This is a genomic window from Agathobacter sp. LCP21S3_B2 (assembly GCF_052118705.1).
GTDB lineage: Bacteria > Bacillota > Clostridia > Lachnospirales > Lachnospiraceae > Roseburia.
The window spans coordinates 1-57,671 of the sequence record NZ_JBQKGQ010000010.1; the positions used below are offsets into that span (position 1 = coordinate 1).

A 57,671-nucleotide genomic window follows, 5' to 3' on the forward strand; every position below is an offset into this window, starting at 1 on the left:
GGGATTTGTTTCGATTGATTCTGCACCGCTTCAAAGACGGTATATGACGTCTATGGAAATCTGGATGTTGAAAAGAATGGAACCCATTTACCGCTATTACCCATGGAAATCCCTCTTAAAGGCGGGAACAGACGGAATTGCCGTAACGAAATACGGAAGAAAACTGATGCGTGAAATGATGTTAGTGTACGATGGTGACCAGAAAAGGTATGCGAAGGTGGCGGGGCATGGATTTAGGATACTTGCGGAAGCGATAGAGAGGAATCTGGCTTATGAAATCAAATGTCCGGCTTTATTAATCTGTGGCGAACAGGACAAGGCAGGCTCCTGTGTCAGATACAACAAGGCATGGCATAAGAGCACCGGCATTCCTTTGGAATGGATTAAAGATGCCGGACATAACTCTAATACTGACCAGCCGGAGCTTGTGAACAGCCTCATTACAAAGCTGGTTGAGGGGATGCGGTGACAAAAAAGTATTATGACAGGTGGGTGTTGGGAATGCTAGACAATGAAGTTGTAAAATATTATGAAAATTATAGAGAAGAAGACAGAATAACAACAAACAATGCAAGAAAAATAGAATTTTTAACTACAATAAGAAAGTTTGATGAAGTATTTAAAGAGAAATATGAAATCCTTGACTGTGCAGCAGGAACGGGAGCATATGCATTCTATTTAGCAGATAAAGGACATAAATTAACTGCTACAGATATTACGCCAAGACATATTTCTTATATAGATGAACACTTAAAAGAAAAACCATATTCAATGGAAACGAAGGTGTTAGATGCAACGGATATGTATTGTTTTCAGGATGCATCCTTTGATGTCGTTTTGAATATGGGACCTTTTTATCATTTGATTGATGAGAAGGCTAGAAAAAAGTGCCTTGAAGAGTCCTTAAGAGTATTGAAAAAAGGCGGTTATTTCGTTGTTGCATATATACCAAGATTATACCTTAATCAAATGATAGCAATGCTTGATGTCAAGTACGTTGATGAAAAATTGCTTAGCCAGATAAAAACAACCGGGGTATTGAAACATAATGATCCCAACTGCTTTTGGACGGATACATATTATTCGTCCTATGATGAGATGCAGGCACTTTTCAGAGATAATAATCTGGATGTAGTGATGCATTTTGCACAGGATGGTATGTCCCCATTATTTCATAATACTGTTGATATGTGGAATGATGAACAATTTGATACCTGGCTTGCATATCATTTATCTGTATGTGCTGAAAAAACGATTATAGATATGAGTAACCATGTGGTGATTATTGGAAAAAAGAATTGAACTTCCCGTGAAATGAGGAATAGTAAAGGTGGTGAATTACTATGATAATTTTAACAGGAAAGAGGAGGTGCAAGCGTATGTGGAGTGACATAGCAGGGGGAGTTTTACTTGTCCTTGTAATTTATTTTATTGTTCAGGGAATACGGTGCAGTATGGCGGTAAAGGAGAGCAAAAGCCGTCTTGCAACCTACAATGCCTGGACGATAGCATTAAGTTATGGCGATATGACTTATGTTGATTCGGGCAAGGGCGAGGTAATTTTATCCATTCACGGAATTTTCGGCGGTTATGACCAGGCCTATGATACCTGTAAGGATTTTTGTTCCGATTATCGAATTATCGCTCCCTCGCGGTTTGGATATTTGGGAAGCGATGTTTCCGGTGACGGAACGCCTGCCAAACAGGCAGAGGCGTATGTGGAACTTCTGGACAAGCTTGGCATTGACAAGGTGTATCTGTTGGCGACGTCTGCCGGAGGCAGCATTGCAATCCGTTTCGCACTCGATTATCCGGAGCGCACGAGAGGCTTGATTTTATACTGCTCCGCCATGCCACTTGTGGAGAACCGAAAAATTTGCCGAAATATGTCAAGAAATTTTGAGGACTACACGGTTGAAGATTTGCAGGTACCTACGTTGATTTTCCATGCGAAGGACGATAAGCTGGCGAGTTACAATGATACGGAGAGGGCGCTGTCAAGATTCCCAGACTGCACATTCGTTTCCTTTGAAAATGGCGGACATTTGATGGCAGGGCATGGAGAAGAAATCAAAGAAGCAGTTTCCGATTTTGTGGAAAACAGTTTGCATTGACAAAATAAAAGCGTTTGAAAAGACATGACCGGCACCTTGGTGAATGCTTGCGAATCTGAAATGCAGGTAATAGCTGATGAAAAAGCATAAAATGATGTACGTTTTCCCGCAGAAAATCGGAATTTTCGCCTTTGCAACTATCGGTTGACAAAGTGCTATGAGAAAATGGTGGCAATGCAACCGCTATTTTTGTTAGTTTTAATAAAAAAGAAAGGCGGTGTTTTGATATGAATATGGCAGACAGGATACAGCATCTACGAAAGAGCAAAGGGATTTCGCAAGAAGAACTTGCTGATAAGGTTGGTGTATCGAGACAAGCGGTTTCTAAGTGGGAGTCAGAACAAAGTACACCAGACATTGAAAAGGTCATCTTATTAAGTGATTTCTTCGATGTGACAACAGATTATTTACTGAAGGGAATAGAACCAGTATCAGAAAATATTACTAAAAAGAGTGATGCTCGTATCTTTTCTTTGGTGGGTAGTGTTTTTAATTTTATTGGCTTGGTAGTAGCCATTATGATTTGGAAAGAAAAACAAACGTCATTTTCTGTTGCAGTGGGACTAAGTTTAATGGCAGTAGGAGTTATGATATTTGTAATAGGACAGTTTATAGGGGAGAATAAAGAAAAAGCTTCATTTTGGTTTTGGACTGTTAATGTATGGATTGTCATACTAATACCAATTTCTTGTGTGTTTAATGCCATGCAGGGGATTCTTGGAGGGCATTGGTGGACATTTAGACCAACACCAGAATTGGGAAACTCTATAGGCTTTTATGTGTTATGTTGGGGATTCTATTTTGCGGTTTGTATAATCGTAGATTTACTCTTGATTAAACATGCAAAGCGATAAATTTCAGTTTTTCGTGCGGACTAATCAATTTACATATCGAGGAGGTTTTTTGTATGGAATTACAATTATAGCATTTGTGCAAACATTACGGTACAAAATGCGCTGTTAATCACGTCAGCACTACCCTTACGCCGGGTGTGTACGATCTGCTTGGCGCAAACGGCGCGGGCAAGACGACTTTAATGCGTATGATTTGCGGGGTACTGAAATCCACTTCCGGCAGACTCTGTCTGGACAGAAAGTCGATTGAGGAATTGGGGGAAGCATATTACGCCCGCTTGGGGTATATGCCGCAAGACTTCGGCTTTTATCCAGATTTCACCGCCCGTGAGTTTATGCGATACATGGCGGCGGTCAAGGGGCTTGATAAGCGGGAAGCAAAGAACCGAACTGAGGAATTGCTGGAACTCGTCAATCTGCGTGATGTGGCGGACAGGAAAATCAAGTTCTTTTCCGGCGGCATGAAGCAGCGTTTAGGAATCGCGCAGGCGGAACTAAATGCCCCGGATATTCTCATTCTGGATGAACCGACCGCGGACTTGACCCTAAAGAGCGTGTGCGCTTCCGCAATCTGATATCCGATTTTGCAAAGGATAAAATCGTCATTCTGTCAACGCATATAGAGACAATAGTGGCACTACATCGGACAGATTTGTAAGAATCCTTGATTTGCGCGAAAGAAATTTCTGATGGAGTAAACGTGTCTGTGGTATTGGACTGCGGCTTCGGAAACACATCAAAGGAAAAGTAATATTTTTATCATTCAACAGAATAAAAGAAACGTGAAAGACCGTTCATTTTCAAGAAAAAGGGCTACAAATTGAAAAAGGGAAAATGCCGATTGATAATTTTGGATATTTGTGCCCTTAGTTTTCAGCGTAATCCATTTAATAAAAATGCCGTTTACGGCAAAAATATTAAATGGAGATACGAATAATAAGCACAAATACGCACAAAATAATGTTTATACCGTAAATATGGCGCGAATTTAAGGGGAAATACGCTTAATATATTGACTTCCCCTTATTATTGGTTATAATTTAAGGGAAAGAAAAAACATTGAGGGAAAGACAATGAAGATAGATAAAAAACAATGGAAATGGACAAGAGAGCCTAAAGCTTTCTCTATTGAAGATGACAGAATTGAAATAATAACGAATCCGCATACTGATTTATGGCAGCGCACATATTATCATTTTAGAAATGATAACGCCCCTGTGTTGCAGATAACCACGGATGAGAAGTTTTTTTCATTTACTGTAAAGACAGAATTTGAAAGTAAAGTTCGTTTTGACCAGTGTGGCGTAGTTATGTATTTGGATAGTGATAATTGGCTCAAAGGTTCAATTGAATATGAAAATGATGATTTTCAGCATCTCGGAAGTGTGGTAACAAATAATGGTTTCTCTGACTGGGCTACAACTGAAATAGATGCAAGCATAAAATCTATGTGGTATAGATTTAGCAGGCGAGAGAATGATTATTGTATCGAATGCTCCGAGGATGGTGTTAAATATAAGCAGATGAGAATCTGCCATATGTATAAAGCCACTGATGAAATTCAGTTTGGCATTTATGCTTGCAGCCCAGAGGAGTCATCTTTTAAGGCAGCATTTACTAACATGGAAATAACAGAATGTAAGTGGTTGGCTCATGATGGTCAGGCACCGGACGAGGAAATTTAGTAAGACAGCATGGCTGTGTGAGAGGTAGGTGTTTAAGTAATTGAGAACATTTAACTATTCAAAAATAAAAGAAGAAAAATGGGATTCAGAAATTCTTGGTCTCGTAGCAGCAATATACAAGTTCGCAGGTAAGCAGGAATTATATCTCAAGCAAAGACCCGACGAGTTAGAAAAACTTGTGGAGATTGCTAAGATTCAGAGTACCGAGGCTTCAAATGCGATTGAGGGAATTGTAACCACCAATACAAGAATTAAGCAGTTGGTTGAGGAAAAGACCACACCTAAAAATAGAGACGAAGAGGAAATCGCAGGTTATCGTGATGTACTTAATATCATCCATGAGAGTTTTGATGCGATTCCTATTACACAGAATTATATCTTGCAGTTGCATAAAATCCTGTGTAGCCATATGAATAACCCACTCGCAGGGAGAACTAAGAATGTACAGAATTATATCAGCACCACATATCCTGATGGGCATACAGAAGTGCTGTTCACTCCTTTGGCTCCATTTGAGACACCAGAGGCACTTGATAGAATTTGCGAAGAATACAATAGGGTGATTGGAAATTATGAGGTGGAGCCATTGTTGGCAATTCCGATTTTTATCCATGACTTTTTGTGTATCCATCCTTTCAATGACGGTAATGGCAGAATGAGCAGATTGCTTACAACCCTGCTACTTTATCGCAGTGGTTTTTATGTAGGAAAGTACATCTCGCTCGAAGCTAAAATTGCAAAGAACAAGGATTTGTATTACGAGGCTTTAGGTCATTCACAGGATGGTTGGCACGAAGGAGAAGAGGATGCAGTTCCTTTTATAAAATATCTCCTTGGAACTATTCTGGCAGCTTACAAAGATTTCGAAGACCGATTTGAAATTGTAGAAGAGAAACTTCCGGCAATCGAAATGGTTCGTAAAGCCACACAGAATAAGATCGGGAAGTTCAATAAGCAGGACATCCGTGAATTATGTCCGTCTCTTAGTGTAAGTTCAATTGAAGGTTCACTACGTAAGCTTGTAGCAGAAGGAGAACTTCGCAGGGAAGGAACTGGAAAATCTACATTTTATGTCAGATTGAAATAAGAAGAAACAGGCTATTTTCGTATCAAGGATATGTTCCCGTGTACGAAAAATAGCCGTTTTATTGTAGTTTTTAGATTTTGAAAAGTGTTTCAAGATGAGCAAAATATTGAAGTCAAAAAGTGGCTGGGAAAAACGCATATATATAGGAACCCGTAACGTTTTTTCGTGCCATGTTGAGACGGTTGTTCTTCTTTCCAAGGGAATGGCCGACAACAGAAAAGTGAAGGTTGATTTCTCCCTAGAGGATATGGACTTGTCTGAATTTAAAGGAAAAGCAACTTATGAGCAGATAAAAGTATATGTGTTGGAACAGACAGGGCTTAAGGTTTCCAATCTTTATATCGCACAGATTAAGAAGAAATGTGGATTGGATGTTGGTGAGAATTTTAATCTGCCTAAATCTGAGAATGCAAAACAGCCAAAGTGTACACCGGAGAAGGAAGAGGCGATTATGCAGGCGTTTAAACATTTTGGTATTATATAGTTGTGGATAAGAAACAGTGTGTGTTAATAATATAGTTTATTAGCGTAAAAGGGACATTCTAGACCTGTAAATTTTACCGGTTATGGGATGTTCTTTTAAAATGATAATGTGGACATCAGGAAATATGATTACAAAGAATATATGTCGATATTTTCTGTTGTTTTCCAGGATTTTAAATTGTTTTCTTTTGGACTTGGACAAAATGTTTCAGCAAGTTTTCATTACAATGAAGAACTTGCAAAGAAGTGTTTAGAGAAGGCAGGATTTTATGGACGATTGCAGAGTATGAAGAAAGGATTAGAGACTTCTATCTACAAAGATTTGGACGAAGAGGGTGTAGAGATTTCCGGTGGGGAAGCACAGAAGATTGCTTTAGCGAGAGCACTTTACAAAAATGTTCCATTTATTATTCTTGATGAACCGACAGCTGCTCTGGATCCGATTGCAGAATATAAAGTGTATTCAAAATTTAATGAGATAGTACAGGATAAGACAGCGATTTACATCAGTCACAGACTTTCATCCTGTAGATTCTGTGATGTCATAGCAGTATTTGATGGCGGACAGATTGTGCAGAGGGGAGTTCATGATAGATTATTGCAGGATACGCATGGTAAATACTATGAGTTATGGAATGCACAGGCGCAGTATTACACATAGGTTTATTTGATTCACTTAAGAGAATGTACCGAAACTATTAAAGAAGTTCAAGATAAATTAATTTGCAAAAAGTCAATTAACACTTTGCGACAGATTATGGACAGAATTTTTCACAAAACTGATTGTGCAACACTAACAATTTTTTGGGGAATGTATAGTCTCGCAAAAGTAACAACATGGCAATCGAGTAGTATCGGTTGCTTTTTTGTTGCTCACTTTTAGAAATTATCGATTGCCCCAGAAGAATGATTTCTAAAAGAAACCAGATGTCAAAAGGAGGCCTCCTATTTGATTAAGAAGATTTATTCCGACTCAGAGCTTGAGGAAGATTCAACTATCCGGAATTTCCGGATAGTTCAAACCGAAGGTTCACGTCAGGTGACCCGTGATACAAAGCATTATAATCTTCAAATGATTATTGCTGTTGGATTCAAGGTAAATAATGAGCAAGCGGTGCAGTTTCGCAAGTGGGCCAATGGCATCGTGAAGGACTACACCATCAAAGGTTGGGTCATGGATGATGAGCGTCTGAAAAATGGTGGCTCTGTGCTTACAGTAGAATACTTCGACCGTTTGCTTGAGCAGTAATCTGAAAAAGAAAACGCTGGTTGAAAGAATAAGGTATCAGGGATAGAAACAAGGATTTTGAACGCTGCTGTAGGATGTATACATATATCAGGAGGCTTCATTCATGGAGAGTGGAGTCTCTTTTATTTTGCATTGTATAATGGAACACCAGTTTATTTTTTCTGCCACATACGATAGCCAAGAGGAACGGAAAGATAAGATACTTTATCCCTATTCCAGATAGGTACAATCCACAATACAAAATGATATTCTTTTTTTCTGGATGTTTCTGTGATATACTTATATGCAGTCGTATCAGACCGGAAAGGAAATATTATGTTACAAAAATTATATGTTTTTTTCAGGAAAGAAACCGTTTTGTCAATTGCAGTGATCCTGGCGCTTCTTTCTATGTTCTGGGTCAGACCGGATAAGGCTTATTTTACTTATATCGATTTCAGGACTCTCGGGCTCCTCTTCTGTTTGATGGCAATTGTAGCTGGTTTGAAGGCTGTTGGTGTTTTTGATATACTTGCCAAAAAATTGCTGATGGGAACATCGGGAACTGTTGGTGTGATCAGGCTGTTGGTACTCTTATGTTTCTTCCTGTCAATGGTGATCACCAATGATGTGGCATTGATTACTTTTGTTCCTCTTGCACTGATCATTGTGCATAAACTGCCAAAGGAACTGGGCAATTACTGGCTTCTTAAATTAGTAGCCATGCAGACAATCGCTGCTAATCTCGGAAGCATGCTCACACCAATCGGAAATCCGCAGAACCTTTATCTATATGCCAGAGCAGGGATGTCCGTGGCAGAATTAATAACTCTGATGCTTCCCTATTCCGCCACAGCACTTATCCTTCTTCTAATATGGATACAGGTAGCCGCTGCCAAAGCACCTCACGTATGCGGTTCCGAAAAAGATAAAACTCTTTTGGGATTCTCTGACCGAAAAGAACTCAACATGGAATACCTGGCCGCTTACCTGATCTTATTTACAATCTGCCTGCTCACTGTTGCACGTATCATTCCATACCAGATTCCTCTTGTATTGGTTCTTATATATATGCTGCTAAGAAACAGGGAAAATATAAGCAGGGTGGATTACTCCCTGCTTGCCACCTTTATCGCATTATTTATTTTTATCGGCAACCTTGGAAGGATTCCGCAATTCAGCAGTTTTCTGGAAAGAATCATGGCAGGAAGGGAAACACTTACTGCTGTTCTTGCCAGTCAGATTATGAGCAATGTTCCCGCTGCGCTTCTTTTATCCGGCTTTACAGATAATTACCGGGCTTTAATTGTCGGAACCAATATTGGAGGTCTCGGCACTCTGATTGCATCCATGGCAAGCCTGATAAGTTTCAAATATATTGTAAAAGAAAACAGGAATCTGAGAGGGAAGTATTTGGGAATATTCACAGCCTCCAATATTATATTCATGATATTCATGTTAATATTGTATTTTTTTCTTAGATAAAGGTTTTCCCGGAAGACTTGCAGTTATATGGTACGAAGCTGCAAGTCTATTAATTATAAAGTTGTAAATTCACTTGATATTCCGGATAAACTTGTTACAAGAGATTCTATAACACAAGCTGAATTTGATACGATGATGCAGACCGGGCTTGCACAGGCAGCTAAGCAATATGGATATGGAGTAGTGGCTTAATCAATAAGGATTCTCAAATATGCAGAGAGCTTACAAATCAAAATAGCAAAATTGTTGATATAAGGATCGTGTAGAGATACATGATCCTTTTGTTGTGCAAATATAACAAAAAACAAACACAGATTTTGTAACGGGTTATACGCTTAACCTTTGTAAAATCCATATTTCTGTTGTACCATATAATCAGAATATAAAAAAGAGGAGATTGATATGGCACAGAACAGGGTTCGGATTGCGGATGTAGCAGATTCATTAGGCCTAAGTACAGCGACTGTCTCAAAGGTGATTCACGGCAAAACAGAAAAGATCTCGGATGAGACGGTAAAACGTGTCCAGCAGGAGCTTGAACGCTCAGGATATATCCCGAATATGGCAGGTATCCTGCTTGCCAGAAATAATTCAAGAATCATCGGTGTGGTGGTAAATGACAATGAAAAGTATGAAGGACGGGTTTTAGAGGATGGATTTGTGATGTCATCGCTTAATGCTCTTTCCCATGAGGTAAATGAAAAAGGCTATTTTCTGATGATAAAAACGACATCCGACATCAGTGAAATTCCGGTGTTTGCATCTATGTGGAATATGGATGGGCTGATTCTGATGGGTTTTTGTGAAGCCGATTATGAGAAGCTGAGAAACCAGATGAGGATATCGTTTGTAGTGTATGACGGTTATTTTGAAAAATGCTCCAAGGTTGTCAATCTGGTCATCAATCATTATGATGGCGGTTATCAGGCAGGGAAATATTTAAAGGAGCTGGGACATAAAAAGGCGTTGTGCATAGCGGATAATTTCATCTGCATGGATAAAGAGCGCATCGAGGGCTTTAGCAAAGCCTTTGGATTGCAGGAAACATTAAGATGGGAAATACCAAAAACAGAAAAGGAAAGAATGTGCTTTTATGAGGATAAATATAGAGAGCTGATAAAGAACAATGTTACAGCTGTTTTTGCAGTCTCGGATTTTTATGCACTTGAGTTTATGAGGTTTTTGCAGGGAAAAGGCATACAGATTCCAAAAGATATCCAGATAATAGGTTTTGATGACAACCTGGCAAGCAGGGAAAGTAATCCTGCGCTTACGACGATTCATCAGGAGGCGCCTCTTAGGGCAAAAACTGCAATCAAGTGTCTTGAGGCAATGCGCGATGGAGCAGAATGTGAGACAGAAATTGTGTTGCCGGTTGAGTTAATAAAAAGAGAAAGTACGAGGAAATTATAATGTCAAAGTTTATGAAATCATTGTGTAAAATTGCAATTCCGGTCACCTTGCAAAGTATGCTGCAGGCATCATTTTCAATTGTAGACCAGATTATGATAGGACAGCTTGGAGAGACTAATATATCGGCAGTTGGATTATGTGGAAATTTTTCTCTCATTTTTTCGGTGGTAATCGGTGCAGTGAGCACGGTTGCGGGTATATTGATCGCGCAGTTTATCGGTGCGGAGGATACAAAAGAGGCATGGTGTAGCTTTGATGTGAGTCTCATTTGTGGAATTATGATATCAGCATTATTTCTGGTTGCAGCAGGATTTTTTCCGTCATGGATTCTTGGTCTGTACACAAAGGATGTAAGTATTGTAAATACCGGCGCGGTATATTTCAGGATTGTAGCGTTTTCCTATATTCCAATGGCAGTAAGCAATATTTTATCCTCATGGCTGCGCTGTAAGGAGCATGCCACGATACCGTTTTTAGCAAGCTTTGGGGCAGTTGCAGTAAACACAGGCCTTAATTATCTGCTGATATTCGGAAAATTGGGATTGCCATGTATGGGAATAAAGGGAGCTGCGGTTGCAACACTTATTTCGCAGTTGTTTAACCTTGTATTTATTGTTATCGGATTTATCTTATGCATCAGAAAGGATGGAGATAAACCGGCATGGTCATTGCATTTCAGTAAAATTACTATAAAGGATTATCTGGTCATGATTATGCCGATTCTCATCAGTGAGTTTTTGTGGAGCCTCGGACAGAATGTGGAGTCTGCTGTCTATGGTCATCTGGGCACATCAAATCTGGCGGCGTACACACTTACATGCCCGATACAGGGGCTTATCGTAGGAGCACTTAGCGGATTGTCAGCGGCTGCAGGTGTGATGGTCGGCAAGAGGCTTGGCAGGAAAGAATACGATGAGGCTTACACAGAATCGAAGAAGATAATGTATGCAGGCTTAGCCGGAGCGGTAGCCGTATCGACATTGCTCATTCGTCTGGCAGGAGTATATACCGGACTGTATCGTGTAGATGGCAGCGTAAAAGAGCTTGGAAAGATACTGCTTATCGTATTTGCCCTGTATGCACCAATCAAGGTGGAAAATATGATACTTGGCGGTGGAATTATAAGAAGCGGCGGTAATACCAAAATCATTATGGTGATTGATATTGTTGGCACATGGTGCATCGGAATCCCACTGTGTCTGCTTGCAGCGTATGTGTTTAAGTGGGGCATTGTAGGTGTGTACACGCTGCTTACCACTGAAGAAATATTCAGGCTGGTTGTATCACTTGTTATTTTTAAGAGGCGCAAGTGGATGATTAGTTTATCATAGAGATTTTTTATTACCTTAAATAACTTATCAAGATTTTTATTCTGCTTTTTTGCAAGCTTCAGATCTTTTCTGTGTGGGAGATCGGAAACTCTTTTGGGATCGTGGGAGTGATATTCGAAACAAAAATTCGATATTGCCGTAAAAAAAATACGGATAGACTTGAACTTCTTTACAGATAATCATATAATAAAGAAAAAGAAATGGAAGGTGATTATCATGTTAAAGAAATTTAGTGTCGAAAATTTCAAAGGATTTAAGGATAAAATCACATTTGATATAGGAACACCCAGTAATTACAGCTTTAATTCTGAAATAATAGAGAATGGCTGCATAACGAAGGGAATTATATATGGTATCAACAGTTGTGGAAAGTCGAATCTTGGTTTGGCTATCTTTGATATCATTACTCATCTGACTGAAAAGCAAAAACTCCTGGGAAGCTATGATTTTTATCTGAATATGAGTGGAAGAAAATCTTTTGCGGAGTTTGAGTACACATTCGTGTTCGACGGTCATGAAGTTGTATATAAGTACAGTAAAATGGATGTGAATTCCTTAAAGAGTGAAAGTTTGTCCATTGATGGAAAAGAAGTCATTTTCTTTGACTTCCTGACAAGAGATGGATTTACTTTGCTTGAAGGATCAGATACTTTGAATGCATCAATAAGAAATGAAAGCCCGATCTCGAGAGTGAAATATGTAAATAGTAATTCAATTCTTTCAGATAATGTTCAGAATCAGGTATTTAAGAAGTTTATTGATTTTGTCGAGAGGATGCTTTTATTCTATTCACTTGATAGCCGTGGATATGAAGGTTTTATGAACGGATCAGAGAGCATTGCAGAAGGAATTGTTAATAGTGGCAAAGTTAAGGATTTCCAAGAATTTTTAAAAGAAAATGATATCGATTATGAATTATATGGATGCGAGGTCGATGGAAGAAAGGCTATATATTGTCATTTCGACAATAAAGATGCTGACTTCTTCAAGATTGCTTCAACAGGAACCAAATCCCTTGCATTATTCTATTACTGGTATATCCGTATGGAAAAAGCATCATTTGTATTCATTGATGAGTTTGATGCATTTTACCATTATGAATTATCAGAGTCAGTTCAGAAGAGACTTAGAAGAATTAGCGATGTGCAGGTATTTACAACTACACACAACACAGACCTTATGAGCAATGATTTACTCAGACCAGATTGCTATTTCCTTCTTGAGAATAATAGCATAAATGCAATTTCAGAGCTGACAGAAAAGGAGCTTCGTCAGGCTCATAATCTTCAGAAAATGTATAAGGCAGGTGCGTTTAATGGCAGATAAGGACTATAAGGCATTTATAGTTGAAGGAGAAGCCAGAGAAAATATCTATATGCTTTGGAAGAAACTCAAGGCGGATGATTTCGACACAGATATTATTGAGGTCTTAAGGGAAAGTAATAAGAAAATCAGAGAACAATTGGAAGGATTATCAAGAGATGATTTTTCGGAGGTGTTTCTTTTCTTTGATTATGATGTACATCAGACAAATTTGGGAAAGGCAGATATTTGATGTCTCGATCAATACGCTTTTGGGAGAACCCAGAAAGCTGATTTGCCAGTGAATAGGGAGGTATATGGATGAAAGATGTGTTTCTTGTATATGACAAGAGCTGTTTTTATGAAATCGTGATACTCAATTATTTTATGAGCTTTTCAAACTGCGACATGGTTTTCTGTTCATTGGACGGAAAGCCTGTTCGCACTATGGAAGGTTTTTCCGTCAATGTTGATATGCCTTTAGAAGCACTTGAAAAAGATCAAATCAGAAGTTTTATCCTTCCGGGCGGAAACATTGCTGAAATTGACACTCCAGAGGTGAAGTCGTATCTGCAAGCCTTAATGAAACGAGAGATTTTGATTGCCGGGATTTGTGCAGGAGTCGACGTGCTGGATCACGCTGGAATTTTGTGCGATGTGAAATCAACCCATTCCTCAGATGAAGATTGGGTAACAGATAAAAATGTGATAACTGCACGAGCAAATGCATATGTCGATTTCGCAGTTGAAGTTGCGAAGAAGCTGGATCTGTTCGCCAGTGAAGATGATCTTCAGGAAACAATCAACTTCTGGAAACATTATCAAAGAGTGCAGTAGTACGGAGGTGGCAGTGGAATATCTAAGGCAAATTACAGAAGATAATTTTATGGAAGTATTGCATTGAATCTGGTGATTCAGTACATTAAAACGAAACCCTTTGGAGCATCGGACAAAGTAACATTAACCTGTAATATAGACAAAAAATGAGCTGACCTTTGCAATTATATGGATCGTGGTATACTGCGGTCTGCAATCGCTGTATTGTGGAAGGACAGAGGACTGTTTGCCATGTTGGATGCAATGTTTGCTGAAACTGCAGGCAGTGTACCTTTGTTGCTGTGTGTGGTGCTTTGTGGTTTTGCGTCAATGAATTTCATGACAGCACCTTCTATATCCATGGAGGGTATAAGTCTATGGCTTCTCCAATCACTTCCTATAGATACCTGGAAAATTGATGATTCCGGCTTGACTTAATTTAACATTTTAAATATAATAATTGCATACATAAGAAAACGTTCACTCTTCACCGGATGAGTGGTTAAAGCGTCTGGGAGCAAATCGTAGGTGCAGTAATTTACACTGTAAGATTTGTTTCCGGGCGCTTATTTATTTTGGAGGATAGATGCAATATGAATAAGAAAAAAGAATTATTGGTACAGATTATGTGGGAGCTTGCGGGAAGCATCTTTTATGCAATAGGTATATATAACTTCGCCCTGCAGGCAGAGTTTCCTATGACAGGTTTTTCGGGTATTTCGATTATTTTATACCGGCTGTTTAATATTTCCATTGGTTTATCAACGGTCCTGCTGAATATTCCGGTTGCGATACTATGCTGCAAATTATTGGGCAGGAAATTTTTTGTCAGCTCAATAAGATGCATGCTTTTGTCTTCTTTTATTGTTGACTATGTTGCGCCGTTATTTCCGGTGTATCAGGGAGACAGACTGCTTGCGGCATTGTGCACAGGTGTATTTTGTGGAATAGGCTATGCCATGATTTATACAAGAAATTCTTCAACAGGAGGAGCTGATTTTATCATCATGGCTGTAAAAGCATTGCGGCCTTATTTATCGATGGGCAACATCTCTTTTCTTACTGATGTCGGAATTATTCTGGTTGGAGGACTTTTGTTTCGGGATATTGACGGAATGATTTACGGCATGATAGTGAATATACTGTCTGCGGTTGTTATTGATAAAATGATATATGGCATGAATTCAGGCAAAGTAGCCTTTATCGTCACAAAAAATGGAAAGAGAATATGCGATGTAATTGATGAATGCAGTCAGCGCGGAAGCACTATTCTTAAGGCACAGGGAGGATATAAGCAGGACGATATTCAGGTGGTAATGTGTGCATGCAACAGTAAGGAAATGTACCAGGTGCGTAAATCCGTAAAAGATGCAGACCCGGCCTCTTTTATTGTGGTTGTTGAGTCTCATGAGGTGCACGGAGAGGGATTTAAAATGACAAATATTGGAGAAGCAGAACAGTAACAGATAGCAGGATGATAAAATCCAGATATATATAAACAGAAATATACAAACAGAGATATACAAAAAAGGAGCCGGATTAAATCCGACTCCTTTAAAGTGTTGGTAAATTAATTTGGGTACAAAAAATGCGCCTCCAGGGGCTCGAACCCTGCACACCCTGATTAAGAGTCAGGTGCTCTACCAAATGAGCTAGAGGCGCAAACATCTGTGTGAATATCTGTGTCACACGAACAAATGATATTATACACAGGGTTTTACAAAAATGCAAGTACTTTTTTAAAAAAATTTAAAAAATTATAAAAAAGACTTTAAAACACTAAGTACTCCGTTTTCCCAGTAAGGCGCACAGGTGTGTTTTGCGGCTGCGATAACTTCCTGGCGGGCATTTGACACGGCGTAGCTTATACCGGCATTTTGAAGCATCTCAATATCATTCAGATTGTCACCGAAACAGCATACTTCGTCCGGAAGCAGGTCGAATCTGTCTATGAGGTATGAGAGTGCAGTCCATTTGCTGACACCCTTTGCGTTGCAGTCTACCCATTCCTTGCCGGCGGATGCCAGGTGAGCTTTTTTATTCCATGCCGGAATGAAAACCGGTGTACACAGCTCTTCGCATTTGTCGGGATGAAAGACAGTGAATTTGATGATGTCATTTCTGTCAAGCCTTGTGATGTCATCAACCTCACGCATCTCAAAGCCGTATGAATCACGAAGCAGGTGAAAGACTGGGCTGCCACCATCCTCTGCAAAGCAGAAATCAGGAGTAGCAGCAAAGTAATCGCATGCAGGCAGCTCATCGCGGACCATCCGGCACATGCCCTTCCATATATCCTCGTCCATAGGATAGGTTTTTAGGATTTCCTTTGGAGTGCGCACGACTGTTCCTCCGTCTGTTATATACAAAAGCTTGTGCTTTATCGGAGCAAACAGCTTAAATTCGCTTGAAAACTGTCTGCCGGAACAGACTACAAATATTATTCCTTTGTCTATGAGCCTGTCGATGACAGACATGTACTCAGGATCTATGAGCAGTGAGCCGTCCTTTACAAGTGTTCCGTCTATATCTGTTGCTATTAGTTTTATCATTATTTATCTCCCCGGGCGTATATCTTTTGAATATTCAACCATATCATTATAAGAAATTATAATCTCATATGCAAGGGTCTTATAGTGTATTTATTACTGTTTGTGAAAGAAAAAACAGAACAAAAAAACAGAATATATTGAAAGTTTCCTACTCATATTGTATCATAGTAATATTGGCTTCATCTTCAATGCGTTGAAGCAATGAAAACTAAGGGGACGATATTTACTATGATAGTAGCACTTATTGAAAAAGTTTATTCTTTTTTGTGGGGAGATCTGATACACATTCCACTGCCCGGCGGTGGGAGCGTGGGAATCTCCCTGCTCATAATTCTTTTGATTCCGACAGGAATTTATTTCACTGTAAGGACAAGACTTTTACCAATTAGAATGTTTCCGGACATGATAAAGGCGCTGACAGGTAAAAAGGAAAATAAGGACAGCCTGTCCACGTTCCAGACACTCATTGTCTCTACGGCGACGAGAGTGGGCATGGGTAATCTGGTTGGTGTTGTGGCTGCCATATCAGTGGGAGGCGCAGGTGCGGTTTTCTGGATGTGGATAACAGCCATTATAGGTTCATCCACGGCTTTTGTGGAGGCTACACTGGCACAGCTTCACAAGGAGCCGGATCCATTGTACTCAGGCTATCGTGGAGGTCCGGCGTATTACATACACCATTACTTTGAGGATAAATCAGGCAAAAAGAAAAAACATGTTATTATAGCTGTTTTGTTTGCTATATCCGGACTAATCTGTTGGTGTGGCATAAGTCAGGTTATAAGCAATTCAGTTACATCGTCATTTGAAAATGCATTTGGCATACCACCTATTTACACTACCGTAATTTTAGTTGCAGTGGCCGCTGTCATTGTGCTTAGGAAAAATGCTACGGTAAAGGTGCTTGACATAGTTGTTCCTATCATGGCGGTGTGCTATTTTGCCATAACCATTTTTATCATAATTAAAAATATAGGCATGATGCCATCGGTTTTTTCAAGGATATTTGAGGAAGCCTTCGGTATCAGGCAGGTGGCTGCGGGAGGCTTTGGAGCGGTGCTCATGAACGGTGTAAAGAGAGGTCTTTTTTCAAATGAGGCAGGCTCAGGCTCAGCTCCATGCGCTGCAGCGGCGGCAGAGTGCGATACTCCTGTAAAGGCAGGACTGACGCAGGCGCTCGGTGTATTTATAGATACGATAGTGATTTGCAGCTGTACGGCAATGATCATGCTAACAGCACCGGAGAATATAGTGGCAGGGAAAGAGGGCATGGATTTATTACAGTCAGCTATGAGGTATCATCTTGGAGATTTTGGAGTTATTTTTATAGCAGTCACATTGTTTTTATTCAGCTTTTCCACATTCCTTGGTATACTTTTTTATGCAAGGAGTAATGTTGCGTACCTGTTTGGGGATAACTGGATTTCACAGACCATGTACAAGGTGCTGGCTCTTGTTATGCTGTTTGTAGGCGGTATCGCGGCATATACATTTGTCTGGGATCTTGGAGATGTAGGAATCGGCCTTATGACTATATTCAATACAGGTATTCTCTATCTGATGGGTGGACAGGCAATAAAGGAGCTGCGATGCTTCGAGAACAGCAAAGCAAAAAGCAATAGTCAATGCTCACATCAGGGTGATAACGTAACGCAATAACAATAGGAGATATATAAATATGAAAAGAGAATCCTTTAAATCACGTCTTGGATTTATACTGGTAAGTGCAGGATGCGCTATAGGCATAGGCAATGTATGGCGTTTTCCGTATGTGACAGGTCAAAACGGTGGCGGTATTTTTGTACTGTTTTACCTTATATTTCTGATATGCATGGGACTTCCGGTGCTTACAATGGAGCTTGCTGTAGGCCGAGCCAGCAGAAAAAGTGCTGTGATGAGCTACAAGGCTCTTGAGAAGGAGGGCAGTAAATGGCATATTCACGGATGGATAGCCATGCTTGGCTGCTACATGCTCATGATGTATTACACAACAGTCTCAGGCTGGATGGTTGCGTATTTCTTTAAATTCCTAAAGGGAGATTTTACATCAGGCATGAATGCTGATGACACGGCAGCTGCATTTGAAAATCTGCTTGCAGAACCCAGGCAGATGGCTTTCTGGATGATAGTTACGGTTGTGCTTGGCTTTTTGGTGTGCAGCCGTGGTCTGCAGAATGGGCTTGAGAAAATCAGTAAATTTATGATGAGTGCTCTGCTCTTGCTTATAATTGTTCTTGCGGTGCACAGTATCACGCTTTCAGGTGCGTTGGAAGGAGTGAAATTCTATCTTGTTCCAAATCTGGATGCGGTTTCTGAAATTGGAATAAAGAATGTCATAACAGCAGCCATGAATCAGGCATTTTTTACGCTGAGTCTGGGTGTGGCCGCAATGGAGATATTCGGCAGCTATATGGGAAAGGATCGCACTCTTGCAGGTGAGGGTGCAAAAATATGTGCTCTTGATACATTTGTGGCTATCATGTCAGGCCTTATCATTTTCCCGGCTTGCTTCAGCTATGGGGTGGAGGTAGGCGCAGGACCAAGCCTTATCTTTATCACTTTGCCAAATGTATTTGTAAATATGCAGGGAGGCCGCATATGGGGCTGTCTTTTCTTCTTGTTTATGACCTTTGCCAGCTTTTCAACCGTTATTGCGGTATTTGAGAATATTATGTCATTTGCCATTGATATGTTTGGCTGGTCCAGAAACAAGGCTGCACTCGTAAACGCAGTGATAATACTCATTGCGAGTATGCCGTGTGTGCTTGGATACAATGTGTGGAGCAATCTGCACTTTATAGGAGGCAGAGATGTGCTTGACAGTGAGGATTTTATAGTTAGTAATCTGCTTCTTCCGATTGGTTCCCTTGTCTATCTGCTTTTTTGCGTGACAAAGTGGGGCTGGGGCTTTGATAAGTATATAGATGAGGCAAATACAGGAGCAGGACTTAAAATTTCAAGGAAGCTTAAGCCGTATTTTCAGTTCATACTGCCGCTTTTAGTTTTGTTTATTTTTATACAGGGATTGATATAGTTACGTATTTTTTGAAAATCAGACAGGAGAGTGTAAAATATGTTAGATCAGAATACATTTATAGAGACAGTGCAGAGCGTGGCCGAGATTATCAGGACATCAGCGGAGCCGATAGGCAGAGATGAAATCATGTCTTATTTTAAGGATATGGAGCTTAATAAGGCGCAGGAGGATATGGTATTTGAATTTCTCATCACACCACATGAGCAGGAGAATGAGAGTGCAGGTGATTATGAGGATGAATCACAGGAAGAATTACATGGGGATGAATCGTCTGAAAATGCTGCATTAAACAATGTAATTTACTCAGAAGGAGATTCGATGGATGCCATAGCAGGTGGAAAGAATAATAAGGCTGAGCAGGATAATGAAGCTGAGCCTGACATAGATGAGGATAGCCTTATCCCGGATTCACCTATGTTTAGGATGTATCTTGAGGAGCTTGAAGAGATACCTGATTATACGAAAGCCGAGCAGGACGATATGTACAAAAAGCTGCTCGCAGGTGATGAGAGTGTGATACACACTATATCAAATTTCTGGCTCAAAAGTGTGCTTGCCATGGCAAAGAAGCTTGCCGTTACATCAGAGGGCTTTGAGGACGTAGTACAGGAGGGAAACATGGGACTTTTCATGTGCCTTACTGAGCTCTGCGGCTGCGGGGATGAGATAGATGTGGAAAAAGAGCTTTTGGATGCCATAGAGGAGTCTATGAAAGAGTGTATCAGGGAGCAGACCGGTGAGGATGAGAGCGAGAATACTGTGGTAGGAAAGGTTTCATTGGTAAACCGTGCAGTGGAGAAACTAAAATCCGATAAGGGTTTTGAGCCGAGCCTTAGTGAGCTTTCAGGCTACACCGGCGTGGATGAGGAAGAGCTTGAAAAGCTTCTTGAGCTTATCAAAAAGGCTGATGTGGAGAAAAATAAACAGGACAGTAAATAATCGGTGTCATTTGTAGATTTGTGTCATATATTAAACCATACCTGAATATATGAAAGGATGGAAAATATATGGCACGATTTACTAATCAGGCACAGCTTCGTTATGGCAACAATGTAGCCAATTCAAATATAGCAGTCGGAGAAATACTGGAGGTGCTTTCTGCTACGAAAACAGCAGTCAAAAACACCTACAATCAAAACGATACAATAACCTATGTGGTGAGCATCGTAAACTCCGGAAATACCGCGATAAACGGTCTGACACTTTCTGACAATCTAGGTGCTTATACCTTTAACACCAACACTCTTGTACCATTAACCTATGTGAATAACACCGCAAAATACTATACAAACGGCACACTCCAGGCAGCGCCTGCAGTAACCCAGGGACCGCCTCTTAGCATCACAGGCATAAATGTCCCGGCAGGTGGCAATGCTACTGTCATCTATGAGGCAGCGTTAAATGAGTATGCTCCTCTTGGCATAGAGGCTGCAGTCACAAACACTGCTACAGTTAGCGGTACCGGAATCACTCCGGTCACAGCAGCAGAGACGGTAAATGCCGAGGCTGCACCAAATCTTGCAATTACTAAGTCGGTAAGCCCTGTTCCTGTGACGGAAAACGGTACACTGACCTATACCTTCAGGATTCAAAACTACGGAAGCGTTGCGGCAACCAATACCACAGGCGTGGTTATAACAGACACATTTGCTCCGGTTTTGAACAATCTTACAGCCGCATTAAACGGCACAGCCTGGACTGCAGCTACAGATTACACTTACAATGAGACGACAGGCACATTTTCGAGCACGGCAGGTGCAATCACTGTTCCGGCTGCAACATACACACAGGATAGCACAACCGGAGCGTGGGTTGTCACACCGGGTGAGAGCACACTTGTCATCACAGGAACAGTGTAGCGGCAGAGGTGATTAATTTTAAGACTTGTTTAATTTAAGGGATAAAAGTTGAAATATTGATACTAAATATGTAAAATAAATATAGCTATTTATGAATAAGATGATGAAGACGATCATCAGCAGTTATAATTGATTAACCGGGGGATAAGACAAATGAATAATGCACAGTTAGTGATATACGAAGTAAAAAAGGCAGTAAAGGGCAAGGATGATTGTATCATCAAGGCATTTGCTGCCTTTTTGGCAGGTGGACATATACTGCTTGAGGATGTGCCGGGAGTGGGCAAGACTACGCTTGCAGTAGCTTTTTCAAGGGCTATGGCGCTTGTGAATCACAGAGTACAGTTCACTCCGGATGTGCTGCCTGCTGATATACTTGGCTTTTCGATGTATCAGAAGCAGACCGGAGAGTTTGTGTACCGCGAGGGTGCCGTGATGTGTAATCTGTTTCTGGCAGATGAGATTAACAGAACAAGTCCCAAAACACAGTCTGCGCTTTTGGAGGTTATGGAGGAAGGAAATGTCACTGTGGATGGAATAAGCAGGAAGGTCCCGGAGCCGTTTATAGTGATGGCCACTCAAAATCCAAAGGGCAGCGCCGGTACACAGCTGTTGCCGGAGTCACAGATTGACAGGTTTATGATATGTATGAGCATGGGATATCCTTCACATGATGCAGAGGTGGATATCGCAAAGGGCAAAAGTGTGAAGGCTGATGAGTATACGATAAAGCCTGTTATGAATGCACAGGGACTTGTTGAGATGCAGGGAGAGGTTGAGCAGGTGTTTATACATGACAGTATTTATTCGTACATTGTGGATCTGGTTGATGCGACAAGGACCAGTCCGTACATTGAGCTGGGAGTGAGTCCGAGAGGTACGATTGCGTGTGTTAGGATGGCAAAGGCATATGCGTATCTGAGCGGGCGAAGCTATGTCATACCATCTGATGTGGTTTCTGTATTTGCGGATGTGACAAAGCACAGAATCGTGCTAAATACCAAGGCGAGAGTATCACACGTATCAGAGCTTTCAGTGATAGATGAGATACTAAAGGCTGTTAAACAGCCGACAACTTATGTGAAAAAGGCAGGTAATCGTGATTAGTTTTTTGATAGGAATAATTACTGCAGCTATAGTTTTTTATATGTCGATGATATACGGTAATGCTGCGCTGGCACTGCTTGGCTGCTTTATGTGTGTGTTTATGGTGCTGACATTTATAGCATTGCTTGTAAAGGCGCGCCGTGCGGTGGCAGCTATAAACATTCCGATAGCTATCGCCACACAGGGCGAGAGTATCAGGGTGAGTCTTTCCTGCCGGCTGAAGGAGGCAGGCTTTGATAGTGTAAAATACCGTGTAACAGTGAAAAATAATTTATCCGGCGAAAAAAGTACAAAATGGCTGTCAGGAGGCAGTGATTTTTTGTACAGCGTGAACCTATGCGGCAATTATGAATTTGAGCTTGTAAGGATAAAGCTATATGATTTTTCGAGGCTTTTTTTTGTCACGAAAAGAGTTAAAAAATATGCAAATGTTGAGGTGATGCCGCAGATTGATGAGATTCCTGTGAGGATAACGGACAGAGTGAGAAATTTCTTTGGAGATTCTGATATATATGATGATATAAGACCGGGATATGATCCGTCTGAGATGTTTGATGTCAGAAAGTTTCAAAACGGTGACAGGCTGCAGAGTGTGCACTGGAAGCTTTCTGCAAGGACTGATGAGCTGATGGTAAAGGAAAACAGCCTGCCAAAGGCATGTGCGGTTGCCATAGTCGCAGACTTAAAGGGGATAAAGAAGGGCAGACAGGCGGATGCTTTTATGAAGCTTCTTGTCTCACTTTCCTTTTCACTTATGGATCAAAAATGCCCTCATTATGTGGCATGGTATGATACCGCCATAAACGATATTGTGAGAGCCAGAGTGGATGACGAGGAGGGCTTTTACATATTTTTGAACAGTTTTCTTAAAATAAAGCCGGATACAAAAAATGATGCACTTTTTTTGTATGAGGAAAAGTACCGGGCAGAAAAGCTTGTGTGTCTGCTTAGCGTGGACGGAAGACTTCAGATAAAAAGGGGAGAGGAGATAGTTGGCAGAGCGGATGAAAAAAACGAGATTGTCATCTAGAAAAAGCAGATGGCAGAGATCTGACACAAATGAGATAAAGCCTGATTATAATAATGCATTTACAGTGCTTGGTGTTCTGATTACTGAACTTGCCAATGCAGCTGCAGCAGTACTTCTTACGGTGTGTGCAGTGTCTGTTGTGAATACGACCGTTTCACATGTGAGATGCCCATATTATGTGTATGTGTGGCTGTTTATTTTTTCGGTGATAAGCGGCTTTATAAACAGGCTTACATCGCTTGATACAAGAAAATGGGTGCGCCATGCGATAAATACGGGGCTGCTGCTTGTATTTTTGCTTGGAGTGTTTATTGCAAACTGGCAGGCTGCAGAGCATATAAAAGACGGCTTTTTGTATGTAAAGGGCAGGTATCTTGAGATAATAAATGTGTACTATGGCACTTCATTTGTCTGTCCAAAGGGCGATAAAGCCTTTGCGGGGGCATTTGTTGGCTTTGTATCGTTTATAGTTATGCTTTTGCTGGTGACACTGGCGGTTCAAATTAAAAGAAGACGCATGCTCACATTATTTCCAACGCTTATGCTTGCGGTACAGCTGTGCATAGGCAAAAGCCCCAGTGTCAGCGAGGTCGTTATGCTCACACTGTGTACACTCTGGTGTCTTATCGCAGATGGCAACGCACGCACAGTGGCAGGATATGATGCAAATGGCAGTGCACAGGGCAATGAGGCTTTAAGGATAGCAGCGTCGTTTTTATACATGGTGGCAGTGTCGGCAGTACTTTTCATATGTGTATTTGCGTTTGAACCTCTTGCTGATACACTTGCCGGTAAAAAGCCGCAGATGCTTGCCTTTCAGAAGGATTTGGAGGGCAGCGTAAAGTCATTCTTCAGCTTGGGAATTGATTTACAGGATGGCACGGTTAGTAATCACTATCCAAGCTACAGTGAAAAAACAGTGATGATGGTAGAAGCAAAGGCAGGAGTACCTTCTAATATTTATCTGAGAAGCTTCTACGGTGATACCTATGAGAATGGCAGATGGATTAAAAAGTCTGATTTTTCCGGGATGGAAAAAGAGTATCATGATGCTTCAAGGATGACAGCCTGGCAGACTGCAATCGGATTAGCCACGCTGCTTGATGGTTATTATGATGATGAGACCAATCCTGCCACCGAAAAGTATACAATCACGATGAAGAAGCTTTCCACCAAATACACCTATTTGCCGTACTGTATCGACCCGTACAGTATAGATGCCAAGGGCGATATAGATTTTGACGAAGACTTTGTTATCACAAAGGATAAAGCGACAAAGACTATCGAGGTGTCGGCGTGTCCCGGTTTTTTCGATGGTAGTCTGGAAATGTCTATCCTTGAGCCGGAGCAGCCTCTTGAGGTCAACAATGATTTCTATGTGGCATACAATGATTATGTAATGGAAAACTATACTGAAAAGCAGGGCGGTGACGGAATTGTTGCAAAAGATGCGAAGCTGCTTCTTAGGACCGGACAGCTCACAAGCAATATGATGTACACAGGCGATATAAGAGAAAATGATGCCAACAGGATTGCGGCAGCACAGCTGGTGCAGCAGTTTCTGACATCGAAGGCTTTTAAGTTCAGCAAAAATCCTCCTTCAACAGGCGGGAAGGATGTAGTTGAAAATTTCCTCTCAAATAGCAGACAGGGCTTTTGTGTGCATTTTGCATCGGCTGGCACGATGATACTCAGACAGATGGGCGTTCCATGCCGTTATGTAAGCGGATACTGTGCAAAGGAGGACAGCTTCAAATCCGGTGAAAATGATGAGGATATATGTGAGGTGAAGGATTCGCAGTCGCATGCCTGGGTTGAAATATATCTGGATGATTTCGGATGGATTCCGGTGGAGGTGACACCGGGATATTTTGAGTATGTGACAGGTGAGAATCCGTTTGACTATATTGGTGTCAAAGAAAAGAAAACGAATGCCGGTGATGCTTTGGATGATACTGAGAATATGAATGATGCTGCGGTAAATGAAGATAATGCATATGAAGATGCAGCAGATCAAGATGCAGAAAATGAAGATACAGAAAATACAGATGTAAAAAATGATGGCACAGCAAACGATACTACAGCTAACAGTGCATCAAACCAATATGAGTCAGGTGATGGAAGTGAGAATGCTTATGGTTCACAGTCAGGTGCGGATAAACGTACAGATGCTCAGAACTCAAAAACGAGACTTCATATACCACCGGTGATTTTAAAAACCTCACTCTGTGTGATTTTTCTGACTGCACTTACAGCCATCATAGTTTATATCAAAAGGCGAAGAAAAATTTTGTGGGAAGCAAGACTTGCAAAAAGGGTGAAAAAAGGCCGTTACAGCAGGGCAGCAATAATGATAAACAACCGCATCTACAAAGGACTGGGACATCCTTCAAAAAACAGGACAGATGAGCTTTATCTGGCTAACCTTAAGGAAAAATATTGCGGACCGGATTATTGCGAAATCCACTGGGACGAGTACATGCGCATCATACAAAAGGCTGTGTATTCATCAGAGGGCATCACAGGTGAAGAATGCTTTATGGTGATGGAAACATGGAGGCGTCTGGAGAAAAAAGACATTAGACATAATTCACAAAAAAACATGTATAAAAACAGCATGATTAACAAAAAATAAACTCGTAAGGTAAATTGTGTTGAAATAATAAGGCTTCTGTGATATAAACTTAAGCAGACGTGTTACTTTTAGGGAGGCATTTGTCGTACATAACTTTTAACAGGGTTAGTGTATGATAAGTGCCTCCTTTTTGTCGCTGGAGCAAAAAAGAATGATAGGTGCAAATCGGTACATACCCTGCATTTATAGGAGGAAAAGCTCATGAAAGACAAAATTTTTGGTGTCCTGCAGAGAGTAGGACGAAGCTTCATGCTTCCAATCGCAATCCTTCCGGTAGCAGGCTTGCTTTTAGGACTAGGAAGCTCATTCACCAACACCACAACAATTGAGACCTATGGTTTACAGTGGCTGCTCGGAGATAAGACTATACTCCATGCACTTCTTGTAATCATGAATGCGGTCGGAAGTGCCATATTCGATAACCTTCCGCTCATTTTTGCGGTCGGAGTAGCAATCGGAATGGCAAAGAAGGAAAAAGAGGTGTCAGCACTTTCAGCAGTCATAGCATACTTTGTTATGAATGTATCAATCAATGCGATGCTCAAGATTTCCGGAAAAATCCTTGCAGACGGAAGCATTGCAAAGGATGTGCTTGATGGAACCATCACATCAGTATGCGGTATCCAGTCGCTGCAGATGGGCGTGTTTGGCGGAATTATCGTAGGACTTGGAGTGGCAGCACTGCACAACCGTTTCTACAAGATTGAACTGCCGAATGCATTGTCATTTTTCGGTGGAACAAGATTTGTGCCTATCATATCAACAGTGGTATATCTTTTTGTAGGAATCTTAATGTATTTTATCTGGCCGACAGTGCAGAACGGAATCTATGCACTCGGCGGAGTGGTGACAGGAACAGGATATTTCGGAACACTTCTCTTTGGTATCATAAAGAGAGCACTTATTCCATTCGGACTGCACCATGTATTTTACATGCCGTTCTGGCAGACAGCAGTCGGTGGAACGATGGAGGTTGCAGGACATATGGTTGAGGGTGGACAGAACATCTTCTTCGCACAGCTTGCTGACTCTGCAAACATCGCACATTTCAGTGCCGGTGCCACAAGATATTTCTCGGGAGAGTTCATTTTCATGATTTTCGGTCTTCCGGGAGCAGCACTTGCAATGTATAAATGTGCAAAGCCGGAAAAGAAAAAACAGGCAGGAAGCCTTTTACTTTCTGCAACACTTGCATGTATGTTTACAGGAATCACAGAGCCTCTTGAGTTCTCATTCCTTTTTGTAGCACCGGCTCTCTTTGCAGTACAGGTAGTGCTCGCAGGAAGCGCATACATGATAGCACATATTTTAAACATCGCTGTAGGACTTACTTTCTCAGGAGGATTACTTGATTTCTTCCTGTTTGGTATATTGCAGGGGAATGAAAAGACAAGCTGGATGCTTGTGATTCCGGTGGGAATAGTATATTTCTTACTGTATTACTTTATTTTCAGCTTCTTTATAAAGAAGTTTGATTTAAAAACTCCGGGCCGTGAGGATGACGACACTAAGACAAAGCTATACACCAAGGCAGATGTAAATGAAAGAAAAGCTGCTAAGGACGTAAAGAACTCTGACGAAAAAGCAGGGACTGTAGCAGATGAGCTCTCACAGACCATATCACGAGGTCTCGGCGGCAAAGCCAATATCTCAGATGTGGACTGCTGTGCAACAAGGCTTCGTATCACAGTAATTGATCCCGACAAGGTAAACGATGCGCTTCTTAAATCAACAGGAGCATCAGGAGTCGTGCACAAGGGACAGGGCGTACAGATTATCTATGGACCAAGAGTAACAGTGATTAAATCAAATCTGGAGGATTATCTTGCAAGCGTGACAGAGGAGCATTTCGAGGACGATGCAGTAGAAAATAATACAGCAGACGCATCAAAGACAAAAGATTCAAACCCCTCTTCTGATAAAGCACAGGATTCGGATGTTGAATCAGAGCCGACAAGCACAGTTATCATCTCAAGCCCTATGACAGGAATAGCAGCAGACCTCTCAACAGCGCCGGACGAGGCCTTCGCCGGCAAAATGATGGGTGACGGAGCAGTAGTCACACCTGAGGAGGGGATAGTTGTAGCACCTGAGGATGGAACTGTTTTATTCGTTTTTGATACAAAGCATGCTTTGGGATTTACAACCGACTCAGGAATTGGTATGATAATCCATGTAGGAATTGATACAGTAAAGCTCGAGGGTAAAGGCTTTGACGTACAGGTTGAGGCAGGATGCCATGTTAATAAGGGCGATGTGCTCATGAAGCTTGACCTTGACTACTTAAAGGCGAACGCACCATCAGTTACCACTCCTGTCATCTGCACAGAGCTAAAAGATAATCAGAAAATCCGCCTCATCACAGACGGACCGATTAAGGCAGGAGAGCCTCTCTACGCAGTTGACACCTACGAGAAGTAATTCATACTTCATGATAATTGAATTGTCCGGTTATGTTAATAATAAATCCTAGATTATTCACGGCTGTGCCATGAATAATCTAGGTTAAAGGTTGATCTCAATCAGTTTATCGAGAAAAATTACCCGGAGTCATTCGCACTGGCAGGTGAGATATGTAAGGAGCTTGGAAAGGACTTAAATCATGAGTTTTTGGACAATGAGACAGGCTACCTTGCCATACATATCGAGCAGATTAAGTGTGATGAGATGGTAAGTGAATAAAAAATGTGAAAATCTTCCTGCACATTAGGTTATGTGTGGGAAGGTTTTTTCTGTGAAAGAAGAACAGCAACGGAAGAAATGGATGGGGATTTGCGTAAAAAAATAGATATAACAAATGGGGATTTGCGTAAAAAATCAGTTTACACGAGTGGGGATTCGGAATATAATAGTAACAAAGAGGTGATTTTTATATGGAAAGACATGTATTTAAACGTAAAATTTATAATGAAATACTTGAATGGAAAATCAACCGAAGCGACAAATATGCACTTCTTGTGAAAGGTGCCAGGCGAACCGGCAAGTCGACGATTGTTGAAGAATTTGCTAAAAATGAATTTAAATCATATATCCTGATTGATTTTGCGCATACAAGCAAGGATATTATTGCTTTATTTGATGACACATATGAGCTTGATTTCTTCTTTTTACAGCTACAGCAGTTAACCGGTGTGAGATTATATGAAAATGAATCCGTTATAATATTTGATGAGGTCCAGCTTTTGCCAAAAGCAAGACAGGCAATCAAGTATCTTGTTGCTGATGGCCGATATAAATATATAGAAACAGGTTCATTGATTTCGATAAAAAAGAATACGATGGATATATTAATACCAAGTGAAGAGCATATGATATCTATGTATCCTATGGATTTTGAAGAGTTTTTGTGGGCAATAGATGACGAAATCACAGCAGAGACGATTAAACTACTTTTAAAAAATAAAAAAGCAGCAGGAAATGCGATGCATAGAAATTTGATGCGTAAATTTAGACTGTATATGCTAATCGGAGGAATGCCTCAGGCTATTGAAGCTTATCTGGAACATAATAATCTTCAGATTGTGGATGAAACGAAAAGGGAGATTGTTGAGTTATATGAAGAGGATTTTACAAAAATAGATGGAACCGGACTGGCAGGAGATATATATGATGCAATTCCGGCAAGTCTTAGTAAAAATGCATCAAGATATGTGTTGTCAAAAGCGAGAGAAGGGGTACGTGCAAAACAAGTGAGAGAGATATTACCTGATATACTCAGCTCATATACTGTAAATATTGCATATCATGCAAACAACCCCGGGGTTGGAATGTCTCTGGAAAAGGATATAGACAGATACAAGCTATTTACATCAGATGTTGGACTGTTTATTACGCTTGCATTTAAGGATAAAAAATATACGGATAATATAATCTATAATAAGCTGTTGTCAGACAAGCTGGAAGCAAACCTGGGATATGTTTATGAAAATGCGGTAGCACAGATGTTGACAGCAAAAGGAAACAATCTGTTTTATTACACAATGAAAAGTGAAACTTCAAATCATTTGTACGAGATAGATTTCCTGCTATCAAATGGAACTAAAATTAATCCTATTGAAGTGAAATCCGGAAATTACAGAGAGCATAAATCATTGGATACATTTTGTGAGAAATTTAGCAGCCGAATCAGAGAAAAATATGTTGTTCATACAAAAGACTATAAATGGGAGAATGGGATAGATTATCTGCCTGTGTATATGATACCATTTATTGAAGGAGAATAAAGGATTTGTTTTAGCTGAAAGTGTTGATAAAATCGTACGAAATACGTAAAATAATGGTACGAAGAAAGGAGGTATCAAAATCATTGTTTGGAATATTGCCAAAGGAGGCAGATATAGAAGCTGCAAAAGCAGAAAGGCTTGGTGAAAAATAGATGCGGTTGTTGAAAAGCTTGATGATGAGTATGTTAAAATTATGTACAAATCTTCCTTAATGTGGTACACTACATAGTTGTATCAACAAACATCCGATACATAAAATACATATGAAATCAATTTAAAGGAGATATATATACCATGAAACTCGGCATCGTCGGACTTCCGAACGTCGGAAAGTCTACATTATTCAACTCACTCACAAAGGCAGGAGCACTTTCAGCAAACTATCCTTTTGCTACAATCGACCCAAACGTAGGTATTGTTTCAGTGCCTGACGAGAGAATCGTAAAGCTCGGAGAGCTCTATCACACAAAGAAGGTTACACCTGCAACAATCGAATTTGTTGATATCGCAGGTCTTGTGAAGGGAGCCAGTAAGGGTGAGGGACTTGGAAACCAGTTCCTTGCAAATATCCGTGAGGTGGATGCAATCGTACACGTGGTGCGCTGCTTTGAGGATACAAACATTATCCATGTAGATGGCTCTGTAGATCCTGCAAGAGATATCGAGACAATCAATCTTGAGCTTATTTTCTCGGATGTTGAGATTCTCGACAGGCGAATTGCAAAGATTGCAAAGCAGGCAAGAATGGACAAGACACTTGCAAAGGAGCTTGAGCTTGTTGAGGCAGTAAAGGCTCATCTTGAGGACGGAAAGATGGCCAGAACCTTTGAAGTGCCTGATGATGAGGATGCACAGCTTTGGTTCAAGGGCTATAATCTACTTACAGCAAAGCCTACCATCTACGCAGCAAACGTATCAGAGGACGACCTCGCAGATGACGGCGCAAGCAATCCGCATGTTGCAAAGGTAAGAGAGATGGCAAAGGAAGAGGGCGCAGAGGTATTTGTTATCTGTGCACAGATTGAGCAGGAGCTTGCAGATCTCGATGAGGACGAAAAGAAGGAGTACCTTGAGGATTTAGGTGTTGAGTCAAGCGGTCTCGATAAGCTTGTAGCAGCCAGCTATTCACTTCTCGGACTTATTTCCTTCCTCACAGCAGGAGAAGATGAGTGCCGTGCATGGACTATAAAGAAAGGTACAAAGGCACCACAGGCAGCCGGCAAGATACATACTGACTTTGAGCGTGGCTTCATCAAGGCGGAGGTAGTCAATTATCAGGATCTTCTCGACAACGGAAGCCTTGCAGCCGCAAGAGAAAAGGGCATCGTAGGCATGGAAGGAAAAGAGTACGTTGTTAAGGACGGAGATGTAATTCTTTTCAGATTTAATGTATAATTTTATAAATAAAACGCTTTTATAAGCACAAAATCAAAAAGAAACGCATAAGATAGACCAAGGGAGGTCTGTTTTATGCGTTTTCTGGATTTATGCGAAAAAGAGGTTGTGAGCGTGGAGGAGGGCAGGTTCATAGGGCATGTGCGTGACCTTGAGTTTGACCCGCTCTGTGGCAAAATCTGTGCGATTATCGTGCCGGGACCGGGAAAATATATGGGAATATTTTGCAGGGATTATGAATATTGTATTCCATGGGTTAAGATTGTGAAGATTGGACCTGATATAATATTGGTAAATATATGTGAGTCTGATATGCGGCGCAAGCTGTTGTGATTTTATAAATAGGTAACTGCTCAGAACCATTGATAACAAAAATGTGATAAAAAAGTTAAAATCAGTACAAAACATATTGACAACGAAAATTAGTATAGATATACTGAAATATGTATAGGTCTTTTTAAATACAGATGATGATTTGAAGTATTATAATATAATGAGAAACAAAGATATTTTGCTTCTTCATATTATATGATATCTACGGAGGGTACAGCATGAAGTGTCCATTTTGCAGTAGTGACAACACAAGGGTAATAGACTCAAGACCAGCTGATGACAACAGCTCTATCAGGCGCAGAAGGCTGTGCGATGATTGTGGCAAGCGTTTCACTACATATGAGAAGGTGGAGACAATCCCACTCATCGTTATAAAAAAGGACAACAACAGAGAGCAGTATGACCGCTCCAAGATTGAAAAGGGCGTGCTTCTTGCATGTCACAAGAGACCGATTTCAGCAGATACAATCTCAAAGCTTGTAGATGAGGTTGAGATAGAAATCTTTGCCAGAGAGGAAAAGGAAATCTCTACATCACTCATCGGAGAGCTGATTATGGACAGATTAAAGGACCTTGATGCGGTAGCATATGTGAGGTTTGCGTCAGTTTACAGAGAGTTTAAGGATGTCAACACCTTTATGACAGAGCTTAAAAAGATGCTTGACACCAAATAGTGTTTAGTTAGCAGTATTTATTTTGAAAAGGATGTGAAAGCACGTATGAACATTTCCGGTATTCGCCCGAGCGAAGGCTTTTATTCATACAATTCCATAAGGTTAAACGAGCTTAGAAACAGCCAGATTATGAGGTCAAAGCAGGCGGTGGATGACACAGCTTCGCAGCAATCCATTGCTGATGATACAGCTGATTACGAGGCTGCAAGGGCAAGGCAGAGCTTTACTTCGCTTGATTATGCAAATACATATGATTCCAATGCGAGCTATGAGCTTAAGGGTGCTGACAGTGATATCAGCTCGCTTGATGTCACAAAGGCAGTATACAATTTAGACAAGGATAAGGTATTGCAGCAGTATCAGCATTTTGTCGGCAGCGCGGATGGTATGATTATGCAACATGCGGCCTTGAATGAACAGATTAACAGGGAGACAGAGAATTTTATACTATGAGTTTTTTATACCCGGGAGAGTACATTGACTCGACATATAGCATAGATTTTGATAAATTATATAAGGAGGGATACAGGGGCATTATTTTTGATATCGACAACACCCTTGTGACTCATGGTTCGCCTGCTGATGAGCGGGCGATTGCATTGTTTAAGCATCTTAAGGAGCTTGGCTTTTCGTGTCTGGTGCTCTCAAACAATAAGGAGCCGCGTGTGAAGAGCTTTGCTAAGCAGCTTGGGATAAAGTATATCTACAAGGCAGGAAAGCCCAAGCCGTCCGGCTATCGTACGGCGATGGAGAAGCTTGGCACAGATACGAAAAACACTCTTTTTGTGGGAGATCAGATATTTACAGATATCATCGGAGCTAATCTTACGGGCATCAGATCAATACTTGTAGCACCTATTGACCCACATGAGGAGATACAGATTGTGCTTAAGCGCTTTATTGAAAAGCCTGTAATTGCATGCTACAAGAGGCATTTGAAGAAAGTAAATAAATAATTTTTAACTAATAATTTAAAATTTGGAGGCATATATATTATGAAGATTGCAATCGGAAACGATCACGCAGCAGTTGAGCTTAAAAAGACAATAATGGAGTACGTTGAGAGCATGGGGCACGAGGTGACCAACTTCGGCACAGATTCAAGTGAGAGTTGCAATTACCCGGAGTATGGTGAGAAGGTGGCTAATGCAGTGGCGTCAGGCGAGTTTGACTGCGGAATACTGATATGCGGTACCGGTGTAGGTATCTCAATAGCAGCCAATAAGGTCAACGGTATCCGTGCGGCAGTTTGTTCAGACACAGCCACAGCACGCCTTGTAAAACAGCACAACAATGCCAATATCATAGCCTTTGGTGAGAGGATTGTAGGTGTTGAGCTTGCAAAGGATATCGTAAAGGCTTATCTGACAGCCGAGTTTGAGGGCAGCAGACACGCAAAGAGAATAGCTATGATATCGGATATCGAGGCTAGAAACTAATATAAAACCAATACAAATTCATGCAATAGAAAATAAATACTTGAAATGTATTGCTTTTTATTGTAGAATGGACGAATGAGAGAGCTTAGGCTCGCACGATTTAAGGAGGAAGTAACTAATGATTTCAGCAGGAGATTTCAGAAACGGTGTTACTATCGAGTTCGAGGGAAACATCTATCAGATTATCGAATTTCAGCATGTTAAACCAGGAAAAGGTGCAGCATTTGTACGTACAAAGTTAAAGAATATCATCAGTGGTGGTGTTGTTGAGAAGACATTCCGTCCAACAGAGAAATGCCCTACAGCACACATTGACCGTAAGGATATGCAGTATCTTTATGCAGATGATGATTTCTATCATTTCATGGATGTTGAGACATATGACCAGATTGACTTACCAAAGGATGAGGTTGGCGATTCTCTCAAGTTTGTAAAAGAGAACGAGATGTGTAAGGTTTGCTCACACAAGGGCAATGTATTTGCAGTTGAGCCACCACTTTTCGTTGAGCTTACTGTTACAGAGACAGAGCCTGGCTTTAAGGGTGATACAGCAACAGGTGCTACAAAGCCTGCTACAGTTGAGACAGGTGCTACAGTTTATGTACCACTTTTTGTTGAGACAGATGATGTTATCAAGATTGATACAAGAACAGGTGAGTACCTTTCACGTGTATAATCTGTAGTTTTAAGAGTCTGCACATATTCCGGTATGCTTGGAGTATGTGCAGGCTTTTTTTATTTGTGTGCTGTGTGGCAGGTGAGAATTCCGACAGCAAGTGTCATAAACACATGCGACACAAGCATAGCCCACAGATATGCATCTATCCCATAGTGGGGGACGAGAAGCATAATCATCAGAATTCTTATCGCACAGGTGAGCAGATTGACGAAGAGCACCTGCTTTGCTTTGCCCAGACCATGCAGTATGCTGCAGAGCATTCCACTTATGTGCATCAACGGGCACAGAAAACACAGCCTTCTAAGAAAATATCCACAAAGCTTCGATGAGAAAAGAAAAACCCCTATAAAATCCGACAGCAGATAGAATATGCATGTAAAGATAAGTCCAAAGCATAGCCCGAATAAGGCACAGGAGTTTATGGTTTTAGTGATTTTTGTATCCTTTCCGGCGGCATTTGCTTCAGAAATGGATGGCAGAAGCATCACGCAGGCGCAGCTGCAAAGCACACCGGGGAATAAAAGTACGGGAAGGGTGAGACCGGAAATGGTTCCGAATATGTCAAGGGCCAATGCCGGTGATAGTCCGTAGAGTTTAAGAGTTCTCGGGATAAGCACATTTTCGACGGAGGATGAAAAGCTTGCCAATATGTAGTTAAGCGATAAAGGGATGAAAAGCGCAGCCATGCCATAGGCTGTTGTTTTCAGGCTTTTGACGGATATTTTAAAGTATGAGAAATCTTTTTTTATTGTGATAACGGAAAAGACGGTTGCGCTCGCTTCGCCTGCCACGATGCCGTATATAGAGTATACAGGCTTAAAGCAGCTGCCCCCGTCAGATAGTATTGCGTATATCAGATAGCAGGTGCCAATGCGTGCGGTCTGCTCAATTAATTGAGTGGCAGCTGGAACGGCTGCTTTTTTCAATCCATAATAGTATCCGTTTATGCAGGAATGGATAGCAGCGGGCAGAATGGAAAAGGACAGCGCCTTGACAAGCTCTGTACAGCGTGACTCACTTAAAATACAAATGCTTATGTAGTGGGCATTGGAATACATAATAATTGTGAGTAAAAGAGCAATGGTGGCTGACATAATTATTGCGCAAATGAGTATAATCTGTCTGTTTTGAGGCTTTTCGGCAACAAGCTTTGATGTAGCGGTCTGAAAACCGTTGCAGCAGAGTGACATGCATACGGACATGAGTGGAATCACAAGCTGATAGAGTCCAAGACCTGTTGAGCCCATGACGTTATTAAGAAATATGCGAAAGAAAAAACCCATAAACCGACTGGTTGTTCCGGCAAGTGTCAGGAAGATAGTTCCGGTCACAAGTGGATTGGATAAATATTTTTTTACAATCAAAAAATCACCTGTCATATGTTGTCTTAGAAGTATATGTGCTTCCGGGGATATATATGACAGATGATTGTTTTATTGTGTGTCAAACAGCTATTATGATCTTATATGACAGTTATCGCTATCTTAATGATGTGAGATTAACCCATAAAGTGGCGGATAGCCTTGGCTACGCCGTCATTTTCGTTTGTGTCGGTGACGTAATCAGCCTGTGCCTTAAGCTCATCGGTTGCATTTCCCATGGCCACGCCGATGTGTGCGGCTTTTACGATAGCCATGTCGTTTTCGGTGTCACCGACAGCCATTGTCTCATCAGCTGCTATATTCAGGATTTGAGCCAGCTTGTGAAGTGCCACACCTTTGTCAACGCCTGCTTTTGTGAATTCCAGATTACCGTAGCCACCGCTTACGAGCGTGATTTCAGGGATTTTTTTCAGATGTTCAAATACTTCGTCGCGGCAGTAGTAGTTATCATCTGCATCCTTTGGGAAATTGATGGTCATTTTCTGCATATGGTAATTGTTTTCGCGCATCATTTCAGTGATATCGTTCACACGTTTTCTGGTTGTCATGATGTATTCCTTAATAGAAGGAGGCATTTTGAGCTCCTTTGCATCCTCGAGACACTTGTATGGAGAATAGCCACAGCCGTTTATGAAGGCATCCATATGAACGCGCTTTGTCATCAGATAATCAATTATTGAAAACGCTGTCTCATCAGAAAGGCAGTTTTCGTAAAGACATTTTTGGGTGTCAATCTCGTAGATTGCACTTCCGTTTGCAGTGATAGCGTAGCGGATGCCGGTGTCCTTAATTGCCTCAAACGGCAGCCCTCCTAATGGACGGCCGGTGGAGATGACCACATTTATTCCGGCAGCAGTTGCCTCTTTTATAGCTTTTATATTTTCCTTGGATATCTGACTTTTGTTGTTGAAAAGTGTTCCGTCAAGATCTAAAGCGATAAGTTTCATAAGAAATCCTTTCTTTTGTTTGAAAAATATAGTGTTTTAGTATATTATGTGAATAGACTATTGATTTTTTTGTTTTAAAATCGGTTACAATGATAATATAAATTATCACAAATTTCAAGGATGAAGAGCACATAGCTTTTGCTTTGAAATACTTTACACTGTGGAGTAAATAACAGCTGAAACAGAAAAGGAAACGAAATGACAAGAGAAGAATTCAGAAAATATATCAGAGAAAACATAGTTATCCTGGATGGAGCGACCGGTACAAACCTGATGGCAGCGGGCATGCCGGTAGGGGTGTGTCCGGAGGAATGGGTGATGGAGCATCCGCAGGTGATTCTTGATTTGCAGAAGGCTTATGTCGATAACGGCACGAATATTGTTTATGCACCTACATTTACAGGAAACCGGATTAAGCTTTTAGAATATGGTTTACAGGAGAAAATTAACGAGATAAATACCACACTGGTTGGCCTGTCAAAGCAGGCTGTAGGGGATAGGGCACTTGTAGCAGCAGACATGACGATGACCGGCAGACAGCTTTTTCCACTCGGGGATCTGATGTTTGAGGAGCTTTTGGAGGTGTACAAGGAGCAGGCGAGGATCCTTGATGCGGCGGGCGCAGATGTTTTTGTGGTTGAGACAATGATGAGTCTTCAGGAGTGCAGAGCGGCAGTGCTTGCTATAAAAGAGGTAAGCGACCTGCCTATTATGGTGACACTCACCTATAACGAGGATGGCAGGACTCTTTTTGGTACACCGCCTGAGACAGCAGTTGTTGTGCTGCAGTCACTTGGAGTGGATGCAATCGGTGTGAACTGTTCGACGGGACCAGCTGAGATGATAGCGCTGGTTGAAAAAATGGCAGAGTACTCTACAGTTCCTCTTATTGCAAAGCCAAATGCCGGGCTTCCGGAGCTTGAGGACGGTAAAACTGTATACAAGATGACTCCGGATATGTTTGCGAATGCGATGAAAGGGCTTGTGAAGGCAGGTGCATCTATTGTCGGAGGCTGTTGTGGCACCACGCCGGAGCATATACGTGCTCTCACAGAGGCCGTAAAGTCAATGCCTGTTCATAAGCCGCTTGAGCACCATAGAAGAGTGCTTGCGTCCGAACGGAAGAATGTAGAGATTGACTTAGATGGCAACTTTACTGTGGTCGGAGAGAGAATCAATCCTACAGGCAAGAAAAAGCTGCAGGCACAGCTTCGTGAGGGAAAGCTTGACCTGGTGCGCCAGATGGCTATGGAGCAGGAGACAAATGGTGCGAGAATACTTGATATCAATATGGGCATGAATGGTATCGATGAGAAGGAGATGATGAAATCGGTTATATATGAGGTTTCATCTACAGTGGACTGTCCACTTTGTATTGATTCAAGCTATGTGGAGGTAATAGAGGAGGCTCTTAAGATTTATCCGGGAAGAGCTCTCATCAATTCTATTTCCCTTGAGACAGAAAAGATGGAAAAGCTTCTGCCTCTTGCGGCAAAATATGGGGCGATGTTTATACTCTTACCACTTTCGGATGCAGGATTGCCAAAGGATGTCGAGGAGAAAAAGCAGATTATAAATACTATTTATGACAAGGCACTTTCGCTTGGAATGGCACATGAGGATATCGTGGTGGATGGACTTGTTGCGACAATAGGTGCAAATCCAAAGGCCGCAATCGAGTGCTATGAGACCATTGCGTACTGCAAGGATGAGAAAAAGCTTCCTACAATATGCGGACTTTCAAATATATCCTTCGGACTGCCTGAGCGTATGTACGTGAACACAGCGTTTCTTACAATGGCCATATGCAAGGGACTCACCATGGCTATTGCCAATCCATCACAGGAGCTTTTGATGAATGCTGCATTTGCATCGGATATGCTGCTCGACAGACCTGACAGCGATATAGCATACATCGAGCGCATGAGCAGGCTTGCGGAGGAAAAGGCCCAATATGAGACTGTTGTTGTGAAAAAGTCGGACAATGATGCGTCTGCTTCAAACGACACATGCGCAGTGGGCAGTAAGGATGCGGTATTTCAGGCTGTCTTAAAGGGAAACAAGGGCAGTATAATTGATGAAGTAAAGAAAATGCTTTCTGATGGGGCAAAGCCTGACGAGATTATTAATAACAGCCTGATTCCGGCTATTAATGAGGTGGGAGAGCTTTTCAACCAGAAGAAGTATTTCCTGCCACAGCTTATCGGCAGTGCAAATACCATGAAGCTTGCTATAGAACATCTCGAGCCACTGCTTGAGAAGAAAGACTCAGGGGAGGATATGCCGACTCTTGTCATTGCAACGGTGGAGGGGGATATCCATGATATAGGAAAGAACCTTGTTGTGCTTATGCTTAAAAACTATGGCTACAACGTGATTGATATGGGAAAGGATGTGCCTTGTGAGGATATTGTCAACAAGGCGATTGAGACGAATGCGGCGGTTATCGGACTGTCAGCTCTTATGACTACAACCATGATGCGCATGAAGGATGTAGTGGAAATCTGCAAGGAAAAGGGCTGTAAGAGTAAGGTTGTAATCGGTGGAGCCTGCATTACACAGAGCTTTGCAGACGAGATAGGAGCTGACGGATATTCAAAGGATGCAGCAGAGTGCGTGAAACTTGTGGAGAGACTTCTGAATAGTTAAAATTTTTTAAATAAAATGAAAAAAGTTGTTGACAATAAGGTGCCGACTGTATATAATAATCAAGTCGGTTGACGACATGGGATCTTAGCTCAGCTGGGAGAGCATCTGCCTTACAAGCAGAGGGTCACAGGTTCGAGCCCTGTAGGTCCCATCCTTTTAAAGGATATCAATCAATATGGCGAGGTGGCTCAACTGGCTAGAGCGTCCGGTTCATACCCGGGAGGTTGAGAGTTCGAGTCTCTCCCTCGCTACTTTACTTCAGCAGAAGTGACACGGGATCTTAGCTCAGCTGGGAGAGCATCTGCCTTACAAGCAGAGGGTCACAGGTTCGAGCCCTGTAGGTCCCATCCTTTTAAAGGTATCAATCAAATATGGCGAGGTGGCTCAACTGGCTAGAGCGTCCGGTTCATACCCGGGAGGTTGAGAGTTCGAGTCTCTCCCTCGCTACTTGTTAAGACTTGCAGTTGTTGCAGGTCTTTTTGTTATAAATAGTTACGAAACAGAAAGGGATAAGCATGATAAGACCTAAAATAGGACTTGACTGGGATGATGTGACAGCCCCATTCAACAGTATAGCCATAGATATGGCAAACAAAAAATATAATATCACCCCACCGCTTGAACTGGAGGATATAGATTCGTGGGAGAATACCGGCAGAGCCTCTGTCATAAAGGAATTTTACCGGGATAATACACTTTACGAGAGGCAGAAGCCTACAGAAGAGACAAAGCGGATGATAAGAAAGCTCATGGATATCGGAGAGGTATATTTTATCACGGCGGTGGCACCGGGCTTCATGGGAGTGAGGGCGAGTCAGATAATGGAGGCATTTCCTGATTTTCCGACAGAAAATATCATACTTGGCAATGCAAAAAATCTCGTGCAGTTTGATATTATTTTAGATGATGCCATACACAATGTGCTTGAGACACCGGCCACATATCCTGTGCTCATGCGAAAGCCGTGGAATTCAAAAATGACAGGACTTTTATCTGTTAATAATATCACAGAGTTTGTATATCTCGTGGAGCAGATAATAAATGCGTCACTATATAGAAATAAAAATATAAAGAATCCGTCAGTTGTGGCGCTTGTCGGACCATCAGGCTCGGGAAAGACAGCGCTATCAGACAGTCTGTGCGCCATGGAGCAGTTTGAGAATCCGAAAACATACTGTACCAAGCCCGGAGATAAGCACAGGTACCTGACGGAGGAGGAGTTCAATGCGCAGGATTTCTTTGAAAAGACAAGATATGCAGGAATACAGTATGGCACCAAAATGGAGGATATAGAGGCAGTGCTTGAAAAGGGACATTTTGTCGTGATGCCACTTGACATGTGCGGTGCCATTGCAATGAAGCGTCATTTTCCTACTGTAATAGTGTATGTGGCACGTGACAAGGAGCTCTTAATCCGGGATATCATAGAACAGGATTACTCGATAGAAGAAAAGACACTTCGTATTCTGTCCATAGATGCCGAGAAACGTAACCGCCAGATATGTGATTATGCAGTAAATAACATGGACGTTGGTGCAGCTACGAGAGAACTTGCAGATGTTTTAAAGAATATGCAGCTATAAAATATGTTTATAGCAAGCTCTTAGTTATAAGTATTAACACTTTTCCTAGAAAGATGGTATGATATGTTTAGTTCAAGGGAACAGCATCCCGAAATTAAAATTAAAAACAAATAACATTAACATATCATTAATAGGAGGATATTAATATGAGCAAGAAACATTATGCAGACAGAAATTTGAAATTTGAGACATTACAATTACATGTAGGACAGGAAACACCTGATCCGGTTACAGATGCGAGAGCAGTTCCAATCTACCTTACTTCATCATATGTGTTCCATAACAGTGAGCATGCGGCAGACAGATTCGGACTCAGAGATGCAGGAAATATATACGGCAGACTGACAAACCCTACAGAGGATGTATTTGAGAGAAGAATTGCAGCACTCGAGGGTGGCGTGGCAGCACTTGCTGTTGGTTCCGGAGCAGCGGCACTCACATATGCTTTCCAGGCAGTAGCACACGCAGGTGACCATATTGTTGCAGCAAAGAATATCTACGGCGGTACATACAATCTCTTGGCACACACACTTCCTGATTACGGAATTGAGGCTACATTCGTAGATCCATTCGATTATGATGGAATCAAGGCTGCCATCAAAGAGAATACAAAAGCTATTGAAATCGAGACACTCGGAAATCCAAACTCAGAGGTAGTAGATATCGAAAAAATTGCAAATATCGCTCATGAGGCAGGAATCCCGCTTATCGTAGATAATACCTTTGCTACACCATATCTTGTCCGTCCGATTGAGTACGGTGCTGATATCGTGGTTCACTCAGCAACAAAGTTCATCGGTGGACACGGAACAACAATTGGTGGAGTCATAATTGACAGCGGTAAATTCGACTGGACACAGAATGATAAATGGCCATGGCTTGTAGAGCCAAACGTATCATACCACGGAGTAAGCTTTGCAAAGGATTGCGCACCGGCAGCATTTGCGACATATATCAGGGCAATTTTACTTCGTGATACAGGAGCAACAATTTCGCCTGTTCATTCATTTATCTTCCTTCAGGGACTTGAGACACTTTCGCTTCGTGTGGAGCGTCATGTTGAGAATGCACTCAAGGTAGTTCAGTACTTAAAGGATCAGCCACTCGTAGAGAAGGTTAATCATCCATCTATTTCAGAGGATAAAGAGCAGCAGGAACTTTACAAGAAATACTTCCCTAACGGAGGCGGCTCTATATTTACATTCGAGATTAAGGGTGGAGCAAAGGAAGCGCAGAAATTTATTGACAACCTTGAGCTTTTCTCACTGCTTGCAAACGTAGCTGATGTTAAGTCACTTGCTATACATCCGGCTTCTACCACACACTCAGAGTGCAATGAAGCAGAGCTCTTAGATCAGGGCATCAAGCCAAACACAATCCGTCTTTCAATCGGAACTGAGAATGTGGATGATATAATTGAGGATCTTGATGAGGCATTTAAGGCACTTGCAGAGTAAATGGTTTTTCATGATAAATACTCCTTAAACGAATAAATAGTGATCATTATAAAAGGAATCGGAAAATATTAATCCGGTTCCTTTTATTGTGCCATGAAATATCTTGAATTGGATTTTTTCGCGAACATCTTGACAACCTTTTAACAATTATTGATATTCGTGAAAAATAAGTATATTATAGTCAGTGGTGTGAAACCAGATATAGTTTTAAATAATAAATAATATACATAAAGGAGACATTATCATGTTTGGATTTGGTCAGTTAATCGAAATATTAAAGAAAAACCCAAAGAAAATCGTATTCACAGAGGGAGAGGATTCACGTATCCTTGAGGCAGCTTCGCGTTTACTTGCAAGCAACTTCTTACATCCTATCCTTGTCGGAGATCCTGAGAAGATTAATGCAAGCGCTGAGAAGAGCGGTTTCAATATCCGTGGAGCAGAGATTATAGATCCTATGAAATTTGACCGTATGGATGAGATGGTTGAATTATTCTGCGAGCTTCGTAAGAGCAAGGGTGTTACACCGGAGCAGGCTAAGGGAATTCTTTCATCAGCTAACTACTTTGGAACAATGCTTGTAAAGATGGGTATCGCAGACGCACTTCTCGGAGGAGCTACATACTCAACAGCAGATACAGTTCGTCCGGCATTACAGCTTATCAAGACAAAGCCTGGCAACACAATCGTATCTTCATGCTTTATCCTTGTTCGTCCATCTGCTACAGGTGAGAATGAGGTGCTTGCAATGAGCGACTGCGCTATCAATATCCATCCTACAGAGGACGAGCTTGTTGAAATCGCAGGAGAATCAGCAGAGTGTGCTAAGATCTTCGGTATCGATCCAAAGGTTGCATTCTTAAGCTACTCAACACTTGGCTCAGGAAAGGGCGAGGATGTTGACAAGATGAGAAACGCAGCTCACAAGGCAAAAGAAAAATATCCAAATCTTCCAATCGAGGGAGAAATCCAGTTTGACGCAGCAGTTGCACCACGTGTAGCCCGCACAAAGTGCCCACAGTCTGAGGTTGCGGGTCATGCAAATACATTTATCTTCCCTGACATCAACGCAGGAAATATCGGATACAAGATTGCACAGAGACTTGGTAATTTCGAAGCATACGGCCCAATCCTTCTTGGACTCAATGCTCCAATCAATGACCTTTCTCGTGGATGTAATGCAGGAGAGGTTTACTCAATGGCTATCATCACTGCAGCACTTGCATAAGACATTTAATGGACTATTTCAATTTTAATAAAGACCGCTCCGGTTTGTCCGGGGCGGTCTTTTATTTGAAAATAGCTTAAAATAATATCTTGGCGCAACAGGAAAAATAAGGTATACTATATTTAAAAAACCAAAATACAGAGCAATGACAGTTGGCAATAACATGAGGTATTGTATCTGATAGAAAGAGAGACGATATATGAGAGTAGGAATGGGCTATGATGTGCACAAGCTTGTTGAGGGCAGAGATTTGATTTTAGGAGGAGTGAAGGTTCCGCATACACTCGGGCTTTTAGGCCATTCGGATGCCGATGTACTGTTGCATGCGATAATGGATGCACTCTTGGGTGCAGCGGCACTTGGCGATATTGGAAAGCATTTCCCGGATACAGACCCGGCATATGAGGGTATTTCGAGTCTTAAGCTTTTGGAGCATGTGAGAGAGCTCATTGCAAAAAAAGGCTATGTGATAGAAAACATAGATGCGACAGTAATTGCACAAAAGCCGAAGCTTCGTCCGTATATTGAGCAGATGGAGCAGAATGTGGCTGATACGCTGCAAATCGCAAAGGAGCAGGTAAATATAAAGGCGACGACCGAGGAGTGGCTTGGTTTTACAGGCCGCGAGGAGGGAATTGCATCACAGGCAATCTGCTCACTTACAGGTCTCTATGAGGCAAGTATGCAGGTCGGAGGCGGATGCAGCGGCTGTGGAGGCTGTCAGGCCGATTGATTTGAATATATAGGGAAAACATGCTAAAATAAAAAGATAGTTATAAATCATCCAAAAGGAGATATAAATAATGGAGAACAATTTCAAGTTTTACAATACACTCACAAGACAGATTGATACTGTTGTTCCACGTGTTGACGGCAAAATCGGCATGTATACATGTGGACCTACAGTTTACCATTTTGCACATATCGGAAATATCCGCTCATACATCATGGAGGATGTGCTTGAGAAGGCACTTCGCTATGTGGGCTATGATGTAAAGCGTGTCATGAATATTACAGATGTGGGACATCTCTCAAGCGACGGAGATACCGGAGAGGACAAGATGCTAAAGGGCGCAAAGCGTGAACACAAGAGCGTCATGGAGGTAGCAAAGGAGTACACGGACGCCTTTTTCAAGGATTTTACAGCCGTACACAACAGAATGCCTGATGTAGTGGAGCCTGCAACCAACTGTATTCAGGAGTTTATCAATATGGTGGAGGTGCTTATCGAGAAGGGCTATGCCTATTTTGCAGGAGGCAATGTATATTTCGATACATCAAAGCTTGATGATTATTTTGTGTTCTCTTCAGCAGTAGAGAAGGAACAGCTTCAGGTTGGAGTGCGAGATGATGTTGAGGAGGATGTAAACAAGAAGAATAAAAATGATTTCGTACTCTGGTTTACACAGTCTAAGTTTGAGGACCAGGCTCTTAAATGGGACAGCCCATGGGGCGTCGGATATCCGGGATGGCATATAGAGTGCTCATGCATCAGCATGAAGCATCTCGGAGAGTACGTGGATATCCACTGTGGTGGTGTGGACAATATTTTCCCACATCACACCAATGAGATTGCACAGTCAGAGAGCTATCTGGGACACGACTGGTGCAAGTACTGGTTCCATGTCAATCACTTAAATGACAGAGCCGGCAAGATGAGCAAGTCGAAGGGTGCAATCCTCACAGTTTCGGTGCTTCAGGAGAAGGGCTACAATCCGCTTGCCTACAGATTCTTCTGCTTACAGTCACACTACAGAAAGCCTCTTGAGTTTTCGTTTGATGCGCTCGACAATGCAGTTGCGGCATACAATAAGATTGCAAAGCGTGTGGCAGAGCTTAAGGATGAAGGTGATATTGATGAGACAGCTTTTGCTGACTTTAAGAAGAAATTTACTGATGCAGTCTCAAATGATCTGAATACATCAATGGCTATAACCATAGTGTATGATGTGCTTAAGGCTGATATCTCAGACAGGACAAAGCTTGCACTTATCGATGACTTTGAGCAGGTACTTGATCTGGGACTTAGGGAATCAGGAAAGGCATTACTTGAGGCATCGTCATCTGTAGACAGTGAGCTTGAGGCATTTATCAATGATAAAATTACAGAGCGTGCAGCCGCTAAAAAGGCAAAGGATTTTGCGACAGCCGATGCCATAAGAGATGAGCTTCTGGCAAAGGGGGTTGCCATAAAGGATACCAGAGAGGGAGTAAAATGGGAGCTTGTATAGTATGAAGATAGACTCATATATTAAGGAACAGTTTGGAATAAAGGATGTTGATATAAGGACATACTCTCCGCTTACACTTGCATATATCGGTGATGGCATATTTGATATTGTCATCCGCTCTGTTGTGGTGGGAAAGGGCAATACAAAGGCGAATCTGCTTCATAAGCACACAAGTAATATAGTAAAGGCACATACGCAGGCTCTCATGATAGAGGCACTTTTACCTCATCTGACAGAGGAGGAGAGTGAGGTGTATCACAGGGGGCGCAATGCCAAGTCGCCTTCCATGGCAAAAAACGCTACAATGGCTGATTACAGGAAAGCTACAGGGCTTGAGGCGGTCATGGGCTATCTTTATCTGAAGGATGATTTTGAGAGGGTTGTTTCACTCACTAAGCTTGGAGTGGAGCTTTTAGGAATTGAAATATAGCACAAAATAAGAGGAAAATATGGATAGTAACAATAAAGAAAAATTTCATGAGAATTATATAGAGGGCAGAAATGCTGTGCTGGAGGCTTTCCGTTCGGGAAAGACAATAGACAAGCTTTTTGTGCTTGACGGCTGTCAGGACGGACCAATAAAGTCAATCACAAGAGAGGCAAGAAAGCATGATGCAATCATAAACTATGTTGCAAAGGAAAGACTTGATCAGATGTCTGAGACAGGCAAGCATCAGGGTGTCATTGCAGTTTCAGCAGCATATGAGTATGCCGAGGTTTCGGACATACTGGAAAATGCCGAAAGAAAGGGCGAGCCGCCTTTTATCATCATACTTGACGGTATAGAGGATCCACACAATCTTGGCGCAATAATCCGTACCGCAAATCAGGCGGGTGCACATGGCATCATCATACCAAAAAGGCGTGCAGTGGGACTTACCCCTACAGTGGCAAAGACGTCTGCAGGTGCGATAAACTATACACCTGTTGCCAAGGTTACCAATATCTCAAATACCATAAAGGAGCTTAAGGAAAAGGGCATGTGGTTTGTATGTGCTGATATGGGTGGCACTACCATGTATGACTTAAACCTCACAGGTCCTATAGGTCTTGTCATAGGCAATGAGGGTGATGGAGTCAGCAAGCTTGTAAAGGAAAACTGTGATATGACAGCTTCTATTCCTATGGTGGGCGATATTGACTCGCTGAACGCATCGGTTGCGACAGGCGTGCTTGCATATGAGATAGTCAGACAGAGACTTAAGAGTGGAAAGTAGATTACATGTCGCGGGATGAGTGGTGTGTATTATGAATTGTATATTTATAGAATAGGAAGCATATAGTGGAAGATTACAGCGCATATACGGATGAAGAGCTTATTATGAGGATTCATAATGACAAAAATGACCATGGTGACAACAATGAAATCATGGACTATATATTGGAAAAGTATAAGCCGCTTGTGCGTAAAAAGACGAATGCACTCTACCTGATAGGCGGTGAGAATGATGACCTTATTCAGGAGGGCATGATAGGCCTGTTTAAAGCGGTCAGAGACTATAAGAGCGACAAGGAAGCATCTTTCTACAGCTTTGCACAGCTATGCATCACAAGGCAGCTTAGCTCGGCGCTTGAGGCTTCAAACCGAAAGAAACATATGCCGCTTAACACATATATATCCTTTTCGCAGAGTGACAGTGATGGTACAGAGTTTGAAGAAATGCTGCAAGATGATATTGCAAGTCCTGAGCAGCTTCTCATAGAGAAGGAAAAATTTAAGGAATTTAAGGAACAATTGTGGAATAAACTGAGTAATATGGAGAAAAAAGTGCTACAATTGTATCTGGAAGGAAATAATTATACAACGATAGCGCATATGCTTGGAAAATCAGATAAATCAATTGACAATGCACTATCCCGTATCAGACAAAAGCTAAAAAGAAAGTAGGTGAAGCTTGTTATGGAGTTTTCAAGAATAGGTGAACACACTATAAAATGTGTTATTTCAGAGGAAGAAATATACGATCTGGGATATACGATGGATGAAATCATGAGCAATGGCGAGCGTACCCAGGAGTTTATGAATCAGATATTTGACATGGCCGAGGAAGAGTTTGGCATAGATTTCAACATGGGAATAAAGACCGTAAGAGCAGATTTTCTTGCTGACCATACGCTTTCACTGACTTTTTCGGAGCATCCGGCAACAGAAGGCATGATGGAGCATTTAAAGGATATTGTGAATGGTCTGATTAATTCACTGCCACCTGAGGCTGTTAAGCAGTCAACTGAGAAAAACACCAAAAAACAAATAAAAAAACAGGATATGGTGTCGGTTGTTATGTTTATTTTTGAAAAGTTTGACGTTGCAGTCAGATTTGCAAAAATAATCAGGGGACTGCCATCGGCAGCGTCTCAGTTTTTTAAGTTTGAGGGTGAATATTTCATGAGTATGGATTTATCCGGCTATGATGAGCATGAGCTTGAAAAAATGTCTGTCATCGCAGATGAATATGCAGATGATATAATCGCAGGAGCTGACAAGAGAGCGTTTCTTATGGAGCATGCACAGACGATTCTTGGGGATAATGCCATTGAAAGTCTGGCACAGCTTTAAATAACTGAATAGTCACATTGAAATAAAAGCAAGAAAAAGTCCGCCGGATAAACCGTGCGGACTTTTTGAATACCTATGTATAAATGAATTATCCAAGAACTTTTCGGATGGACTCAATAACACGGTCTGCCTGGAATGGCTTAACGATGAAATCCTTGGCACCTGACTGGATTGCATCAATAACCATTGACTGCTGTCCCATAGCAGAGCACATAACACATGTGGCATTTGGATCTGCTGCCTTGATTTCCTTGAGTGCCTGGATACCATCCTTGTTAGGCATTGTGATATCTAAGGTTACGAGATCAGGCTTGAGCTCATTATATTTGGCAACGGCCTCATTTCCGTCTGCTGCCTCTCCTGCAATCTCGAATCCTCCTTTAGTGAGGATGTCCTTCAACATCATTCTCATAAATGCTGCATCATCTACAATTAAAATTTTTGCCATGGTTTAAACCTCCTGTTTTATAATCTGTTTAACAATACTTAGCGGATACAACTGTAAAAGATCGCTGTCTATCAGGTCTCCGACAGTTAATTTGAATGTTACCTTAACAATATCTGTTCCATTACATAATTCATCGGGTATTTCAAATGTTTTTTTATCCTTTGAATTAATGAGTGGGAAACCAATGTCTGTCGGCTCATTGAGAAGAGCAGACATTGAGGTGGCAATAGTGCCACACATCTGGTTCATAGCTTCAGAGATAGCTGAAAGGGTCATCTCATCTAAAGACATAGCTGAAACATTTGTTCCATCACCGCCCATCATAAGATTTGCAATAACCAATGCGTCATTTAATCTTATAATAAGAAGGTTGGTTCCGTCAAGCCCTTTTGTGTAAGGAACCTTAATTAAAATACGCTCGTCATTACATAGAGCGTCTTCTTTTTTCAAAACTTCTACATTTGGGGCAGTGATATTGGTTGATTTTCCGAGTATCAGGCTCAGTGTTGTTGCGGCGTTACCTATGCAGATGTTGGCAATTTCTCCGATAATATCTGCATTTTCCTGTGATATATCAGTCATTTTTCTTCCCTCCATATATTGTGGTACCTATTTCCTAACATACATTATATCAAAGTTTTGAGAAATATCAAATGAAATGTTTAATTTTTTTGAATTTATGTTAAAATAGTTTCAAAAGGAGATTACAATATGGGTGAAACAGAATATTCAGAAGCATTAAAGCTGGGAAAAAAAGAATACAGGGCAAGGATAGCTAAAGGACAGTTTCCTTATCTGCCAGTGCTTGATGAAATCTTATCAGAGGCAGATATTCAGACAGAGCAGAATATGGGGCTGGTCCAGGTGCCTTTGGATTTCGTTGTAGGAACAAGCACCATGGGCAGGACATATTCATTTGCGGCAAACTTTATGCCGATATTGGACGAGGAAACCGAATTTGCAGTGAAGTGGTCTAATCTGTCAGATGCACAGATGAATGAGGGAATCAGAGATCCAATCAAGGCATTTGAGTACATGAACAGGTATTATGTGCTTGAGGGCAATAAGAGGGTCAGTGTACTCAAGTACTTCAACGCCGTTTCGATTCCTGCAATTGTGATCAGAAAGATTCCAAAGCTGTCGGATGATTATGATGTGAGGCTTTATTATGAGTATATGAGGTTCAATGAAATCACGGGGCTTTACTCGGTGGAGTTTACGAAGCTGGGCAATGCTGATAAGCTTCTTTCGCTTGTTGGAAAAGAGGGCAGATGGGATGATGAGACCAAGGAAAAATTTGCGAAGGTAATGTTTGATTTTTCAAAGGTCTATAATTTCCGTGGCGGTGACAGACTAGACATCAAGCTGGGTGATGCCATTACAGTATTTATGGAGGTCTTTGGCATGGATGCCATGCTTGAGATGTCAGAGAGCGATTACAACAAAAACATCATCAATACATGGAAGGAGTTTGCCGCAGAGGGAGAAAAGCACAAGATAAATCTCGTGCTGGATCCGACAAAGGTGCAGACCAAAAAGAGTCTGCTCAATTATCTGATTCCTCAGACACCGAAGAAGCTTAAGGTGGTATTTTTGTATCCGAGAGAGCCAAAGACATCAGCCTGGCTGTATTCACATGAGCTGGGACGCAACTATCTGGATGATACGTTTTCTGACAGACTTGAGACTGAGTTTGTATCAGGCGTAGATGAGAGTAATGTGGAGCAGGTGCTTGAGGACATCATAAAGGCCGGCGCCAATATAGTTTTCTGTGTAGGACCGCAGATGATGCCAAACAGCTTAAAGGTGGCTGTAGCACACCCGGAGGTTTACATACTTAACTGTTCACTGAATGCGCCGCATCCATACATCAGAACTTACTATGGCCGTATGTATGAGGCAAAATTCCTTGCAGGAATGATTGCAGGAGCTGTGACAGACAATGAAAGGGTTGCGTATATAGCAGACTACCCGATATATGGTATGATTGCCAATATCAATGCATTTGCACTTGGAGTGGCAAGTGTAAATCCGCGAGCGAAGGTATATCTGGCGTGGTCAAAGACCAAGGACTATGACAGGGATAAATTTCTGACGGAAAATGATTTGCATTATGTGTCAGATCAGGATATTATCACTCCGAATGATGCATCAAGATATTTTGGACTGTATAAGCTTCAGGATGGTCAGGCATTAAATCTTGCCATGCCTATATGGAACTGGGGCGTGTTCTATGAGAAGCTTTTGCAGAGCGTGCTGGCCGGCTCTTACAAGACAGAGGGACAAGAACAGGCAAGGGCACTCAACTATTGGTGGGGCATGTCTGCAGGTGTTATTGACCTGATTTGTTCAAAGCATGTGCCTTATGGAGTAAAGAGGCTTGCGGATCATTTGAAGAGCGATATCACAAAGGGTGAGGTTGTGCCTTTCTTTGGACAGATATATAATCAGAAGGGCGAACTTAAAAACAAGGGTGAACACGAGATGAAACCGTCTGATATCATGAAAATGGACTGGCTTGTAGACAATGTTGTGGGTAATATTCCACCTATGAGTGAGTTTGTGGACAATGCAAAGATGGTGGTTGAACTAAAGGGTGTAGAGGAAAATAAACTGTAATGAAGATACTATTCTTAGCTGATGAAGAGTCGAAAATGTACTGGGAATACTTTAAGAAAGAGGATTTTAAAGGAATTGATATTATTGTATCATGTGGAGACTTAAACCCGAGCTATCTGTCCTTTCTGACAACGATGGTTGGAGTCCCTCTTTTGTATGTGCATGGCAATCACGATGACAAATACAATGTAAAGCCGCCGGAAGGCTGCATATGCATTGAGGATGAGATTTACGAATATGAGGGTGTACGGTTTCTTGGCCTGGGAGGCTCAAACCGCTACAAGCCGGGAGATAATCAGTATACGCAGAAGGAGATGACAAAGCGCGTTAAGAAGCTGTGGTGGAAGCTTAAGCGCAATAAAGGCTTTGATGTGCTTGTTACCCATTCGCCGGCAAAGGGGCTGCATGATGGTGAGGATATATGCCATACAGGCTTTGATGTGTTCAACAGGCTTATTGAGCAGTACAGACCAAAGTACTTTGTGCATGGACATGTCCATATGAGCTACGGCAGGCAGTTTGTCAGGCTTGACAAGGTGGGAGAGACCACTGTTATCAACGCGTACGAGAAATATATTGTCGAAATATAGAATATTATTGATAAATTAAGAAGTTGTTTGTAAATATTTACCAATTTTAAGAATTTATTTATTACATGGCTATATTTAGGACACAATTAAGTGTTACTATAATATCATCAAAAGGAGCTGTTGTATTTCAACCATGCGTTGGGGTACACTCAGTTCCGGCTAAAAATTATTCATGTGCACTGAGTTGATGTCGCATATGCTTTTCCTTATATATATTAAAAGCCACAGGTTTAAAGCCTGTGGTTTTTTATACAAAAAATTAAAAACCACCTTTAAAACGCAAATTTGATTTGAAAAAATGAGACACAAAAAATCCCCGAAACCCTTGATTTTACTGGAAAATCTTGAGCTTCGGGGCCCCTTAAAATAAGCTGATGACGGGAATTGAACCCGTGACCCCTTCCTTACCAAGGAAGTGCTCTACCTCTGAGCCACATCAGCAATTATCAACTCACTAAGTTTACTATATACGTCAGCATTTGTCAACCCAATTTGAATTAAAATATAATTTTATATGAATCAAAATACAAGTTATTATGAATTATAGTATGCCATAACCTTTGCTACATAGTTTTGTGTTTCTTTAAACGGCGGAATACCGCCATATTTTGCCACGTTGCCGGAGCCGGCATTGTAGGCAGCTAAGGCCAGGGATTTGTCACCATTATACTGGGTGAGCTTTTCAGATATGTATCTTGCACCGCCCATGATATTCTGGTATGGGTCATATGCATTTGTGACACCCAGTGAGGTCGCGGTCTGTGGCATGAGCTGCATGATACCCATGGCACCTGAATGGCTGGTGCATTCTGTGGAGAAGTCAGACTCGCACTTGGCGATAGCCTTAAGGAATTTGGCATCCACACCGTATTTCGAGGCGGCCTCATTGAAAATTGCATCAAGCTGTGCAGAGCATGACAAACCGGAAGCTGCTGCATTATATGTATTTGTATCTGAGCTGATGCCGGCTGAAGAACCGGTATAAGCCACTGTATTATTAACTGCGGCAGACTGTGGTGCAGTACTGCTGCAAAGCTCGATATTTATACCGTTTTGCTCAAAGAAACGCTGTACAAGCGACATATCAACAGAGCCACCGTTATTTTGTGTAATCAGCCTGTCGATGGCAACAGCAGCCACAGCTTTTTTAACATCGTCCAGAACCTGACCAAAATCAGCACAGGTGCTGTTTACGGCAGAGCTGTTATTGGCAGGGGTGTTATCACCGGTTGCAGTAACCTGACCGGTAGTTATATTATTTTTTTGTGTATTATCAATATACTGAAGTACTTTAATATTCATTTTCCTGTTTCCTGTCATATCTTAATATTGAATAGTTATCTCAATTATACTTAAAAAAGTAAAAACATTTACCTAATAAGAAATTATACCACAAAAATTCTTGAAAATATACCCATTTTGTTGTAGCATATGTTTTAGTACACTTTACTATGTAAAAGTTAGGAGATAAACATGAAAAAGACACCATTTGTGACAAAACAACAGGTAGAGGAAATCGTTAAAAAATTCCCTACACCATTTCATTTATATGACGAGGCGGGCATCCGTGCCAACGCGCAGGCTGTAAAGGATGCATTTGCATGGAATCCGGGTTTTAGAGAGTATTTTGCTGTAAAGGCTACTCCAAACCCATATCTGCTCAAGATTTTAAAGGATTATGACATGGGCTGTGACTGCTCATCATACACAGAGCTTATGCTTTCAAAATCATGCGGCTTCGACGGAGAGCATATCATGTTTTCATCAAATGATACACCGGCAGAGGAATTTGCATATGCAGACAAGCTTGGTGCTATCATCAATCTCGATGATTTCACACATATTGATTTTTTGGAGAAAACAATCGGACATATTCCGGAGACGATAAGCTGCAGATATAATCCGGGCGGAGTGTTTACACTGTCAAACGGCATCATGGACAATCCGGGAGATTCAAAGTATGGCATGACAAAGGAACAGCTTTTTGAGGCATTCAAAATTCTTAAGTCAAAGGGGGCTAAATACTTTGGTGTACATGCATTCCTTGCAAGCAATACAGTGACCAACGAGTATTATCCGCAGCTTGCAAAGGAGCTTTTTGAGCTGGTTGTTGAGCTTAAAAAAGAGACAGGTTGCGATATTAAATTTGTAAATCTTTCAGGTGGAGTTGGCGTGGCTTATAAGCCGGATCAGACACCAAACGATATATCAGTCATCGGTGCCGGTGTGCATAAGGTGTATGATGAGGTTTTGGTACCGGCAGGAATGGGCGATGTGGCTATTTACACAGAGATGGGACGTTTTATGATGGCTCCGTATGGCTGTCTTGTGACAAAGGCTATCCATGAGAAGCATATCTACAAGGAGTATATAGGAGTGGATGCGTGTGCGGCAAACCTTATGAGACCGGCTATTTACGGCTCATATCATCATATCACCGTGCTCGGCAAGGAGGATGCACCTTGTGACCATACATATGATGTGGTAGGCTCACTCTGTGAGAACTGTGACAAGTTTGCAATTGACAGACAGCTTCCGAAGATTGATATGGGAGACTATCTGGTAATCCATGATACAGGAGCACACGGCTTCTCAATGGGCTACAATTACAACGGACGACTTCGCTCAGCAGAGATACTGCTCGAAAACAATGGAGAGGCAAAACTCATCAGAAGAGCAGAAACTCCGGCAGACTACTTTGCAACCTTTGACTGCTTTGATGATATTAAAATAACAGAGTAATCTGCTAACGCACCTTGCAGAGCACGTATCCGAATTTTATCCATTTGCTCATATCATCAACATTATCGCTGTCGACATAAAAGGTCACCCCGTAATTGTTGATTGGTGTGAGCTCACATGGGTTTGTCTGGTGGAATTTTCTGATGTAAGCACGCTTGTTCTGTGCGTTGATAAAGATACCGGTATCGCCGTCGCGGATTGGGTTTCGACTGACTAGAAGTATATCGCCTTTATTATATACAGGATGTAGATGATTGCTTGTGATGCGGATTCCGATGTGAAGGGCATCACCGAAGGCTTTTCTGTAATTTGAAACATCAAGCTTTTCGACATTGTAGGAGTCCAAAATCATGCCATCGGCCATATTGCCTGTCGGGATGAGGACGGAAATCAGATCCTCCTTATCACTGCTTTCATCCTTGTAGGCAGACAGCGCAAGCTCAGTGTCTATAATCGAGTCTATAAGTATGCGTTGGTTTTTGGAAAGCTTTTTGATGCGTTTTACAAGGTCTACTACATTATCAGTGAAGCCTGTTAGTTCGCAGGCAAACCGTCCTGTCAGCTTGTATATCAGGTAAGCGGTGTAGATGTCTATACGAGAGGATTCTCCGTTTGCTATTCGCTTGTAGGTGGAGAGTGACATATCAAGTGCTTTTGCAAACTGTGCCTGGGACATACCAAGTTTTATGCGTTCGCGCTCAATATTTGTCGATATGTTGTTTGCTATTTCAAGTCGGTTCATTTATGAGCTAATCTCCCTTCTTTTTAAAAAAATAAACTCCAAATTTGGTCACGTATTGACATATTCAATCAGCTATAATGATTATTGTCAAAACATAAATTAAATATATAAGAAACATCGATTACTGTCAAATTGAAATGTTTGTTATAAAATAAGGGAGGTGCGATAAAACCTTAGAAGTGTAAGTTAAATATGACTTACACTTTTTTTTATTAAGTCATTATATAAAAGCTTTTGAAAAATTTATGTATTTTTAATAAGAATTTCGTTACAGGCATTGATTACCTACAATGCAATTGGTAAAATAGAATATTATAGAAATAACAAAAGAGTAGGTGAAGGTATGTCGCTTAGTTTTAGACAGTGGCGTGAAATGGCACTTTTAGAATATCCTGTGGTCAGTGACAAGTATTACAAAAAAGTGTATGAAAATATTGTAGTCAATCCACAGACGGGGGAGAGCACTTTGGTACAGCTTACACTTCAGGGAGTCCTGGACAAGTGCGAGGGGACCAATTATGAGGAAATAATTAAAAAAAGCATAATGAAATGTGTGTATACAGGCTGCAGACTAGAAAAGGAAATAAATAAGGTGATGAATCAATATTATGAAGTATAGTACGGAGAGATATGGTATGGATAATTTTATTATGGATAAAGAACATTTGCATTACTTAGAGCAGCTCTCTGAAATGTATCCCACAATAGGAAAGGCTTCATCGGAGATTATAAACCTCCAGGCGATACTTAATCTGCCAAAGGGCACAGAGCATTTTGTGTCGGATGTGCATGGAGAGTACGAGGCGTTTTCACATGTTCTGAAAAACGGGTCAGGTGCGGTCAGAAAGAAAATAGATGATGTATTTGGAGAGACTTTGAATAACTCTGACAAGTCGGCTTTAGCGACTCTCATATATTATCCGAGGGAGAAGATGGAGCTTGTCAAAAAGGAAGAGTCAGACATGGATTCGTGGTACAAGGCGACTCTTTACAAGCTTATAGAGGTTTGCAAGACGGTTTCATCCAAGTACACGCGTTCCAAGGTACGAAAGGCATTGCCTGAGGAATACGCATATGTGATCGAGGAGCTTATTACAGAAAAGCCTGAGGTCTTAAACAAGGAGGCTTATTATGAGTCCATTATCAATACGACTGTTGAGCTTGGCACAGCGGAAGAGTTCATAGTCGTATTGTCAGAGCTTATACAGCGTCTTGCAGTAGATCATCTGCATGTGCTTGGTGATATTTATGACAGAGGTGCGGGGCCACATCTTATCATGGACAGGCTTTGCAAGTATCATTCGCTTGATATACAGTGGGGCAATCATGATATAATCTGGATGGGCGCGGCAGCAGGTAATCTGGCATGCATAGCCACGGTTGTGAGAAACTGTATCAGGTATGGCAATCTGGATGTAGTGGAGGAGGGCTATGGCATTAACATGCTTCCACTGGCAACCTTTGCCATAAAAGCCTACAAGGATGATCCGTGCAGCAGATTCGTGTTCAAGGTGGCTCCAAGCGGAGCCGATAACATGGAGAGTGACCTAATTAAAAAAATGCACAAGGCAATTGCCATTATCCGTTTCAAGCTTGAGGGACAGCTCATAAAGAAGTGGCCGGAGTATGGAATGCAGAACAGGCTGCTTTTAGAACATATTGATTATGATAATGGAACTATTGAGATTGATGGAAAAACCTATCAGATGTTAGATACGCATTTCCCGACAATTGA

55 protein-coding genes, 6 tRNA genes and 3 pseudogenes (1 of these 64 running past the window's edge) are annotated in these 57,671 nt (G+C 41.4%); 54 read left to right on the top strand and 10 right to left on the bottom strand.

What is annotated here, in order from left to right:
- The 17 genes and pseudogenes from ACTQ1L_RS08475 to ACTQ1L_RS08555 form a co-directional block, all read left to right on the top strand.
- Positions 1–469, top strand: a 469-nt coding sequence (locus tag ACTQ1L_RS08475) for an alpha/beta fold hydrolase (RefSeq protein ID WP_441366567.1), incomplete at its 5' end; no start/stop codon positions are given.
- 32 nt (positions 470–501) lie between these two features.
- Complete coding sequence (locus ACTQ1L_RS08480) at positions 502–1,302, top strand: class I SAM-dependent methyltransferase (RefSeq protein WP_441366569.1); 801 nt, start codon at positions 502–504, stop codon at positions 1,300–1,302.
- Positions 1,303–1,379: 77 nt separating this feature from the next.
- The gene (locus ACTQ1L_RS08485; protein WP_441366571.1) at positions 1,380–2,114 is read left to right on the top strand and encodes an alpha/beta fold hydrolase; all 735 of its coding nucleotides are present in this window, start codon (positions 1,380–1,382) and stop codon (positions 2,112–2,114) included.
- A 227-nt stretch (positions 2,115–2,341) separates the two neighbouring features.
- The gene (locus ACTQ1L_RS08490; RefSeq protein ID WP_441366573.1) at positions 2,342–2,968 is read left to right on the top strand and encodes a helix-turn-helix domain-containing protein; all 627 of its coding nucleotides are present in this window, start codon (positions 2,342–2,344) and stop codon (positions 2,966–2,968) included.
- 74 nt (positions 2,969–3,042) lie between these two features.
- Positions 3,043–3,590, top strand: a pseudogene (locus ACTQ1L_RS08495) (ATP-binding cassette domain-containing protein); the annotation flags it as partial.
- A gap of 451 nt (positions 3,591–4,041) precedes the next feature.
- Positions 4,042–4,653, top strand: a complete 612-nt coding sequence (locus ACTQ1L_RS08500) for a DUF1349 domain-containing protein (RefSeq protein WP_441366575.1) — start codon at positions 4,042–4,044, stop codon at positions 4,651–4,653.
- A 40-nt stretch (positions 4,654–4,693) separates the two neighbouring features.
- Complete coding sequence (locus tag ACTQ1L_RS08505) at positions 4,694–5,740, top strand: Fic family protein (protein ID WP_441366577.1); 1,047 nt, start codon at positions 4,694–4,696, stop codon at positions 5,738–5,740.
- A gap of 94 nt (positions 5,741–5,834) precedes the next feature.
- Positions 5,835–6,224, top strand: a complete 390-nt coding sequence (locus ACTQ1L_RS08510; RefSeq protein ID WP_441366579.1) for a 23S rRNA methyltransferase — start codon at positions 5,835–5,837, stop codon at positions 6,222–6,224.
- A 108-nt stretch (positions 6,225–6,332) separates the two neighbouring features.
- Positions 6,333–6,884 carry an ATP-binding cassette domain-containing protein gene (locus ACTQ1L_RS08515; RefSeq protein WP_441366580.1) on the top strand — a complete coding sequence of 184 codons (552 nt, stop codon included), beginning with the start codon at positions 6,333–6,335 and terminating at the stop codon, positions 6,882–6,884.
- 291 nt (positions 6,885–7,175) lie between these two features.
- Positions 7,176–7,469: pseudogene (gene rhuM, locus ACTQ1L_RS08520) on the top strand (RhuM family protein); the annotation flags it as partial.
- 318 nt (positions 7,470–7,787) lie between these two features.
- Complete coding sequence (locus ACTQ1L_RS08525; protein WP_441366583.1) at positions 7,788–8,936, top strand: SLC13 family permease; 1,149 nt, start codon at positions 7,788–7,790, stop codon at positions 8,934–8,936.
- A 27-nt stretch (positions 8,937–8,963) separates the two neighbouring features.
- On the top strand, positions 8,964–9,128 hold the full coding sequence (locus tag ACTQ1L_RS08530; RefSeq protein WP_441366586.1) for a hypothetical protein: 165 nt from the start codon (positions 8,964–8,966) through the stop codon (positions 9,126–9,128).
- A gap of 210 nt (positions 9,129–9,338) precedes the next feature.
- On the top strand, positions 9,339–10,349 hold the full coding sequence (locus ACTQ1L_RS08535) for a LacI family DNA-binding transcriptional regulator (RefSeq protein WP_441366588.1): 1,011 nt from the start codon (positions 9,339–9,341) through the stop codon (positions 10,347–10,349).
- The gene (locus tag ACTQ1L_RS08540; RefSeq protein WP_441366590.1) at positions 10,349–11,680 is read left to right on the top strand and encodes an MATE family efflux transporter; all 1,332 of its coding nucleotides are present in this window, start codon (positions 10,349–10,351) and stop codon (positions 11,678–11,680) included. The genes ACTQ1L_RS08535 and ACTQ1L_RS08540 overlap by 1 nt, the downstream gene beginning before the upstream one ends.
- 216 nt (positions 11,681–11,896) lie before the next feature.
- On the top strand, positions 11,897–13,006 hold the full coding sequence (locus ACTQ1L_RS08545) for an AAA family ATPase (RefSeq protein WP_441366591.1): 1,110 nt from the start codon (positions 11,897–11,899) through the stop codon (positions 13,004–13,006).
- Positions 12,996–13,235, top strand: coding sequence for a hypothetical protein (locus ACTQ1L_RS08550; RefSeq protein WP_441366594.1), 240 nt, complete (start codon positions 12,996–12,998; stop codon positions 13,233–13,235). The genes ACTQ1L_RS08545 and ACTQ1L_RS08550 overlap by 11 nt, the downstream gene beginning before the upstream one ends.
- Positions 13,236–13,303: 68 nt before the next feature.
- The gene (locus tag ACTQ1L_RS08555) at positions 13,304–13,819 is read left to right on the top strand and encodes a DJ-1/PfpI family protein (RefSeq protein WP_055163867.1); all 516 of its coding nucleotides are present in this window, start codon (positions 13,304–13,306) and stop codon (positions 13,817–13,819) included.
- Positions 13,820–13,983: 164 nt separating this feature from the next.
- Here the strand turns inward: ACTQ1L_RS08555 and ACTQ1L_RS08560 are convergent, their stop codons facing one another.
- On the bottom strand, positions 13,984–14,139 hold the full coding sequence (locus ACTQ1L_RS08560; protein WP_158560470.1) for a hypothetical protein: 156 nt from the start codon (positions 14,137–14,139) through the stop codon (positions 13,984–13,986).
- A gap of 252 nt (positions 14,140–14,391) precedes the next feature.
- Between ACTQ1L_RS08560 and ACTQ1L_RS08565 the strand changes: the two genes are divergently transcribed.
- A complete protein-coding gene (locus tag ACTQ1L_RS08565; RefSeq protein WP_441366597.1) occupies positions 14,392–15,261 on the top strand; it encodes a YitT family protein in 870 nt (289 codons plus the stop codon).
- A 126-nt stretch (positions 15,262–15,387) separates the two neighbouring features.
- Here ACTQ1L_RS08565 and ACTQ1L_RS08570 read toward each other — a convergent pair.
- Together ACTQ1L_RS08570 and ACTQ1L_RS08575 are read right to left on the bottom strand one after the other, a co-directional pair.
- A tRNA-Lys gene (locus ACTQ1L_RS08570) sits at positions 15,388–15,460 on the bottom strand.
- 95 nt (positions 15,461–15,555) lie between these two features.
- Positions 15,556–16,350 carry a Cof-type HAD-IIB family hydrolase gene (locus ACTQ1L_RS08575; RefSeq protein ID WP_321110911.1) on the bottom strand — a complete coding sequence of 265 codons (795 nt, stop codon included), beginning with the start codon at positions 16,348–16,350 and terminating at the stop codon, positions 15,556–15,558.
- Positions 16,351–16,578: 228 nt separating this feature from the next.
- Between ACTQ1L_RS08575 and ACTQ1L_RS08580 the strand changes: the two genes are divergently transcribed.
- The 17 genes and pseudogenes from ACTQ1L_RS08580 to efp all read left to right on the top strand — a co-directional run bounded on the left by ACTQ1L_RS08580 (position 16,579) and on the right by efp (position 34,758).
- Entirely contained in the window at positions 16,579–18,009 is a 1,431-nt protein-coding gene (locus ACTQ1L_RS08580) for an alanine/glycine:cation symporter family protein (RefSeq protein ID WP_441366600.1), read from the top strand.
- A 19-nt stretch (positions 18,010–18,028) separates the two neighbouring features.
- Entirely contained in the window at positions 18,029–19,384 is a 1,356-nt protein-coding gene (locus ACTQ1L_RS08585) for a sodium-dependent transporter (protein ID WP_441366602.1), read from the top strand.
- A gap of 39 nt (positions 19,385–19,423) precedes the next feature.
- Positions 19,424–20,326 (top strand): hypothetical protein, encoded by a 903-nt coding sequence (locus tag ACTQ1L_RS08590; RefSeq protein WP_321110905.1) that lies wholly within the window; start codon positions 19,424–19,426, stop codon positions 20,324–20,326.
- Between the two features lie 68 nt (positions 20,327–20,394).
- On the top strand, positions 20,395–21,246 hold the full coding sequence (locus ACTQ1L_RS08595) for a hypothetical protein (RefSeq protein ID WP_441366604.1): 852 nt from the start codon (positions 20,395–20,397) through the stop codon (positions 21,244–21,246).
- 153 nt (positions 21,247–21,399) lie between these two features.
- A complete protein-coding gene (locus ACTQ1L_RS08600; protein ID WP_441366606.1) occupies positions 21,400–22,353 on the top strand; it encodes an AAA family ATPase in 954 nt (317 codons plus the stop codon).
- Positions 22,346–23,383: a DUF58 domain-containing protein gene (locus tag ACTQ1L_RS08605; RefSeq protein WP_441366609.1), complete on the top strand. Its 1,038-nt coding sequence runs from the start codon at positions 22,346–22,348 to the stop codon at positions 23,381–23,383. The genes ACTQ1L_RS08600 and ACTQ1L_RS08605 overlap by 8 nt, the downstream gene beginning before the upstream one ends.
- A complete protein-coding gene (locus ACTQ1L_RS08610) occupies positions 23,358–26,018 on the top strand; it encodes a transglutaminase-like domain-containing protein (protein ID WP_441366610.1) in 2,661 nt (886 codons plus the stop codon). The genes ACTQ1L_RS08605 and ACTQ1L_RS08610 overlap by 26 nt, the downstream gene beginning before the upstream one ends.
- 201 nt (positions 26,019–26,219) lie before the next feature.
- A complete protein-coding gene (locus tag ACTQ1L_RS08615; protein ID WP_441366612.1) occupies positions 26,220–28,439 on the top strand; it encodes a glucose PTS transporter subunit IIA in 2,220 nt (739 codons plus the stop codon).
- Between the two features lie 105 nt (positions 28,440–28,544).
- A pseudogene (locus tag ACTQ1L_RS08620) lies at positions 28,545–28,700 on the top strand (PRD domain-containing protein); the annotation flags it as partial.
- Positions 28,701–28,891: 191 nt separating this feature from the next.
- The gene (locus ACTQ1L_RS08625; RefSeq protein ID WP_441366614.1) at positions 28,892–30,241 is read left to right on the top strand and encodes an ATP-binding protein; all 1,350 of its coding nucleotides are present in this window, start codon (positions 28,892–28,894) and stop codon (positions 30,239–30,241) included.
- Positions 30,242–30,535: 294 nt separating this feature from the next.
- Positions 30,536–31,636: a redox-regulated ATPase YchF gene (gene ychF, locus ACTQ1L_RS08630; protein WP_012742285.1), complete on the top strand. Its 1,101-nt coding sequence runs from the start codon at positions 30,536–30,538 to the stop codon at positions 31,634–31,636.
- A 75-nt stretch (positions 31,637–31,711) separates the two neighbouring features.
- A complete protein-coding gene (locus ACTQ1L_RS08635; RefSeq protein WP_321110894.1) occupies positions 31,712–31,969 on the top strand; it encodes a YlmC/YmxH family sporulation protein in 258 nt (85 codons plus the stop codon).
- 218 nt (positions 31,970–32,187) lie between these two features.
- Complete coding sequence (gene nrdR, locus ACTQ1L_RS08640) at positions 32,188–32,643, top strand: transcriptional regulator NrdR (RefSeq protein WP_012742287.1); 456 nt, start codon at positions 32,188–32,190, stop codon at positions 32,641–32,643.
- 45 nt (positions 32,644–32,688) lie between these two features.
- Positions 32,689–33,096, top strand: coding sequence for a hypothetical protein (locus ACTQ1L_RS08645; protein ID WP_441366617.1), 408 nt, complete (start codon positions 32,689–32,691; stop codon positions 33,094–33,096).
- The gene (locus tag ACTQ1L_RS08650; protein WP_441366619.1) at positions 33,093–33,599 is read left to right on the top strand and encodes a YqeG family HAD IIIA-type phosphatase; all 507 of its coding nucleotides are present in this window, start codon (positions 33,093–33,095) and stop codon (positions 33,597–33,599) included. The genes ACTQ1L_RS08645 and ACTQ1L_RS08650 overlap by 4 nt, the downstream gene beginning before the upstream one ends.
- Before the next feature lie 39 nt (positions 33,600–33,638).
- Positions 33,639–34,082, top strand: a complete 444-nt coding sequence (rpiB, locus tag ACTQ1L_RS08655; protein WP_441366621.1) for a ribose 5-phosphate isomerase B — start codon at positions 33,639–33,641, stop codon at positions 34,080–34,082.
- 118 nt (positions 34,083–34,200) lie between these two features.
- Entirely contained in the window at positions 34,201–34,758 is a 558-nt protein-coding gene (efp, locus tag ACTQ1L_RS08660; RefSeq protein ID WP_321110890.1) for an elongation factor P, read from the top strand.
- A gap of 59 nt (positions 34,759–34,817) precedes the next feature.
- On the opposite strand, the gene ACTQ1L_RS08665 is transcribed toward efp, so the two are convergent.
- Positions 34,818–36,125, bottom strand: coding sequence for an oligosaccharide flippase family protein (locus ACTQ1L_RS08665; protein ID WP_441366622.1), 1,308 nt, complete (start codon positions 36,123–36,125; stop codon positions 34,818–34,820).
- Positions 36,126–36,259: 134 nt separating this feature from the next.
- Complete coding sequence (locus ACTQ1L_RS08670) at positions 36,260–37,090, bottom strand: Cof-type HAD-IIB family hydrolase (protein WP_441366624.1); 831 nt, start codon at positions 37,088–37,090, stop codon at positions 36,260–36,262.
- 198 nt (positions 37,091–37,288) lie between these two features.
- On the opposite strand from ACTQ1L_RS08670, the gene ACTQ1L_RS08675 reads away from it, so the two are divergent.
- The 14 genes from ACTQ1L_RS08675 to ACTQ1L_RS08740 all read left to right on the top strand — a co-directional run bounded on the left by ACTQ1L_RS08675 (position 37,289) and on the right by ACTQ1L_RS08740 (position 48,795).
- Positions 37,289–39,739, top strand: coding sequence for a homocysteine S-methyltransferase family protein (locus ACTQ1L_RS08675; RefSeq protein ID WP_441366625.1), 2,451 nt, complete (start codon positions 37,289–37,291; stop codon positions 39,737–39,739).
- 78 nt (positions 39,740–39,817) lie between these two features.
- Positions 39,818–39,890, top strand: a tRNA-Val gene (locus tag ACTQ1L_RS08680).
- Positions 39,891–39,916: 26 nt separating this feature from the next.
- Positions 39,917–39,990, top strand: a tRNA-Met gene (locus ACTQ1L_RS08685).
- A gap of 23 nt (positions 39,991–40,013) precedes the next feature.
- A tRNA-Val gene (locus ACTQ1L_RS08690) sits at positions 40,014–40,086 on the top strand.
- Positions 40,087–40,112: 26 nt separating this feature from the next.
- Positions 40,113–40,186, top strand: a tRNA-Met gene (locus ACTQ1L_RS08695).
- Between the two features lie 68 nt (positions 40,187–40,254).
- Positions 40,255–41,322, top strand: coding sequence for a 5' nucleotidase, NT5C type (locus ACTQ1L_RS08700; protein WP_173849080.1), 1,068 nt, complete (start codon positions 40,255–40,257; stop codon positions 41,320–41,322).
- Positions 41,323–41,468: 146 nt separating this feature from the next.
- Positions 41,469–42,779, top strand: a complete 1,311-nt coding sequence (locus tag ACTQ1L_RS08705; RefSeq protein WP_015568713.1) for an O-acetylhomoserine aminocarboxypropyltransferase/cysteine synthase family protein — start codon at positions 41,469–41,471, stop codon at positions 42,777–42,779.
- Positions 42,780–43,023: 244 nt separating this feature from the next.
- The gene (pta, locus tag ACTQ1L_RS08710; RefSeq protein WP_321110883.1) at positions 43,024–44,007 is read left to right on the top strand and encodes a phosphate acetyltransferase; all 984 of its coding nucleotides are present in this window, start codon (positions 43,024–43,026) and stop codon (positions 44,005–44,007) included.
- A gap of 199 nt (positions 44,008–44,206) precedes the next feature.
- Positions 44,207–44,740 (top strand): 2-C-methyl-D-erythritol 2,4-cyclodiphosphate synthase, encoded by a 534-nt coding sequence (ispF, locus tag ACTQ1L_RS08715; protein WP_321110882.1) that lies wholly within the window; start codon positions 44,207–44,209, stop codon positions 44,738–44,740.
- Between the two features lie 70 nt (positions 44,741–44,810).
- A complete protein-coding gene (gene cysS, locus ACTQ1L_RS08720) occupies positions 44,811–46,238 on the top strand; it encodes a cysteine--tRNA ligase (RefSeq protein WP_321110880.1) in 1,428 nt (475 codons plus the stop codon).
- A gap of 1 nt (position 46,239) precedes the next feature.
- Positions 46,240–46,668 (top strand): Mini-ribonuclease 3, encoded by a 429-nt coding sequence (locus ACTQ1L_RS08725; RefSeq protein WP_441366628.1) that lies wholly within the window; start codon positions 46,240–46,242, stop codon positions 46,666–46,668.
- Between the two features lie 19 nt (positions 46,669–46,687).
- A complete protein-coding gene (rlmB, locus tag ACTQ1L_RS08730; RefSeq protein ID WP_441366629.1) occupies positions 46,688–47,455 on the top strand; it encodes a 23S rRNA (guanosine(2251)-2'-O)-methyltransferase RlmB in 768 nt (255 codons plus the stop codon).
- 65 nt (positions 47,456–47,520) lie between these two features.
- The gene (locus tag ACTQ1L_RS08735; RefSeq protein WP_306758260.1) at positions 47,521–48,126 is read left to right on the top strand and encodes a sigma-70 family RNA polymerase sigma factor; all 606 of its coding nucleotides are present in this window, start codon (positions 47,521–47,523) and stop codon (positions 48,124–48,126) included.
- 12 nt (positions 48,127–48,138) lie between these two features.
- Positions 48,139–48,795: an adaptor protein MecA gene (locus ACTQ1L_RS08740; RefSeq protein ID WP_321110873.1), complete on the top strand. Its 657-nt coding sequence runs from the start codon at positions 48,139–48,141 to the stop codon at positions 48,793–48,795.
- Between the two features lie 88 nt (positions 48,796–48,883).
- Here the strand turns inward: ACTQ1L_RS08740 and ACTQ1L_RS08745 are convergent, their stop codons facing one another.
- Together ACTQ1L_RS08745 and ACTQ1L_RS08750 are read right to left on the bottom strand one after the other, a co-directional pair.
- Positions 48,884–49,243, bottom strand: a complete 360-nt coding sequence (locus tag ACTQ1L_RS08745) for a response regulator (protein WP_308656569.1) — start codon at positions 49,241–49,243, stop codon at positions 48,884–48,886.
- Positions 49,244–49,246: 3 nt separating this feature from the next.
- Positions 49,247–49,825 (bottom strand): chemotaxis protein CheC, encoded by a 579-nt coding sequence (locus ACTQ1L_RS08750; protein WP_441366632.1) that lies wholly within the window; start codon positions 49,823–49,825, stop codon positions 49,247–49,249.
- A 129-nt stretch (positions 49,826–49,954) separates the two neighbouring features.
- Here ACTQ1L_RS08750 and ACTQ1L_RS08755 point away from each other — a divergent pair, with 129 nt between their 5' ends.
- Positions 49,955–51,862, top strand: a complete 1,908-nt coding sequence (locus ACTQ1L_RS08755; RefSeq protein WP_441366633.1) for a BMP family ABC transporter substrate-binding protein — start codon at positions 49,955–49,957, stop codon at positions 51,860–51,862.
- Positions 51,862–52,452, top strand: a complete 591-nt coding sequence (locus tag ACTQ1L_RS08760) for a metallophosphoesterase family protein (protein ID WP_321110866.1) — start codon at positions 51,862–51,864, stop codon at positions 52,450–52,452. Before ACTQ1L_RS08755 ends, ACTQ1L_RS08760 begins: the two co-directional genes overlap by 1 nt.
- 369 nt (positions 52,453–52,821) lie before the next feature.
- On the opposite strand, the gene ACTQ1L_RS08765 is transcribed toward ACTQ1L_RS08760, so the two are convergent.
- Positions 52,822–52,893 (bottom strand) — tRNA-Thr (locus tag ACTQ1L_RS08765).
- A 93-nt stretch (positions 52,894–52,986) separates the two neighbouring features.
- Positions 52,987–53,754, bottom strand: a complete 768-nt coding sequence (locus ACTQ1L_RS08770) for a lytic transglycosylase domain-containing protein (RefSeq protein ID WP_441366635.1) — start codon at positions 53,752–53,754, stop codon at positions 52,987–52,989.
- A gap of 171 nt (positions 53,755–53,925) precedes the next feature.
- On the opposite strand from ACTQ1L_RS08770, the gene ACTQ1L_RS08775 reads away from it, so the two are divergent.
- A complete protein-coding gene (locus ACTQ1L_RS08775) occupies positions 53,926–55,194 on the top strand; it encodes a diaminopimelate decarboxylase (protein ID WP_441366637.1) in 1,269 nt (422 codons plus the stop codon).
- Positions 55,195–55,198: 4 nt separating this feature from the next.
- On the opposite strand, the gene ACTQ1L_RS08780 is transcribed toward ACTQ1L_RS08775, so the two are convergent.
- Positions 55,199–55,936, bottom strand: coding sequence for a helix-turn-helix domain-containing protein (locus tag ACTQ1L_RS08780; RefSeq protein ID WP_321110860.1), 738 nt, complete (start codon positions 55,934–55,936; stop codon positions 55,199–55,201).
- A 343-nt stretch (positions 55,937–56,279) separates the two neighbouring features.
- Here ACTQ1L_RS08780 and ACTQ1L_RS08785 point away from each other — a divergent pair, with 343 nt between their 5' ends.
- Positions 56,280–56,555, top strand: a complete 276-nt coding sequence (locus ACTQ1L_RS08785) for a hypothetical protein (RefSeq protein WP_441366639.1) — start codon at positions 56,280–56,282, stop codon at positions 56,553–56,555.
- A 31-nt stretch (positions 56,556–56,586) separates the two neighbouring features.
- A protein-coding gene (locus tag ACTQ1L_RS08790) for a fructose-1,6-bisphosphatase (RefSeq protein WP_441366707.1) crosses the window boundary here: on the top strand, positions 56,587–57,671 show its 5' portion. 874 nt of this gene lie beyond the right edge of the window; the window shows 1,085 of its 1,959 coding nt (coding positions 1–1,085); it begins with the start codon at positions 56,587–56,589; its stop codon lies beyond the right edge, outside the window.

What these genes read in the sequence shown, in the direction of transcription:
- ACTQ1L_RS08480 (WP_441366569.1), top strand. Translation starts at nt 502, where the DNA reads ATGCTAGACAATGAAGTTGTAAAATATTATGAAAATTATAGAGAAGAA.
- ACTQ1L_RS08485 (WP_441366571.1), top strand. Translation starts at nt 1,380, where the DNA reads ATGTGGAGTGACATAGCAGGGGGAGTTTTACTTGTCCTTGTAATTTAT.
- ACTQ1L_RS08490 (WP_441366573.1), top strand. Translation starts at nt 2,342, where the DNA reads ATGAATATGGCAGACAGGATACAGCATCTACGAAAGAGCAAAGGGATT.
- ACTQ1L_RS08500 (WP_441366575.1), top strand. Translation starts at nt 4,042, where the DNA reads ATGAAGATAGATAAAAAACAATGGAAATGGACAAGAGAGCCTAAAGCT.
- ACTQ1L_RS08510 (WP_441366579.1), top strand. Translation starts at nt 5,835, where the DNA reads ATGAGCAAAATATTGAAGTCAAAAAGTGGCTGGGAAAAACGCATATAT.
- ACTQ1L_RS08525 (WP_441366583.1), top strand. Translation starts at nt 7,788, where the DNA reads ATGTTACAAAAATTATATGTTTTTTTCAGGAAAGAAACCGTTTTGTCA.
- ACTQ1L_RS08530 (WP_441366586.1), top strand. Translation starts at nt 8,964, where the DNA reads ATGGTACGAAGCTGCAAGTCTATTAATTATAAAGTTGTAAATTCACTT.
- ACTQ1L_RS08535 (WP_441366588.1), top strand. Translation starts at nt 9,339, where the DNA reads ATGGCACAGAACAGGGTTCGGATTGCGGATGTAGCAGATTCATTAGGC.
- ACTQ1L_RS08540 (WP_441366590.1), top strand. Translation starts at nt 10,349, where the DNA reads ATGTCAAAGTTTATGAAATCATTGTGTAAAATTGCAATTCCGGTCACC.
- ACTQ1L_RS08545 (WP_441366591.1), top strand. Translation starts at nt 11,897, where the DNA reads ATGTTAAAGAAATTTAGTGTCGAAAATTTCAAAGGATTTAAGGATAAA.
- ACTQ1L_RS08550 (WP_441366594.1), top strand. Translation starts at nt 12,996, where the DNA reads ATGGCAGATAAGGACTATAAGGCATTTATAGTTGAAGGAGAAGCCAGA.
- ACTQ1L_RS08555 (WP_055163867.1), top strand. Translation starts at nt 13,304, where the DNA reads ATGAAAGATGTGTTTCTTGTATATGACAAGAGCTGTTTTTATGAAATC.
- ACTQ1L_RS08560 (WP_158560470.1), bottom strand. Translation starts at nt 14,139, where the DNA reads ATGAAATTCATTGACGCAAAACCACAAAGCACCACACACAGCAACAAA.
- ACTQ1L_RS08565 (WP_441366597.1), top strand. Translation starts at nt 14,392, where the DNA reads ATGAATAAGAAAAAAGAATTATTGGTACAGATTATGTGGGAGCTTGCG.
- ACTQ1L_RS08575 (WP_321110911.1), bottom strand. Translation starts at nt 16,350, where the DNA reads ATGATAAAACTAATAGCAACAGATATAGACGGAACACTTGTAAAGGAC.
- ACTQ1L_RS08580 (WP_441366600.1), top strand. Translation starts at nt 16,579, where the DNA reads ATGATAGTAGCACTTATTGAAAAAGTTTATTCTTTTTTGTGGGGAGAT.
- ACTQ1L_RS08585 (WP_441366602.1), top strand. Translation starts at nt 18,029, where the DNA reads ATGAAAAGAGAATCCTTTAAATCACGTCTTGGATTTATACTGGTAAGT.
- ACTQ1L_RS08590 (WP_321110905.1), top strand. Translation starts at nt 19,424, where the DNA reads ATGTTAGATCAGAATACATTTATAGAGACAGTGCAGAGCGTGGCCGAG.
- ACTQ1L_RS08595 (WP_441366604.1), top strand. Translation starts at nt 20,395, where the DNA reads ATGGCACGATTTACTAATCAGGCACAGCTTCGTTATGGCAACAATGTA.
- ACTQ1L_RS08600 (WP_441366606.1), top strand. Translation starts at nt 21,400, where the DNA reads ATGAATAATGCACAGTTAGTGATATACGAAGTAAAAAAGGCAGTAAAG.
- ACTQ1L_RS08610 (WP_441366610.1), top strand. Translation starts at nt 23,358, where the DNA reads ATGAAAAAAACGAGATTGTCATCTAGAAAAAGCAGATGGCAGAGATCT.
- ACTQ1L_RS08615 (WP_441366612.1), top strand. Translation starts at nt 26,220, where the DNA reads ATGAAAGACAAAATTTTTGGTGTCCTGCAGAGAGTAGGACGAAGCTTC.
- ACTQ1L_RS08625 (WP_441366614.1), top strand. Translation starts at nt 28,892, where the DNA reads ATGGAAAGACATGTATTTAAACGTAAAATTTATAATGAAATACTTGAA.
- ychF (WP_012742285.1), top strand. Translation starts at nt 30,536, where the DNA reads ATGAAACTCGGCATCGTCGGACTTCCGAACGTCGGAAAGTCTACATTA.
- ACTQ1L_RS08635 (WP_321110894.1), top strand. Translation starts at nt 31,712, where the DNA reads ATGCGTTTTCTGGATTTATGCGAAAAAGAGGTTGTGAGCGTGGAGGAG.
- nrdR (WP_012742287.1), top strand. Translation starts at nt 32,188, where the DNA reads ATGAAGTGTCCATTTTGCAGTAGTGACAACACAAGGGTAATAGACTCA.
- ACTQ1L_RS08645 (WP_441366617.1), top strand. Translation starts at nt 32,689, where the DNA reads ATGAACATTTCCGGTATTCGCCCGAGCGAAGGCTTTTATTCATACAAT.
- ACTQ1L_RS08650 (WP_441366619.1), top strand. Translation starts at nt 33,093, where the DNA reads ATGAGTTTTTTATACCCGGGAGAGTACATTGACTCGACATATAGCATA.
- rpiB (WP_441366621.1), top strand. Translation starts at nt 33,639, where the DNA reads ATGAAGATTGCAATCGGAAACGATCACGCAGCAGTTGAGCTTAAAAAG.
- efp (WP_321110890.1), top strand. Translation starts at nt 34,201, where the DNA reads ATGATTTCAGCAGGAGATTTCAGAAACGGTGTTACTATCGAGTTCGAG.
- ACTQ1L_RS08670 (WP_441366624.1), bottom strand. Translation starts at nt 37,090, where the DNA reads ATGAAACTTATCGCTTTAGATCTTGACGGAACACTTTTCAACAACAAA.
- ACTQ1L_RS08675 (WP_441366625.1), top strand. Translation starts at nt 37,289, where the DNA reads ATGACAAGAGAAGAATTCAGAAAATATATCAGAGAAAACATAGTTATC.
- ACTQ1L_RS08700 (WP_173849080.1), top strand. Translation starts at nt 40,255, where the DNA reads ATGATAAGACCTAAAATAGGACTTGACTGGGATGATGTGACAGCCCCA.
- ACTQ1L_RS08705 (WP_015568713.1), top strand. Translation starts at nt 41,469, where the DNA reads ATGAGCAAGAAACATTATGCAGACAGAAATTTGAAATTTGAGACATTA.
- pta (WP_321110883.1), top strand. Translation starts at nt 43,024, where the DNA reads ATGTTTGGATTTGGTCAGTTAATCGAAATATTAAAGAAAAACCCAAAG.
- ispF (WP_321110882.1), top strand. Translation starts at nt 44,207, where the DNA reads ATGAGAGTAGGAATGGGCTATGATGTGCACAAGCTTGTTGAGGGCAGA.
- cysS (WP_321110880.1), top strand. Translation starts at nt 44,811, where the DNA reads ATGGAGAACAATTTCAAGTTTTACAATACACTCACAAGACAGATTGAT.
- ACTQ1L_RS08725 (WP_441366628.1), top strand. Translation starts at nt 46,240, where the DNA reads ATGAAGATAGACTCATATATTAAGGAACAGTTTGGAATAAAGGATGTT.
- rlmB (WP_441366629.1), top strand. Translation starts at nt 46,688, where the DNA reads ATGGATAGTAACAATAAAGAAAAATTTCATGAGAATTATATAGAGGGC.
- ACTQ1L_RS08740 (WP_321110873.1), top strand. Translation starts at nt 48,139, where the DNA reads ATGGAGTTTTCAAGAATAGGTGAACACACTATAAAATGTGTTATTTCA.
- ACTQ1L_RS08745 (WP_308656569.1), bottom strand. Translation starts at nt 49,243, where the DNA reads ATGGCAAAAATTTTAATTGTAGATGATGCAGCATTTATGAGAATGATG.
- ACTQ1L_RS08750 (WP_441366632.1), bottom strand. Translation starts at nt 49,825, where the DNA reads ATGACTGATATATCACAGGAAAATGCAGATATTATCGGAGAAATTGCC.
- ACTQ1L_RS08755 (WP_441366633.1), top strand. Translation starts at nt 49,955, where the DNA reads ATGGGTGAAACAGAATATTCAGAAGCATTAAAGCTGGGAAAAAAAGAA.
- ACTQ1L_RS08760 (WP_321110866.1), top strand. Translation starts at nt 51,862, where the DNA reads ATGAAGATACTATTCTTAGCTGATGAAGAGTCGAAAATGTACTGGGAA.
- ACTQ1L_RS08770 (WP_441366635.1), bottom strand. Translation starts at nt 53,754, where the DNA reads ATGAATATTAAAGTACTTCAGTATATTGATAATACACAAAAAAATAAT.
- ACTQ1L_RS08775 (WP_441366637.1), top strand. Translation starts at nt 53,926, where the DNA reads ATGAAAAAGACACCATTTGTGACAAAACAACAGGTAGAGGAAATCGTT.
- ACTQ1L_RS08780 (WP_321110860.1), bottom strand. Translation starts at nt 55,936, where the DNA reads ATGAACCGACTTGAAATAGCAAACAACATATCGACAAATATTGAGCGC.
- ACTQ1L_RS08785 (WP_441366639.1), top strand. Translation starts at nt 56,280, where the DNA reads ATGTCGCTTAGTTTTAGACAGTGGCGTGAAATGGCACTTTTAGAATAT.